Origin of the sequence: Streptomyces sp. NBC_00096, assembly GCF_045041305.1 — a bacterium.
In the GTDB taxonomy this organism is placed as follows: domain Bacteria; phylum Actinomycetota; class Actinomycetes; order Streptomycetales; family Streptomycetaceae; genus Streptomyces.
Genome location: NZ_CP108221.1, coordinates 6,161,612 through 6,217,247, shown reverse-complemented (window position 1 = coordinate 6,217,247; position 55,636 = coordinate 6,161,612). Strand labels below are relative to the sequence as shown.

Here is a 55,636-nt window from a genome sequence, read left to right as displayed (position 1 = left end):
TACCGCCGACTCCCCTCCAGCGGGCCCGGGCGGGCCTGCGCGAGCTGCGGATCCGCTTCCGGAAGGAGACAGGCCGATGACCGGGACAGCCGGGACGACCGGCGCCGTCCGTACCGCGGCCGCACCGCCCGCCGCCATCGAGGTGCACGGCGTGCACAAGTGGTACGGCGGCCGGGCGGTCCTGGACGGAGTGAGCCTGACCGTCGCCCCGGGTACGGTCACCGTGATCCTGGGCCGCTCGGGCTCCGGCAAGTCCACCCTGCTGCGGGTGCTCAACCACCTGGAGAAGCCCGAGTCCGGCCACGTCAGCGTGGGCGGCGAGCTGATCGGCGTCCAGCGGCACGGGGGCCGGCTCAAGGAACTGGGGGAACGGGCGATCCTCGCCCAGCGCGGCCGGATCGGCTTCGTCTTCCAGAACTTCAACCTCTTCCCGCACCTGACGGTGCTGGACAACGTCGCCGCCGCCCCGGTCGCCACCGGCAGGCTGCCCCGGCCGCAGGCGCAGGCTCTGGCGCGCGAGCTGCTGCAGCGCGTCGGGCTCGGTGACCGTACCGGCGCCTACCCGCGCCAGCTGTCCGGCGGGCAGCAGCAGCGGGTGGCGATCGCCCGGGCGCTGGCCCTGCGGCCGGGGGTCATCCTCTTCGACGAACCGACCTCCGCGCTCGACCCCGAACTGGTCGGCGAGGTGCTGTCCGTCATCAAGGACCTGGCCACCGGGGGCACCACCCTCGTGATCGTGACCCACGAGATCGGCTTCGCCCGCGAGGTGGCCGACGAGGTCGTCTTCCTCCACGAGGGGCGCATCGTCGAACAGGGGCCGCCCGGCCAGGTGCTGGACCACCCGGCGCACCCGCGGACCCGGGAGTTCCTCAGCAAGGTGCTCTGACCCACCGGGTCGCCTCGCCCTCCCCGTGCCCCCGCGTTTCCCACGTTCCCCCCTTCCCCCCTTCTCCCCCGTCTCCCCCTTCACCCGAGTTCCCGAACACCCGAACACCCGAAAAGGAACGCCATGCAACGCCAGTCCACCCTGCGCAACAGACTCGTCCGCGGCCTCGGCGCGGCGACCGCCGCCGTCGCCCTCGCCGGCGGGCTCACCGCCTGCGGCGGGGACGCGAAGGCCTCGGGCACCGCCTCGGACAAGGTGACCGTCGGCGCCGTCTCCAACGGGGCCGCCCAGCAGGCCGAGTTGTCCGTCCCGGTCGTCGAGTCCCTGCGCGCACAACTCCCCAAGGCCGTACGCGATCGCGGCGAGCTGGTCATCGGGGTCGGCGCCCTGCCCGCCGGGTTCCCGCCCCTCGCCTACGTCGGCACCGACCAGAAGACCCTCACGGGCGCGGAGCCCGACCTCGGCCGTCTCGTCGCCGCGACCCTGGGGCTCAAGCCCGTGGTGAAGAACTCCACTTGGGAGAACCTCTTCGTCGGCATCGACAGCGGCAAGGTCGACGTGGCCTTCTCCAACGTCACCGTCACCGAGGAGCGCAAGAAGAAGTACGACTTCGCCTCCTACCGGCAGGACAACCTGGCCTTCGAGGTGCTGAAGGAGAGCGCCTGGAACTTCGGCGGCGACTACCACAACCTCGCGGGCAAGACGGTGTCGGTCAGCAAGGGCACCAACCAGGAGAAGATCCTCCTGGAGTGGCAGAAGAAGCTCCAGTCCGAGGGCAAGGACTTCGAGGTCAAGTACTTCCCGGACGCCAACAGCGTCTACCTGGCGCTGAGCGGCAAGAAGATCGACCTCAGCTTCGGCCCGAACCCCTCGATCTCGTACCACATCACCCAGACCGCGAGCGGCAACTCCCCTACCCGCAACGCCGGTTCGTTCTCGGGTGCCGGTGAGACCCTCCAGGGGCTGATCGCCGCGACCGCGAAGAAGGACAGCGGGCTGGCCGAGCCGGTGGCCGAGGCCATCAACCACCTGGTCAAGAACGGCCAGTACGCGCAGCTCCTCACCACGTGGAACCTGTCCAACGAGGCCGTGACCACCTCTGAGGTCAACCCGCCCGGGCTGCCCACGACCAACTCCTGACTCCGCGGGCCGTCCCCGGCCCGGGCCGCCCCACGGAAGGATGGTTCCGCCTCCATGAGTACCGTCACCCCCACCCCGGTGACCCCGCACGTCCTCGACAATCCGGCCTGGGCCTCGCTGTCCGGCGCGCACGCGGCCTTCGCCGAGCGGGCCGGCGGCCCGGCCGCCCCGTACGCCGCCCGCTACGCGGCTGACGTCGCACCGTTCTCCGCGATCGCCGATCCGGACGATCCGCGCTCCTGGGAGGCGCTCGGCTCGCTGACCGGCGCGGGCGGGGTCGTCTCCCTCGCCGGGGTGCTGACCCCGCCCGACGGCTGGGAGACCGCCGGCTCGATCGAGGGGGTCCAGCTGGTCGACACCTCCCTGCGCGCCGAACCCGCTCCCGGGGCGGTGCGCCTTGGACCGGCCGACGTGCCCGAGATCCTGGATCTGATCGCCCTGACGAGGCCGGGGCCGTTCCTGCCGCGCACCATCGAACTGGGCACCTACCTCGGGATCCGTCACCGGGGCCGGCTGGTGGCGATGGCCGGGGAGCGGCTGCGCCCGCCCGGCTGGACGGAGATCAGCGCGGTGTGCACCCATCCCGACCACCGCGGCAGGGGCCTGGCGACGCTCCTGGTGCGGGCCGTCGCCGCGGGCATCCGGGAGCGGGGGGAGGTGCCGTTCCTGCACACCGCCGCGAGCAATACGGGTGCGGTCCGGCTCTACGAGTCGATCGGCTTCACCGTGCGCCGCAGGCCCTCCTTCATGGCCCTGCGGGTGCCGGCCGGCATTGAGATCGAGGGGGTCCGGTCGTGAAGTTCCTGGCCATCACCCTGATCACGGACACCGCGGACCCGGCGACGGGGGCCCCGACCCCCACGCGCGAACGGTTCCGGCAGGTCGTCTCGGCCGCGCTGCTGGCGGAGGAGCTCGGCTTCGACGGCTTCGGCGTGGGCGAGCGCCACGAGCGGCCGTTCCTGTCGTCCTCGCCGCCCGTGGTGCTCGGCCACATCGCCGCCCTGACCCATCGCATCCGGCTGTACACGGCGGTGACCACCCTGAGCCTGCTCGACCCGGTGCGGGCGTACGAGGACTACGCGACGCTCGACCACCTCAGCGACGGCCGGCTGGAGCTGATGATCGGCAAGGGGAACGGCACGGCCCAGCGCGAGCTGTTCGACGTGAGCCCCGAGGACCAGTGGGAGCGCAACTCCGAGGGATACGAGCTCTTCCGGCGGATCTGGCGGGAGGAGAAGGTGACGGCGCGGCCGCGCTTCCGGCCCGCGCTGGCCGGCGCCGAGGTACTGCCCCGGCCGTACCAGCGCGACCTGCGGGTCTGGCACGGCAGCGCCACGAGCCGGGAGTCCGTCGATCTCGCGGCGCGCTACGGCGACCCGCTCTTCTCGGCCAACGTGACCCACCCGATCGGGCCGTACGCCGAGCTGATCCGGCACTACCGCGAGCGCTGGGTGCACTACGGGCACGATCCGGCGCACGCGGTCGTGGGCGCGGGCACGGCGGGCTTCCACACGGCGCCCACCTCGCAGCGGGCGGTGGCCGCGTACCGGCCGGCGTTCGGGCGCTACCTCGCCCTGCACGAGGCGCAGGGACTGGAGCCGGTCTTCCCGACCCTGGAGGACTTCGTCGAGCGGAGTTCGGCCCTGATCGGCAGCCCCCAGCAGGTGATCGAGAAGGTGCACCGCTACCACGAGGAGTTCGGCCACACGGTCCTGCACCTCCAGGCCGAGCCCGGCGGGCTCACCGACGCCGAGCACCGGGCTTCCCTCGAACTGTTCCAGTCGCAGGTCGCGCCGGTGCTGCGCCGGTCGATCCCGGACCCCGTCTTCCCCTCCCCCGCCGACGGGTGAGGTGTCCGGCCCCCCGCCCGGACACCGGCACATCGCACAAAACCGCATCTGTGGCTTGACTGGTCATTTCCACGGGATTTTGCAAGGTGATTTACGGAGCGAGCCTCGCGGATGCAACATTGGTGGTGTAGGAGTGTGCGCACGGTTGCGGGAGTCCGGAGGAGCCGGGGATGACAGTGGGTCCGGAGCAGGTTGACAGCACGCGGCAGTGGCTGCGCGGCCTCGAGGTGTTCGCGGGACCGCTGCCGGAGTTCGATCCGGCAGCGGCGCCCGCCGACCCGTTGCGGCTCTTCCTCTCCTGGCTCGTCGAGGCGGTGGCCGACGGCGTGCGCGATCCGCACGCGATGACCCTGTCGACGGTCGATGCGGCCGGGGATCCCGATGCGCGGGTGCTGATCCTCAAGGGCGTGGGCGCCTCGGGGTGGCAGTTCGCGGGCCACGCCTTCAGCCCCAAGGGCGTTCAGCTCGCCTGCCACCCACGGGCCGCCCTGACCTTCTACTGGCCGGAGCACGGCCGCCAGGTCCGGATCCGCGGCACGGTCACCTCCGGGTCCGGCGCGGACAACGCCGCGGACTTCCTCGGCCGCTCCGCCACGGCGCGCGCGGAGTCGCTCGTGGCCCGCCAGAGCCAGTACCTGATGGACACCGATGAGCGCGACCAGGCCCTGGAGAAGTCCCTGGCCCTCATCGCGAAGGAGCCCTCGCTCGTGGACTCCGCGTGGACGCTGTACACCCTCGCCCCCGCGGAGGTGGAGTTCTGGCAGGCCGCCGAGAGCCGCGTGCACACCCGCCTGCGCTACGAGCGCGTCCGTGACGGCTGGGAACGGCTCCGGCTCTGGTCGTAGCGGCGCCTCCGCGACCACCCCGCGCGGGCGCCGGCCGCGCGGGCGTACGGCATCCCCCCTGTTCCTGCTCACGAGGCGAGGTAAGGACCATGAACACACGCACCCAGGACGGCAGCGCCGGAGACGTCGACTACGGCGCCATCGGCTCCGGGTACTCCTCCTACCGGCGGCCCGATGCCCGCGTGGCCCGGTTCATCGCGGAGGCCCTGGGCGACGCGCAGAACGTCCTCAACGTCGGCGCGGGATCCGGGTCCTACGAGAGCGCCGCCCGCGCCGTGACCGCCGTCGAACCCTCCGAGTCCATGCGCGCCCAGCGCCCGGCCCGGCTCGCCCGGGCGGTCGACGCCGTCGCGGAGGACCTGCCCTTCGCCGACGGCGAGTTCGACGGGGCGATGACCCTGTTCAGCGTCCACCAGTGGAGCGACGTCGCGGCCGGCCTGCGCGAGATGCGGCGCGTCACCCGCGGCCCGGTCGTCGTCCTGACGTGCGATCCGAAGCTCGTGCGCGACTTCTGGCTCCACGAGTACGCACCCGAGGTGCTCGACACCGAAGCGCGCCGCTACCCGCCCATCGAGGACATGGCCGCGGCCCTCGGCGGCAGCGGCACCATCCAGACCGTTCCGATCCCGCTGGACTGCACCGACGGGTTCAACGAGGCCTACTACGGCCGGCCCGAGCTGCTCCTGGATCCGGCCGCCCGGCAGGCCTGCTCCGCCTGGAGCTTCGTCGGCGACGAGACCCGTGAACGCTTCGACCGGACCCTGCGCCACGACCTGGAGTCCGGAGCCTGGGACGAACGCTTCGGGCACCTGCGCACGCAGGAGACCTACGAGGGGTCGCTCGTCATCGTGCGCGCGACTCTCTGAAAATCGGCACATGCGGTGCACCATGGCGGTTTCACCTGGCAAATACAGCACACGCTGGCATATTCACCTCTTGGATGATTCACTGTGTCCAGACCGGCCAACATGGCCGACTTCCGTGTCCGAAACCAGTCGTGCCCCACGGCCGGCAGTTGGTTCACTGGCTGCGGACACCCGCCCCTGGGGCTGCTTGCGGCTCTCGCCGCCACAGGGTCGCGGTGAAGGAAGCCCCTGCTCGCCGATCGCGGTGTTCGACGAGCAGGGGCTCCGTCATGCCGGGCGGGCGGGGCCGGGCGGGCCTGCAGGCCGGGCGACCGGGGCGATGTCCGGATCCCGCCCACACAACGGACCGCATACATGGGCATTTGCCAGCTCAGATGTCTCTTACGCACGGCATTTGCCCCCCCCACGGTCATTCCCAACCTCGCACCTGCGAGGCGGGCCGGTGGCGCGTCAGGAGGGTACGTCCATGCCGTACAGCCGCCATCCGCGCATCCCGGCCGTCATCGCCGCCTCCGTCGTCACGGGTCTGCTGCTGGCCGGGTGCGGGCAGTCCGCACGTACCAGGGCGCCCTCCTGCACGAGGTGCTCAAGAACGCGCAGCCCCGCTTCGACGAGTCGAAGAAGAACGGACAGCTGCGGGGCGTCGTCGCCGCCACGGGTGGCGGCGACTACCGCGCCGTGTTCGCCTGGGCCGAGCTCGACCCGGGCTTCGCCAAGTCCCAGGTGCTCCTGGCGGTTTCCGAGGACGGCGTCCCCTTCGAGGACGCGTCGGGGCCGCGTCTGGTCGTGCCGCAGGACACCAAGGGCGGCCGCTACGTCTCCGAGCTGAACCAGCTGTGGGTCGGTGTCGTCGATCCGGTGGTCGACGGTGAACGACACTGACTCCGATCCGGCCGGACGCCGCCGCCTGGGGCGGCGGGCCCTCCTCGGCGCCGGGGCCGGGATCGGGATCGGGGCCGGGGTCCTGGCCACCACCCGTACGGACGCCTCACGTACGGACCCCGTACGTGAGGACCCCGCACGGCCGGCCCGGTCGAGGAGCATCCCCTTCCACGGTCCACGCCCTGCGCACGCTCCAGCGGCTCGCCCAGGGCGAAGCCGAACTCCGCTGGACGATGGCCGGTTTCACCAGCTCGCCCGAGGGCGCACCGGCCGGAGGCACGCACCGCAACCTCATGGGCCACCTCGACGGAACCGCCAATCCCGACCCGGCCGACCCCGCCGGGCTCGCGCGGATCGTCGTATCGGACCCGGCGGCCCCCGCCTGGCTGTCCGGCGGCTCCTACCTCGTCGTCCGCCGCATCCGCATGCTGCTCGACCACTGGGACACCCTGCCCCGGGCCCACCGCGACCAGACCATCGGCCGCCGCACCTCGGACGGCGCCCCGCTCAGCGGCGGAGCCGAACACACCCCCGCCGACCTCGCCGCGTCCCGGCCCGACGGGGTCCCCGTCATCGCCGCCAACGCCCACATCCGGCTCGCGGCACCCGCCACCACCGGCGGTGCGACCATGCTCCGCCGCGGCTGGTCGTACCACGACGGGCCGCGCCCCGACGGCACCCCGGACGCCGGAATGCTGTTCCTCGCCTGGCAGGCCGATCCCCGCACCGGATTCGTCCCCGTCCAGCACCGCCTCGCCCGCGGCGACGCCCTCGCCCGCTACACCGTCCACGAGGCCTCCGCCCTCTTCGTGGCTCCCGGCGGCGCCGCCCCCGGCCGGTACATCGGGCAGGCCCTGATGGAAGGCTGACCGGGGCGCCGCCGGGCGGGTCCGGCGGCGCCCGGCCCGACCATGGCAACGATCAAGCCAACCATGATGTCCAACAGGTGAGTTACCTGCCGGAAGCCATGGAACGGCGCCCACCGTTCAGGTAGCTTCCTCCACGTCGCCGCCACACCTTGGGCACAGGGCCCCATGGGACTAGCGGCACGAAGGACCCGACACCTGTTGACGACAGCGACCGAAGTCTTCACAGTCCGTCCGTACACATCACACTGCCAGGTGATCACCGCCGAGGGCGACCACGCCGTCATAGGCATCTCACCCGGAAACAGCTACTTCTCCGCCCAGCGGGTCATCGATCTCGCCCACTGGGGCATGCGCAACTTCGAGCAGGTCGACCTCATTTACACCGACCTGCACGTGGCCGACATGTACGAGGCCCTCGGCTACGACCCGGACGAAGCGCGGCGCAAGGCGGTCAAGAACCTGCGTGGCGTCCGCGCCAAGGTCAACAACGCGGCCGCCGAAGCCGATCCCACCGGCACCCGGTTACGCTCCCGCCCGATGTCGGCCCTCACCGACATCCCCGCGTACCGCACCCTGCACAGCCACTTGAACAGCCTGATCGACAACGACCCGGAGTTCCGCACCACGTGCAACTCCCTGGTCGACTCGTTCCTCTCCTCCAAGGTGCTGGACGGCAAGGCCGCCACCACCCGGCAGCGCGAGGTCTGCCTCAGGTACGTCTGTGCGGAAGCGCCACTCTTCCTCGACACGCCCGCCATCCTCGGCGTGCCGTCCTCCCTCAACTGCTACCACCAGCTCCTCCCGATGGCGGAACTGCTCTATTCCCGCGGCTCCGGCCTGCGCGCCTCGCGCAACCAGGGACACGCCGTCATCACCCCCGCCGAAGGAGAACACGATGCCCGCTGAGACCCTCCTCGACTTCCCGTTCTCCGCACGCGGCGACCAGCTCCCCCAGCAGGTCGAGGAGCTCCGCGACGAGCCGGTCAAGCGGGTGCGCACGATAGCCGGGGACGAAGCCTGGCTCGTCTCCTCGTATGCGCTGTGCAAGCAGGTCCTCGAAGACCCCCGATTCAGCCTGAAGGACACCTCGGCGCCCGGCGCGCCCCGCCAGTACGCGCTGACCATCCCGCCCGAAGTCGTCAACAACATGGGCAACATCACCGGGGCCGGGCTGCGCAAGGCCGTCCTCAAGGCGATCAACCCGAAGACCGACGGCCTCACCGACTGGATGCGTTCGCGCGCCTCCGAGCTCGTCGACCGGCTCCTGGTCCACGGCGCGCCGGTCGACCTGCGGGGCCAGTTCACCAACCCGTACGCCGAGGACCTGCACTGCCGCATCCTCGGCATTCCCCAGGCCGACGCCCCGCGCCTGGCCGCCAGCCTCGACATCGCGTTCATGAACTCGGCCTGCCCCATCACCGGCGCCAAGCTCAACTGGGACCGGGACATCGCCTACATGGTCGAGCGGCTCGACGATCCCGCGACCACCGGCCTCGTCGCCGAACTCGCCGCCCTGCGCGAGGACCCCCAGTACGGCCACCTGACCGACGAGATGCTCGCCACGGTCGGCGTGACCCTGTTCGGTGCCGGGGTCATCTCCACCATGGGCTTCCTCACGATGGCGCTCGTCTCGCTCATCCAGCACCCGGAGGTCTGGGAGCAGTTGCGCGGGGCGCCGGAGAGGATCCCGGGCGCCGTGGACGAACTCCTGCGGATCAACCTGTCCATCGGCGACGGCCTGCCCCGGCTCGCCCTCGAGGACGTCACCCTGGGCGACGTGGAGGTGAAGAAGGGCGAACTGCTGCTCGTCCTGGTCGAGGCCGCCAACACCGACCCGGCGGTCTTCCCCGACCCGCACCGCGTCGACATCGACCGGCACAACGCCGCCGCGCACCTCTCCTTCGGCGGCGGACAGCACTACTGCCCCGCCACCGCCCTCGGCAAGAGGCACACCGAGATCGCCATCGAGGTGCTCCTGGAGAAGATGCCCGGACTCCAGCTCGCGGTCCCGGTCGACCAGCTCGTCTGGCGCACCCGCTTCATGAAGCGCCTCCCCGAGCGCCTGCCCGTGCTCTGGTAGCAGCACCGGAGCGCGAGGGCGCCCCGCCACGAGGACGGCCCCGGTCGGCGCACAGCCGGCCGGGGCCGTCCGGCTCAGAACCCGGCCAGGGGGGCGGCGCCCGGACCCGCCCCGTGTGCGGGCCGGGCGCTGCGGATGCGGTCCGCGAGCAGCCCGATCGTGGCGATCGTCAGGTCGGGCTCGCGGAGCTGGATGTAGTGGTCACTGCCGGTGGCCAGGACGTGCGGGGTGCGCGGGGCCAGCGCGACCAGCGAGTCCTGTACGCGCGGCCAGGCGGCTTCGACCGCCGCCATCAGGGCGGGCGGGGTACCGGGAACGGTGGCGAACGGAACCGTCTTGCTCATCACGGCCATCGGGACCGCCGGAAGGCGGGGCGCCCCCTCCACGGCGTCGATCGCTCCGTCGATGTCGATCGTCTCGAACCCGGGCCGGTCCTCCAGCGCCACCCCGGGCCGGTTCACGAGCCGTGCGTACGCCGGCCAGTGCGCCCCCGTGTCCTTCCGGATCGGGGGTGCGAACGCGTCGACGAAGACGAGCCCGGCCGTCTTGTCGGGGTGGGTCTGCGCGTAGAGCCGGGTGATCATGCCGCCGAAGGAGTGCCCGACCAGCAGGTACGGGCCCTTCTCCCCGGCGGTGGTGAGCAGCTCGTCCAGATCGGCCACGAGCCCGGGAAGGGTGCGCGGCATGGGCGCCGGGCTGCTGCGCGTGGTCAGGGACGGCTCGGCGGTGTAGCGGATCGTGCCGGGCCGGTCGTAGGCGCAGACCCGGGTGGTGCGGGCGAGTCCGGGCAGCACGGCCGGCTCGGCCGACGCCGGGGGCTCCGCCCGGGTCTGCGTCCAGGTGTCGGAGGAGTCGTGGATGCCCGATTCGAGGACGACGGTCGGGCTGCCGCGCCCCCGGCAGTCCAGGTAGATCTCGCGCCCGTCGGCGAGGGCCACCTGGCGTCCGCCGTCCGCCCCGGCGGGGGCCACTTGGCGTCCGCCGTCCGCCCCGGCGGGGGCCACTTGGCGTCCGCCGTCCGCCCCGGCGGGGGCAGCCGCGGACACCGGCACCGGCCCGGTCAGCAGGCCGCCGAGCACGAGCGCGGCGGCGCCCATCCCCATGACCGCGCCCCTTGGGCACCGGGCACGCCTCGGACGTCCCATGCGCCCCATTCTCGACCCGTCGGGGCCCCCGGGCCATTCAGTGCGCCGACTCCCCGAATTCGGCGTGCTGCGTCAGCAGGGCGAGCTCCGGCTCCCCGTTCGGTTCGGGCGGCGGAAAGCAGACGCGCCGCGCCTCCGCCCTCGCTTCGGCGAGGAGGCTTTCGAACGCTTCGTCCGTCACGGCCATCACCTTCCCCCGGTCTTCCGGGTCCTCACAGGGGATTCGTAGCGGGCCCGCGCGGGGATTGCCGGCACGGTCGGCCGCCCGGCCGCCTGGACCGCGCTCGCGGCGGGCTTCTACGGCCAATCCCGCTTCACCCGCCACTTCCAGCGCATAGTGGGCACCACTCCGGGGCGCTACGCCCGGCGGGGAGCACGCCGAGGCGAGCTGGAGCACAGGGAGAAGGTGCCGTGATGAGCGAACAGAAGGCCCTGCGGGTCGGCCCCTCGGGCATCGAGGTGGCGTACGAGCGCTTCGGCGACCCGGGGGCGCCGCCGGTGCTGCTCGTGATGGGCCTCGCGGCGCAGATGCACGGCTGGCACGAGGGTTTCTGCGCCGAACTCGTGGCCCGGGGCGTCCAGGTGGTCCGGTTCGACAACCGTGACACCGGGCTCTCCTCGCACTTCCCCCACGGGCCGGTCCCGGACATGGCGGCCGCGCTCGCCGGCGACGCCTCGTCCGCGTCCTACACGCTCTCGGACATGGCCGCCGACACCCTCGGGCTGGCCGACGCGCTCGGGTGGGACGGAGCGCACCTGGTCGGCGCTTCCCTGGGCGGTGCGATCGCGCAGACCGCCGCGATCGAGCACCCGGACCGGGTCCGCTCGCTGACGACGGTGATGTCCACGACGGGCGACACCTCCGTGGGGCAGGCCCGCCCCGAGATGCTCGGCGCGTTCGCCGGCCCGCCGGCGGTGACCCGCCAGGAGGTGATCGACCGGATGGTCCGCGTCTCCCGGGCGGCCGGGTCCCCCGGGTTCCCGTTCGACGAAGCCGAGGTGGCCGCGCGCGCCGGACGCGCCCACGACCGTTCCTACGATCCGCCGGGCGTCCTGCGCCAGGCCGTGGCCGCCCTGGCCTCCGGGGACCGGACGGAGCTGCTCCGGGCCCTGGACCTGCCCACACTGGTGATCCACGGCGCCGACGACCCGATGTGCGACGTCAGCGGGGGACGTGCGACGGCCGCGGCCGTCCCGGGGGCGGAGCTGCTGGTCATCGAGGGCATGGGCCACAGCCTGCCGCGCGCTCTGTGGCCCGTGTTCGCCGACCGGATCACCGGTTTTGTCCATCACGCCGAAAGTGAGCGCGGGAACGCGTAAGGTGACGATCCATCAGGTCATCTGACCCGGACTATTGACTCTGTACCCGGCAGTAGCGATTCTCGACGCAATGCTTGCGCGGGACATGACAAACAGGTGCCAGGGCCCCCGTGCCTCCGGTGGACCGTGTCCTCGACCGCGCCCTCCGCCGACCGAGGACGTGAGTAGTGGCCATGACCCGACAACCACACCGGCAACCGAGCCCCGACCGGCGCCGCCGGCGCAAACCGATCGCGGTGCTGTCCCTCCTCTTCGGCCTGCTGGCCACGGTGCTGGGCCCCGTCCCGGGAGCGGCCGCCGACAACGGCTGGTGGAACCCGGTCGCCCGCCCGGCACCCGACTCCGGGATCAACGTGACCGGAGAGCCCTTCAAGGGCACCGACGCCCAGGGCAACGTACGCGGCTTCGTGGACGCCCACGACCACATCATGTCCAACGAGGGCTTCGGCGGCCGGCTGATCTGCGGCAAGCCGTTCTCCGACCTCGGGGTCGCCGACGCGCTCAAGGACTGTCCGGAGCACTACCCCGACGGCAGCCTCGCCATCTTCGACTTCGTCACCAAGGGCGGTGACGGCAAGCACGACCCCGACGGCTGGCCCACCTTCAAGGACTGGCCCGCCCACGACTCGCTGACCCACCAGCAGAACTACTACGCCTGGATCGAACGGGCCTGGCGCGGTGGCCAGCGTGTCCTCGTCAACGACCTCGTCACCAACGGGGTGATCTGCTCGGTCTACTTCTTCAAGGACCGCAGCTGCGACGAGATGACCGCCATCCGCCTGGAGGCGCAGAAGAGTTACGACATGCAGGCCTTCGTCGACAAGATGTACGGCGGCCCGGGCAAGGGCTGGTTCCGCATCGTCACCGACTCCGCGCAGGCCCGTGAGGTCGTCAAGCAGGGCAAGCTCGCCGTGGTCCTCGGTGTCGAGACCTCCGAGCCCTTCGGCTGCAAGCAGATCCTGGACATCGCGCAGTGCAGCAAGGCGGACATCGACAAGGGCCTGGACGAGCTGTACGGGCTCGGCGTGCGCAGCATGTTCCTGTGCCACAAGTTCGACAACGCCCTGTGCGGGGTGCGCTTCGACGAGGGCGCCCTCGGAACGGCCATCAACGTCGGGCAGTTCCTGTCGACCGGCACCTTCTGGCAGACGGAGCAGTGCAAGGGCCCGCAGCACGACAACCCCATCGGGCTGGCGGCCGCGCCCAGCGCTCAGAAGGAGCTGCCCGCCGGGGTGGCGGTGCCTTCGTACGCCTCGGGCGCCCAGTGCAACACCCGCGGTCTCACCGACCTCGGCGACTACGCGGTGCGCGGCATGATGAAGCGCAAGATGATGCTCGAAGTCGACCACATGAGCGTCAAGGCCGCGGGCCAGGCCTTCGACATCCTGGAGTCCGAGTCGTACCCGGGCGTGATCTCCTCGCACAGCTGGATGGACCTCAACTGGACCGAGCGGCTCTACAAGCTCGGCGGTTTCGCCGCCCAGTACATGAGCGGCTCCGAGGCGTTCAGCGCGGAGGCCAAGCGTACGGACGCGCTGCGCGAGAAGTACCACGTCGGCTACGGCTACGGCACCGACATGAACGGCGTCGGCGGCTGGCCCGGCCCGCGCGGCGCCGACGCGCCCACCCCGGTCACGTACCCGTTCCGCAGCACCGACGGCGGCTCGGTCATCGACAAGCAGGTCACCGGCCAGCGCACCTGGAACTTCAACACCGACGGCGGCGCCCACTACGGCATGGTGCCCGACTGGATCGAGGACATCCGGCTCGTCGGCGGACAGGGCGTGGTCGACGACCTCTTCCAGGGCGCCGAGTCCTACCTGCGCACCTGGGGCGCGTCCGAGCAGCACAAGGCCGGGGTGAACCTCGCGGCCGGCGCGGCCGCCTCCGCGAGCTCGGCCGAGTGGAACCCGTTCGTCAGCTACGCGCCCGGCAAGGCCGTGGACGGCGACCGGGGCAGCCGCTGGGCGAGCGACTGGAACGACGACCAGTGGGTGCAGGTCGACCTCGGGTCCGAGCACCTGGTCAAGCGGGTCACCCTCGACTGGGAGCGGGCGTACGGGAGGTCGTACCGCATCGAGGTCTCCTCGGACGGGGCGAACTGGCGGACGGCCTGGTCCACGGCCGGCGGCGACGGCGGCCTGGACACGGCGCAGTTCGCGGGGGTCCCGGCCCGGTACGTCCGCGTCCACGGAGCGGGACGCGGTACGCAGTGGGGTTACTCCCTGTACGAAGTCGGCGTATACAGCAGCTGACGACGTCGAACGGGGTGTCCGTGGGCGTTCGCGCCCGCGGGCACCCCGCTCGGGGCGCACCGGAGCGAAGGGGGACCCGTACATGGCACGGATGCCGTTGACCGACAGGCGCAAGCAGCTGACGGAGGCGGCGATCCGCGCGATGACCCGTGACGGGGTGTCCAGGACCACGACCCGGTCGATCGCCGCCGAGGCGGGCGTGTCACTCAGCGTCTTCCACTACTGCTTCGACTCCAAGCAGGCGCTGCTGGAGTCGGTCATCGAGACCATCACCGCCCACTACATCACGATAGTGAAGGCCGCGATCCAGCCCAGGGCCACGCTGCGGGAGACCATCCGGGCCGGTTTCCAGGCGTACTGGGACCACGTGGCGGCCAGCCCCGGCGCGCACATGCTCACCTACGAGCTCACCCAGTACGCCTTGCGCCAGCCCGAGTTCGGGCATCTGGCGCGCAAGCAGTACGCGTCGTACTGCGATACGTACGCCGAGCTGATCGAGGAGCTGCGCCGGATCACCCCCTTCGAGCTCAGCGTGCCGGTGAGCGTGCTCGCCCGCTACCTGGCCGCCATGACGGACGGGGTGACGCTGAACTTCCTGGTCCTCGGCGACGAAGCGGCCGCGGCCGGGATCCTCGACATGGTCACCGATCACGTGGCCGGGCTCGTCCGCACCGACTGACCATCGCTCAGGCCGCGACCCGGAAGCCGATGTTGGACGTGGAACTGTCGGGGGTGTTGGAACTGCGGGCCGCGACCCGGTAGCGGTTGCAGTACGAGTCGTGGCAGAGGAAGGAACCGCCGCGCATCGTGCGGGAGTCGTGGCCCGGGGCGAAGGGGTCGGCGCACCATTCCCATACGTTGCCGACCGTGTTGTACAGGCCGTGTCCGTTGGCGCGGTAGGACTTCACGGGGACGGTGCCGAGGTGGGGGCCGGTGTGGCCGGTGGGGAAGTCGCCCTGCCAGATGTTCAGCATGGTGCGGCCGCCGGGGGCGAGTTCGTCGCCCCAGGGATAGCGGCGCTGCTCCAGCCCGCCGCGGGCCGCGTACTCCCACTCGGCCTCGGAGGGCAGCCTGGTTCCGGACCAGGAGCAGTACGCCTGGGCGTCGTTCCACGAGATGTGGACGACGGGGTGGTTCTGCCGGGAGGCGATGGACGATTCCGGCCCCTCGGGCCGCTTCCAGCTCGCTCCGGACACCGCCCGCCACCACGGGACGCCCTCCACGGCCGGGGCGGTGGCCGCGAGCTCCTGGTCCAGCAGGCCGGCGAAGACGAAGGAGAATCCGAACTCCTCGGCCTCCGTGACGTGTCCGGTGGCCTTCACGAAGGTGGCGTACCGGGCGTTGGTCACCGCCGTCGGCGCGATCCGGAAGGGAGCCACCGCCACCTCCCGGACCGGGCCCTCCCCGTCCGCCGGGAAGCCGTCCGCGTCCTGCGTGCCCATGAGGAAACGCCCCCCGGGCAGATCGAGCAGACCGCGTACCGCGCGGGGCGCGGGGACCGCGGGTGCGGCGAGCAGGGTGACGGCGCCGGCCGGGGAGTCGTGGCCCGGGGTGCAGCAGGAGGACATGGTGGCTCCGTTGGAGGATCGGTGCGGGGGCGGGGCGGTGCGCGGGCGGGGCAGTGCGGTGCGGTCCGGCCGGGCGCGTACGGCGCGCCCGGCCGGAGGCCTGGCGGCTAGCCGACCCGGTCGGCGGCGAGCTGCGCGGCCAGGGCGGGGATGCCCAGGTTCCGCTCCTGCGCCGGGGTCGCCTGGTACAGCTTGTTGACCAGCTGGTACGGGTCGACGGCGAGGTCGTAGTACTCGCGGAACTTGACCTCCCCGGTGCCGGACACGGTGCCGTTGGCGTCGGTGTGCAGCTGGTAGTACTCCACGTACTGCTTGTCCTTGGACACGTAGGAGGACCAGGTGCGGTGGTCGGTGCCGGTGCCCTTCTTCCACCATTCGACGAGCAGGTGGTCGCGGCTGTACGAGCCCAGCAGCGACCTGCCGTCCTGCGGGGTGTCCGGGGTGATCCCGGCGGCGTCGAGGATGGTGGGCGCGATGTCGATGTTGGCGACGATGCGGTTGTCCACCGTGCCGGCCCCGAGGCCTCCGGCGGGCCAGGAGAGGTAGAACGGCACCTCGTGGGCGGGGCCGTAGGGGACCGACTTGGCGGTCCAGCCGTGATCGGCCCAGCCGAAGCCGTTGTCGCCGATGTAGATGACGAGGGTGTTGTCCAGCTGGCCGAGGGCCGCCAGCTTGTCCTTGAACGCCTGGACCGCGTCGTCGACCGACAGGAGCGTGCGCAGCTGCTCGGCGCGGATGCGCTCGCCGTCGGCGAGGGTGCCGGTGGCGTCCTGGATGTAGGGCGGCTTGTCGCTGCGGTCGGCCTCCGTGACGGAGGGGCGGCCGTTCCACTCGGGGACGGCGGTGCCCGCGTACTTGGGCTCGGGCGTACGGGGCCCGTGCGAGGCGTAGGGGGTGACGTAGGCGAACCAGGGCCGGGTGTCGGTGGCCGCCCGGTCCAGGAAGCTCAGCGTCCGGTTCTTGATGATGCCCGTGGTGTAGCCGTCGATCGTCCGGACCGCCCCGTTGACGTTCCACTTGGCGTCGACGTATCCGGGCTGGAGCAGCGCGAATTCCTCGAAATGCGGCGGCGCGTCGGCAATGTTCCAGGAATTGAGGTATTTGCCGAAGAGACCGGTGCGGTATCCGGCCTGTTTCAGATAGCGCTGGACGGTGGTGTTCTGGTCCAGGGCCGCCGCGGAGGCATTGTTGCGGACCCCGTGGTTGTGGGCGTAGCGGCCGGAGAACACCGAGGAGCGCGAGGGCGCGCACAGCGGGGTCGTGACGTGGCCGTGGGTGAATTCCACGCCCTGGCCGGCGATCCAGTCGATGGTCTTCTGGATGGCCCAGTCGGTCTGTTTGGGCTGGTCGTCAGTGACGATCAGCAGGATGTTCGGGCGGCCGGCGGCCCCCGCGGAGGCCGCCGCCGACGCCGGGCCGATCGCCGGCACGGCGGCTGCCGCCGCTGCCGCCGCCGTGCCGGCGAGGAAACCTCTCCGGCTGACCTGCGTACGGGCTCTCTTGCTCATCGGTATTTCCTCCTGCTGTCCGAAGGGGAAATGGTGTGGCGGCCACTGCCATGCGGAGAGCGTAAAGGGAGCCGAATACCCGTTCAATGTACGGAGTGTGAAATGACGTCAGGGGCGGCGGGAGGGCGAAGGAGGATCAGTCCAGGGAGGGATGGGCCTCCGGATGCTCATCCCACCAGGACCGGTGGAAGGGGTTGTTGTCCACATTGGCCAGGTACGCGTAGGCGGCCGAGCGGTAGAAGAGCTCCGCCTGGCGGGCCGAGACCGTCGAGCGGTTCCAGGCGAGCCTGATGCGTCCGGTGATGGGGGCGCCGATCAGGGGACGCATCACGGTGCCCGCCACGGCCGGCGCGGTGGGCTGGCTGAGGGAGACCGCGCGGCCCGCGGAGATCAGGTCGTACTGCATGATGCGGTCGGTGATCCGGTAGCGCAGCGAGGGGGCGAACCCTGCCTTGGCGCAGGCCTCGATCAGCGCCTCGGGGCCCCCGTCGTCGTCCTCCACCAGCGTCATCCACTGTTCATCGGCGAGGTCTGCGAGGTCGAGGGCCTCCAGCCGGGCCAGCGGATGGCGGGCGGACATCCGGATGCAGAACGGCTCCTTGGGGACCAGCGTGCGGGCCGTAACTCCCCCGGGCAGCGGGACCTCGTGGTCGTTCACCTCTCCGTACACGATGACGTCGTAGCGGCTCGCGCCGAGCATCCGCACGAGGGCGGTCACCGAGTCCTCCAGGTCCACGGTGATGTCGCGGCCCGACAGGGCCAGGTCCCGGCGTGCGATCAGGCCGTCGATCAGCACCAGGAGGATGCAGCCCAGGCGCAGCGGCGCGCCGGCCGTCCGGGCCCGGGTCTCGGCGCCGAGGGCGTCCATCTCGCTGAGCACCCGGCGCGCCTTGGCGAGGACGAACTGGCCCAGCGGGGTGGGTTCGACCCCCAGGCGGCCCCGGACGAAGAGTTCGCCGCCGGTCACCCGCTCGATCCTGCGCAGCTGCGCGGAGAGCGCCGGCTGGGAGACCCCGAGTCTCCGCGCCGCGCCCCCCAGGCTGCCGGTTTCCGCTATCTGGCAGACGGCTTGCAGATGTCTCAACTCCAGCTGCATCCGGGCAGCTTACGCAGCGTCACGCGACGGCACCATAACGCCGGTCTTATGTGCGCAGGGATGTCCCGATCTCGTCATGGACACGCCCATACTCGGCCGCGAACCGCCAGATTCTCATCCCCTTCTCACCCCCCACACGATCGGAGTGGACTCTTGCAGCCCACCAGATTGATGGCAGCCATCGCGGCCATGGTGCTGACCACGGGCCTCGCCGGCACGCTGGCCACCACCGCCACCGCCGCCCAGACATCGGTTCCCGCGCCCGTCCCGGGCACCTCCGCCGAACGGGCGGTCGCCGCGGCTGACGCGGCCGTGCGCAGCGGCCTCGACACCCTGGTCAACTCCCCTCAGCAGCAGTACGACCGGCGCCTGGTCACCCCCTGGGTGAAGGACCTGTACTCGGTCGCCTACGAGCGCAGCTACCGCGGCCTGCCGGTGGTCGGCGGCGACGCGGTCGTCCTCGCGGACGGGGAGGGCCGGGTGCGCGCCCTCCAGTCGGCCTCCTCGACCGTGATCGACGTTTCGATCACCCCGTCGGTGACCGCGAAGGCCGCCGAGGCCACCTCGCGCCGCGAGCAGGTCAAGACCGACCAGGTGCAGGGCAGCCGGCTCGTCGTCAAGCTCAAGGACGACAAGCCGGCACTGGCCTGGGAGACCGTCCTGGTCGGCCGGACCGCCACGGCGCCCAGCAAGCTGCACGTGTTCGTGGACGCGCGCACCGGCAAGGTCCTCGACCGCTTCGACGAGGTGGTGGCGGGCAGCGGCAGCAGCAAGTGGAACGGCCCGAACCCGCTGACCATCGACACCACGGCCTCCGGTGGCACGTACTCCCTGCGCGACCCGAACCGCACCGGCCTGAGCTGCGCCGACTACAGCTCGGGCAGCGTCTTCTCGAAGTCGTCGGACTCCTGGGGCACGGGCAACCCCACCTCCAAGGAGACCGGCTGTACGGACCTCATGTTCGCGGCCCAGAAGCAGTGGGACATGCTGAGCCAGTGGCTCGGCCGCAACGGCGTCAGCGGCAACGGCCGCAGCTTCCCGGGCAAGGTCGGCCTCGGTGACCTGAACGCGTACTGGGACGGCAGCTCGGTGACCATCGGGCACAACCAGGCCAACGAGTGGATCGCCGGCGTGGACGTGGTGGCCCACGAGTACGGGCACGCCATCGACACCAACACCCCGGGCGGCACCAGCGGCCAGGAGTCCGGGCTCGGCGAGGCCACCGGTGACATCTTCGGCGCCCTGACCGAGGCCTTCGTCAACGAGCCGTCCCCGTACGACACTCCGGACTACACCGTCGGCGAGATGATCAACCTCGTGGGCAGCGGTCCGATCCGGAACATGTACAACCCGCCGGCCGTCAACAACGACCCGGCCTGCTACAGCTCCTCCATACCGGGCACCGAGGTGCACGCGGCGGCCGGCCCGCTCAACCACTGGTTCTACCTGCTCGCCGAGGGCACCAACCCGGGCGGCGGCAAGCCCAGCAGCAGCACCTGCAACCAGTCCACGCTGACCGGCGCGGGCGTGCAGAACGCCGGCAAGATCTTCTACGGCGGCATGCTGCTGAAGACCTCCAGCATGTCCTACAAGAAGTACCGGACGGCGACCCTGAGCTCCGCCAAGTCGCTGGACGCCACCTGCGACCTGTTCAACAAGACCAAGGGTGCCTGGGACGCCATCAGCGTGCCCGCCCAGTCCGGTGACCCGACCTGCACCCCCAGCGGTCAGAACAGCGACTTCTCGCTCGCGCTGAACCCGTCCTCGGGCACCGTCCAGCAGGGCGCCTCGGTCACCACCTCCGTGGCCACCGCCATCTCCCAGGGCACGGCCCAGCAGGTGACCCTCACCGCGTCCGGCCTGCCGGCCGGCGTCACCGCCTCCTTCAGCCCGGCCACCGTGCAGTCCGGCCAGTCCTCGACGCTGACCCTGACCGCCTCCTCCAACGCGGCTCCCGGTTCCTCGACCGTCGTCGTCAAGGGCCAGGGCACCAGCCTCTCGCACACCGTCGACTACGCGCTCACCGTCGGCGGCACCACGCCGCCCCCCGGCGCGCCGAACATCGACGTGACCGCCGTCCAGGCGCACCTGACCCAGCTGAACACGATCGCCTCCCAGAACGGCGGCAACCGCCGCGCGGGCAGCGGTGGTTACACCCAGTCGGTGGCGTACATCAAGGGCAAGCTGCAGGCGGCCGGCTACACGGTCACCGAGCAGAACTGCACCTCCTGCACCTACCCGTCGAACAACCTGATCGCCGACTGGCCCGGCGGCCCCGCCGACCAGACGATCATGTTCGGCTCGCACCTCGACAGCGTCTCCGCCGGCCCGGGCATCAACGACAACGGCTCGGGCTCCGCGACCCTGCTGGAGAACGCGCTGGTCCTCGCCCAGAAGAACCCGACGATGACCAAGCACGTGCGCTTCGCCTGGTGGACCGACGAGGAGCAGGGCCTCAACGGCTCGGAGTTCTACGTCAACCAGCTCACCAGCACCCAGAAGTCGGCCATCAAGGCCTACTACAACTTCGACATGGTCGGCTCGCCCAACGGCGGCTACTTCATCAACAACGTCAACTCCACCGCCGCGGCCCCGCTCAAGGCGTACTGGACCTCGCTGAACCTCGCCCCCGAGGAGAACACCGAGGGCCAGGGCCGCAGTGACGACTACTCCTTCCAGCAGGGCGGCATCGCCACCTCCGGCTACGCGGCCGGCGCCAGCGCCCGCAAGACCTCGGCGCAGGCCACGAAGTGGGGCGGCACCGCGAACGCGGCGTACGACTCCTGCTACCACAGCTCCTGCGACACCACGAGCAACATCAGCGCGACGGTCCTGGACCGCAGCGCGGACGGCGTGGCCTACACGATCTGGAACCAGGCCGTCGGCGGCACCACGCCCGGCCCGGACTTCTCGATCAGCGCCTCCCCGGCCACCGGCAGCGCGAACCAGGGCGGCACCACCACCTCCACGATCAACACCGCGACCGTGAGCGGAGCGGCCCAGACCGTCGCCCTGTCGGTGACCGGCGCCCCCGCCGGCACGACCGCGACGCTCAGCCCCACCTCGGTCCAGTCCGGCAGTTCCTCGACGCTCTCCGTACAGGTCGGCGCGAGCACCGCGCCCGGCACGTACACCCTGACCGTCACCGGCGCGGGCTCCGTCAGCCACACCACCACCTACACCCTGACCGTCACGGGCACCGGCCCCTCCTGCACCCCGCGCCAGCTCGTCGCCAACGGCGGCTTCGAGAGCGGCTCCACCCCGTGGACGGCCACCTTGGGCGTGATCACCAACCAGGCCGGTCAGACCCCGCACGGCGGCTCGTACAAGGCCTGGCTCGACGGCTACGGCCAGACCCACACGGACAGCGCCTCGCAGTCCGTGACCGTCCCCACGGGCTGCGCCTCGTACCAGCTCGGCTTCTACCTGCACATCGACACCGACGAGACCGAGAACACGGTCTACGACACCTTCACGGTCTCGGTGGGCGGCCAGACGCTGGAGACCCTGTCCAACGTGAACGCGGCCTCCGGCTACCAGCTCAAGACGTACGACGTCTCCCGGTTCGCCGGCCAGACGGTCACCCTGAAGTTCCAGGGCGCGGAGGACCCGTCCCTCCAGACCTCCTTCGTCGTGGACGACGTCACCCTCCAGGTGAGCTGACGCCCACGGCATCCCGAGCACGAGGCGAGCACACCCGAGCACCACGTGAGCACGACCTGAGCAGGACCTGAGCAGGACGTGAGCAGGACGTGAGCACCGTCCGGGCGGTATCCGCCCCGGCCCCCATGCGGCCGGAGCGGGTGCCGCCCGGCCGTGTGCGGTGTATGCAGGAGGCATGGACCCCTCAGCGCCGCACCCACGCACCAGCAGGTTCCGGGATTCGCGCGCGGTGCTGCTGTCGGTCCCCTTCGCGCTGATCGCCGTCGTCACGACGGTCGACGTCCTGGCGCCGCCGGAAGTCCACCTGGGCCCCTTCCTGGTCGCCGCCCCCGCCCTGACCGCTTCCTTCGCCGGGCCGCGGATGACCGGGTTCGTCGGCGCCGTGGCGGTGCTCGCCCAGGTGGCGGTGGCCGTGGTCCGGACCTCGCTCACCGACCTCAACCACACCTTCCAGATCATCGCGCTCGTGCTGATCTCGGCGTTCGTCACGTTCTTCGCACACCTGCGCGAGGTGCACGAGGGGCAGCTCACCCGCCTGCGTTCGGTGGCGGTCGCCGCCCAGCAGGTGGTCCTACGGCCCCTGCGCGAGCGGATGGGCCCGCTGCGGATCGCCGCCGTGTACCTGGCGGCCGAGGCCGAGGCCCAGATCGGCGGAGACCTGTACGCGGCCGCCCGCACCGCCACCAGCACCCGGCTGCTGATCGGCGACGTCCGCGGCAAGGGGCTGGAGGCGGTCGGAGAGGCCGCGATCGTCCTCGGCGCCTTCCGGGCCGCCGCCCATCTGGAGCCCGACCTGCCGGGACTGGCCGGCTATCTGGAGGCCGCCGTGGCCGCCGATCCCGACCGGGGCGCGGGCGGGCCGGGCCGGACGAGGGGTTCACCACCGCGGCCGTGCTCGACATCCCCGACGGGGAGCCTTACCTGCGCCTGGTCAGCTGCGGGCACCCGCCGCCGCTGCTGCTGCGCGGGGGCAGCGCCGTACCCCTCCAGGTGGACCATCCGGCGCCGCCGCTGGGTCTCGCGGAGTTCGTGGACACCGGTTTCGCCGCACAGTCCTTCTCCTTCGAGCCGGGCGACGTGGTCTTGCTGTACACGGACGGCGTCATCGAGGCCCGGGACGCCTCCGGCGCCTTCTACCCGCTGCCGGAGCGGGCGGCCGACTGGCCCGGCGACGGGCCGGAGGCACTCCTGCGCCACCTGTGCGCGGACCTGCTCGCCCACGCCGCGGGCGGCCTGCTGGGAGACGACGCGGCGATGGTGGCCATCGAGCGGGTCGGCCACGGGACCTGAGCGCGGACCGGCCCCCAGCGGTGGATCAGCCGCCGTCGCGGACCGCGACGATGCCGTTGAAGACGCCGACGTAGGCCGTCCCGTCGGGGCCGAGCGTGATCGGGGCCCAGTTGTTGTCGTAGAGCGGGCCGGTGCCGGTCAGCCGGCGCCAGCGGCGCTCACCGGTGCGGAAGTCGACGGCCGTGAGGTACCAGGCGTCGATCCCCCAGAAGTTCGGCTCCTTCTCGTAGAAGTAGAGCAGCCCGTTCGCGGTGGAGAGCTTGGGCACCACGGAGGGCGAGCGGATCGCGCTCTGCCAGACCGTGTCGCAGCCGCTGCCGTCGGCCCGGACGTCGATGCGGCTCACGCCACCGACGACGGATTTGCCGAGGACCAGCGAAGTGACGTTCTCGTAGCCGTAGTTGTTCTCGACGACGATGCTGTTGCCCCAGGTGATCAGGGAGTTGTCGGTGGTCGAGGCGCCCGAGCCGAAGACCGGCACCTTGCACACCAGCCGCCGGCCTTCGGGCACGTCCAGGCCCCGCTTGTAGACCAGGACGTTCATCCGGTCGTCGGCGTTGTCGGTGATCGCGACGTAGCCGTTGCCGAAGAGGTCCGGAGTGGTGCCCGAACCCTGGTTGACCGACCCGGGCTTGGTCCCCGTGCCCCGGTCGTACGTCTGGCGCCACTGCGCGACGGGGGTTCCGTCGGCGGTGGCGGCGAAGCTGTAGAGCGCGTGGTCGGTGACGATGGACACGCCGTCCTCGGCGACCGAGAAGGAGTTCTGGATCTCCTCCCCCGGCAGCCGGATCGAGCGGATCACCGAGGTCCGCGGGTCGACCGTGCCGACGCGGCCCTGGCGGGTGACCCACCAGATGCGGCCGTTCCAGTCGGGCATGACCGAGGTGACGGGGTCACAGGTGCCCGTGGGCCACAGGTTGGTCCAGTCCACGCAGTCGTGCGGGACCTGGCCGGTGAGGTCCCAGTCGTCGTCGACCTTGAACGCCCAGCCGCCGTCCGGGTTCTGCACGTGCGAGAGGCGCAGGATGTGCTGGCGGGAGTCGGCCAGTACCGCCCGGTCCTGGTTGTCCAGGTAGAAGTAGGCACCGCCCGAGGTGTCCTTGAAGATCTTCGAGAAGTCCAGCGAGGTGATCGCCTGGACCGTCGAGGAGCGCTGCGGGAGCTGGTACTCCGCGAGCGTGGCGAGCGTACGGGGCTCCAGCAGCTTGACCTTGAAGCCGCCGAAGGTGCCGCACACCGTGACCAGCCGGCCGGCCGAGTCGAAGGTGGCGGTGGCGCATTCGCCGCCGAGGGCGGCGATCTTCTCGCTGGTCACCTGCGGGTTCTTGCCGAGCGGCCCGGACCAGGGCGAGGTGGCGCTGCCCGCCGCGTCGGAGTGCATGCCGCTGCGGCCGTTGGGCGCGAGGAAGGGGTGCTGCGGCGGGGCTTCGCCGGGCAGCGGCACCGCGGTGGCGGGGCCGCCCTCGTAGTGGCTGACCAGGCGGCGGCCGGGGGCCTGGGGTATCTCCTCGGCGGCGGCCGGCGCGACCCCGTACAGCACCGCGCATGCGGCGAGGGCCGGTACCGCGGCGCAGTTCAGCGCTCTTCGGAACATTCGGACTTCCTCCCTTTTCCTCAGTCTTGTTGACATTGCGTATGACATCGCGCCGGGGCCAGACGCTAGATCGCACTGCCTGAGGAGTCCATGGAAGAACCGGATGATTCACGAAGGCGCAACAGTTGATCATCCCCAACGGCGGGCCCGGACCTATGGCTTGAACCCGCTGACCACGTTCGCCGTGGCCGAGACCCCGTTGTGGATGGTCGCCGCCAGACCGCTGCCGGCGAGGTAGAAGCCGAGCAGGACGCAGACCAGCGCGTGCGACACCTTGAGGCCGCCACCGCGCATGAAGATCCACGCGAGGACGAGGAGCAGGACGACGACGGAGAGGGAGATCACCATCGGAACACCTCCTTGTGCGGCGCCATCGTGGCGCAGGAGGAGGGCTTCCCGGGCGAAACCCGTGTCCGCCAAACGGGTGTTGACCGTCCGTGACCGCCGCTCAGTCCTTGACGATCTCCGCCCAGTGGGCCGTTCGCCCGCACCAGCGTCCGAGCAGTACGGGGTCACGGCCCACCGCCAGCAGCCCGGCGCCGGACTCCGCCCGGTACGCCTCCACCACGCCGATCCAGTGCGGCGGTGGTGGAGGCGTCGAGCATGGCGGTCATCTCGTCGCAGACCAGCCAGCGAGGCCTCAGCACCAATGCCCGTGCCAGACAGGCCCGTTGCAGCCGACCGTCACTAACCTCGTGGGGCCGTCGGCCGAGCAGGTCGGCGCCGAGTCCCACCCGGTCCGCCAACTTCGTTACCACGGAGTCGATTTCGCTACGCCGGCCAGTGGCCCGGGGCGGTTCGGCGACGAGTTCGCGCAGCCTGAGCCGGGGGTCGGTCGCCAGCCGCGGCTGCCGGCTTCGCGGTAAACCCGCCGCTGTTGACGTCCTGGCCGCCCGCGATGCGCTCGGGGGCGATGGGCAGGCTTCACTCCCCGACGGAGCCGGTAGGTGTACGTGAGCCCGTCCGCGGAGACCTCCGGCAGCACCTCGGCCAGCGCCGGTCGCAGCTTCATGTCCGCGTCGTGCGTCAGCAGCCCGTCGAAGATGTTCGAGTTGCCGTCCTTGCCGTAGCCCAGCAGCGGGCTGAGGCTCTCGGGCTCGTCGGCTATGCCGACCACGGCGGAGTCGGTGCCTCCGGATCCCGCCGCGGCGCCTCCCCGGGGGTCGAGCAGGCCGCCGCGCCCGTGACGATTGCGGCGGCCAGGGCCACCCTGGCCATTCCCCGTACGGTCCGGGCCGTCATCCCGTGCACTTCCTTCTTACTGCAAAGGGTTCGCAATAATGCCAGATGGGAGCAGAGGGGGACGAACCGGGCCGCATCGGCGGAGAGGGTCCGCGCGCGGGCCGCAGGGGTCTTGCCCGGCCGCCGCACGGCGTGCCATATATGTCTAGACCTTTCCGGGGAGCAGGAAGGGACGGAAGAAGAGGGGCGCCCGCCGTGCACGACCCCGCACCAGGCCCCGCGCCGATCAACGCACCGCCCGCCGCGCCGGGCCCCGTGCCGCACCCCGTGCACAGCCCCCGGAAGCGGACGGCACGGCGGGCGGCGCTCGCCGTGTCCCTGGCCCTCGCGGCCGCCGCGCTGACGGCCTGCGAATCCGCCGACACCACGCCCCCGCCCGCTCCGGCCGGGCTGACGGCCCAGGCGGGCAGCGCCACCTCGGTCCACGTCATGTGGCAGTCACCGGCCCCCGCCGACGGGGTGGCCACCTTCCTGGTCTTCCAGGCCGACCGCCTGGTCCGCGAACTCCCCGCCGACAAGACGATGACGGACATCACCGGCCTCACCCCGCAGACGGCCTACGCCTTCACGGTCCGGGCCCGGGACGCCGCCGGGAACACCTCCGCGGCCGGCCCGGCCGCCTCGGCCACCACCCCCGCCGCGAAGGCCGAGGACCACCTGGCACCGACCGCCCCGCCGAGTGCGGCAGGCCGGGCCCTCGGACCCACCTCCGCCCAGCTGACCTGGGCCGCGGCCACCGACGACTCGGGGGTCACCGCGTACGACGTCTACCAGGGCGAGGCCCGCATCCACACGGTCGGCCCCGGCATGACCGGCACCGTCCTGGAGGGCCTCCAGCCCGACACGGTGTACACCTTCACCGTCCGGGCCAGGGACGGCGCCGACAACTCCTCCCCCGCCGGCCCCGCCGTGGACGTCACGACCCCGGCCGGGCCGGGACAGCGGCCGAACACCGCTCCGGCCGAGTTCACCGCGACCGCCTCGCCGGGCGCGGTCACCCTCGCCTGGACCGCCCCGCCGACCGGCCGGGAGACCAGCGAGTACGAGCTCTACGTCAACGGCCGGCCCACCACCGTCATCCAGTTCGGCGCGGGCGCCGTCCCGGCGGGCCGCGCCGAACACCGGCTTTCGGTCACCGAACCGCCCGGCACCGTATGGACGGTGAAGCTCCGGGCCCGGCTGCCCGACGGCAACTGGGGTGCGTTCTCCGCCGAACGGCGGGTCGTCCTCGCCTCCTGAACCCCTCATGAACCGCTCCCGAACTCCTCCTGAACCCCCCGCGTGGCCCGGGCACCGACAATCAACCGAGTCGATATGACCCGAACGGCCCTGCGACGAAAGAAGATCGCGCACAATACTTCCGTGTTCGGTGAGTACTCGGTCAACAACAATCAGGCAGATTCCGCGGGCGGCGCCCCTGGGCCAGACTCTGGCGCCGTGGCGGGAAACCTGCCGCCGGAGACGGCGAGCTTCGTGGGCCGCGAGCGTGAACTCGGCCTCCTGTACGGCCTTCTGCGCGAGCGGCGCCTCGTGACGCTCACGGGGGTCGGTGGTGTCGGCAAGTCCAGGCTGGCCCTGCGCGCCGCCGCCGATCCCCGCCAGAGCCGGCCCGACGGGGTGTGGTGGGTGGAGCTCTCCCCGCTGCGCGACGCCGAGTTGCTCACCGCCACCGTCGCGCACGCCATCGGTCTCGCCCACCAGTCCCCGCGCCCGCTCGACGAGGAACTGTGCGCGTGGATGGCCGACAAGGAGCTGCTGATCGTCCTCGACACGTGCGAGCACCTGGTGGCCGCCTGCCGCCACCTGGTGGGTGAACTCCTGCAGTCCGCACCGGGGCTGACGGTGCTGATCACCTCCCGCGAGCCGCTCGGCAGCCCCGGCGAGAGCCTGGTCGAGGTCAGTCCGCTCCCCAGCGACGGACCCGACAGCGACGCCCTCGCCCTGTTCCGGGCCCGCGCGATGTCCGCCACCGGGCACGCCGCGGCCGCCTTCGCCGACCCGGACCGGGCGGCCGTGGCCGCCGAGATCTGCCGCCGCCTGGACGGGATCCCCCTCGCCATCGAACTGGCCGGTGCCCGGCTGCGGCTGTGGACGCTGGAGCAGATGGCACAGCGCCTCGAAGTCCGCTTCGACCTGCTGTCCGACACCACCTTCGCCCGGCTCCCCCGCCACCAGACGATGCGGACCGCGATCGGCTGGAGCCACGAGCTGAGCGAGCCGGTCGAACGGCTCCTGTGGGCCCGGCTCTCGGTGTTCACCGGGGACTTCGACGCCGCCGCGGCGCGCGCGGTCTGCTCGGGCGGACCCCTGCCCGCGGCGCGCGTGGAGCGGGTGCTGGCGGGCCTGGTCGCGAAATCGGTGGTCCAGCGCACCCTGGAGCGGGGTGCGGGCGCCCGCTACCGGCTGCTGGACACGATCCGCGAGTACGGCCAGGACTGGCTGGCGGAGCTCGGTGAGGAGCAGATCGTCGCCGACCGGCACGCCCACTGGTACGCCGCGCTCTCCAAGGCCGCCGACCGTGGCTGGATGGGCCCCGGCCAGGTGGACTGGTACCGCAGGATGACCGCCGAGCACGCGCAGCTGCGCACCGCCCTGGAGCACCTCCTCGGCTCGGACCCCACGGCGGCCCTGGAGACGGCCGGCGCGCTGTGGTTCTTCTGGTTCTCGTGCGGGCACGTCCACGAGGGCCGGGCCTTCCTGGAACGTGCCCTGCTCACCGGTCCGCGCTCGGGAGCGGCGTACGTCCAGGGCCTGTGGGCGCTGGGGCTCACCGTCATGCTCCAGGGCGAGCTGGACGCCTCCGAGCAGCTCGGCCGGGAGAGCACCCGCGCGGCGGCCACGCTGGCCGATCCGGAACCGGAGCTGCGCGCCGCCTACCTGCACGCGGTGTCGGTGCTGATGCCGGGCGATCCCGCACGGGCGCTCGCGCTCGCGGGGCCCCGGGCGCGCGGGGGGCACGGCGGCAGGCCCAGCGGTGCGGGCTGGCTGCTGTGCCGGCTGGCCACCGGCTACGCCCTGTGCGACCTCGGGCGCTTCGAGGAGGCCGAGCAGGAGGCGCTGGGCCTGCGGGAGGCGTGCGCGGAGCTGGGCGAGCGCTGGCTGCGGGCATACGCGGACTACATCCTGGCCGTCGCGGCCTTCGGGCTCGGCCACCACGGGGAGGCGGCCCGGCACGCGCGGGCGATGCTGTCGGGAAAGCGGCTGCTGGGCGACCGCTTCGGGATCGCGCTCGGTCTGGACCTGCTGGCGGCGGCGGTGGCGGCCATGGGCGACGGCGAGCTCGCGGCGCGGCTGCTGGGCACGGGGCACGCCTGGTGGCGCACGGTGGGCCGGCCGCAGATGGGCTCCCCCTCGCTGACGGCCCTGCGCGACCAGGGCGAACGCCAGGCCAGGGCGGCGATCGGCGACGAGGCCTACGAAAGCGCCTTCCTGGGCGGCGCGGCGGCGTCCACCGGCTGACGCTCAGCCGGTGGCGCCGTTGCGTAACTCCGGGGCTCCCGTCAGTACGGGAGGGGTCTGCCCGACGGGGTACGCAGATCCAGGTCTCGGGGTGCGGGCTTGGGGACGGGCTTGCGGATCAGCTGCTGGCGCATGCTGCCTCCTCGCTCAGACCAGGGCCGGGCGGCGGGGTTCCACCGTGCGGCCGTCGGGGAGCAGTTCACCGGTGTCGTCGAAAACCACGGCACCGTTGCAGAGCAGGTTCCAGCCCTGCTCGGGGTGGGAGGCCACGGTACGGGCGGCATCGTGATCGACGCTGTCGGCAGACGGGCATGGGGGCTGGTGGGAGCACATGGCGCACCTCCTCGCAGAGTGGGGCGGGAAGGCCGGTGGTCACCCGGTCGAATCCGCGATCCACGGTGGCGGTGAGTATTACTGATCGCCACCCCTGGGCGGTACCCATATTCACCGCCCAGTTCAGGGTGTGTATGCCCGATTACGATGTGCTCATGCCCGCTGTCCGGATCATTCGCCGAACACTTCTCGCGCCGGAGGAGGCATGGCGGAGGCTGACGGACTGGGAACGCCACGGCGCAGCCGTCCCGCTCACCCGGGCGATCATCGAAACGCCGCCTCCCACGCACACCGGGACCCGTTTCACCATGCGTACGGGAGTGGGGAGCATCACCTTCGACGACCCGATGGAAGTCACCCTCTGGCAGCCGCCTCGGGACGGCTCGGCGGGACTGGTCCGCCTCGTCAAACACGGCCGCGCGGTGCGGGGCCGCGCGGAGATCGAACTCCGCCGCTCGCCCTCCGGCGGCTGGGAGGCCGAATGGCGCGAGGAACTGTACGTACGGGGCCTGGGGCGCCCCTTCGACCCCCTGGTGGCAGCGGCGGCCCGCCTCTTCTTCACGCGCGCCCTGAAAGCCCTCCTGCGCCCCTGACCGGCCCGCGGGGCCGCCGGGCACGCCCCGGGCGCACGGAGAGGGGCCGGGGCCGCCGTGAGGCGGCCCCGGCCCCTTCCCCGTCCGAGCCCGCGCTAGCGGATCGGCATGCCCGAGAGCGTGCGGGCGATCACCAGGCGCTGGATCTCGCTCGTCCCCTCGAAGATCGTGTAGATCGCGCTGTCGCGGTGCATGCGCTCCACCGGGTACTCACGGGTGAAGCCGTTGCCGCCGAGGATCTGGACCGCCTGGGCGGTGACCTTCTTGGCGACCTCGCTCGCGAACAGCTTCGACATCGAGCCCTCGGCCGAGGTGAAGGGCTTGCCCGCGACCGCCATCCAGGAGGCCCGCCACACCAGCAGCCGGGCCGCGTCGATGGAGGTCCGCATGTCGGCGAGCTGGAAGGCGACGCCCTGGTTGTCGATGATCGGCCGACCGAACTGCGTACGGGTCTTCGCGTAGTCCAGCGCCACCTCGAACGCGGCGCGCGCCGTGCCGACCGCCATGGCGCCGACGGCCGGCCGGGAGGCCTCGAAGGTGGCCATGGCCGCGTTCTTCACCCGCTCGCCGCCGCCCGCCTTCGCCCGCTCGTGGGCCCGCGCGAGCCGCTCGTCGAGCTTCTCCTTGCCGCCCAGGAGGCAGGAGCCCGGTACGCGTACGTCCTCCAGCACCACCTCGGCGGTGTGCGAGGCGCGGATGCCGTGCTTCTTGAACTTCTGCCCCTGGGAGAGGCCCGGGGTGTTCGGCGGCACGATGAAGGAGGCGTGGCCCTTGGTGCCGAGCTCGGGGTCGACGACGGCCACGACGATGTGGACGTTGGCGATGCCGCCGTTGGTCGCCCAGGTCTTGGTGCCGTTGAGCACCCACTCGTCCTTGGCCTGGTCGTAGACGGCGCGGGTGCGCATGGAGCCGACGTCGGAGCCGGCGTCGGGCTCGGAGGAGCAGAAGGCGGCGACCTTCACGTCGTCCGGGGTGCCGTACATCTGCGGGATCCAGGTGCCGATCTGCTCCTCGGTGCCGTTGGCGACGACGCCGATGGCGGCGAGCCCGGTACCGACGATGGACAGCGCGATGCCCGCGTCCCCCCAGAACAGCTCCTCCATGGCCATCGGGATGCCGAGGCCGGTGGGGTCGAAGAACTGCTGGGCGTAGAAGTCGAGGGAGTAGATGCCGACCTTGGCGGCCTCCTGGATGACGGGCCACGGAGTCTCTTCGCGCTCGTCCCATTCCGCGGCGGCGGGGCGGATCACGTCGGCGGCGAAGCCGTGGATCCAGTCCCGTACCTGCTTCTGGTCGTCGTTGAGCTCCATGGTGAACTCCGCCATGTCCCCTCCAGCTTTCGTATCACGCTGCCGCACAAGTAGTTACCAACGGTAACCCCCAAGATGACTCCAGTCTGTTACCGGCCGGTAAGCACTGTCAAGCAGCAGCGACGGCGCACCGCCGGTGAGATCGTCAGGGTGTGCGGGGTGTTACGTTGCGTGGGCGTCAGGACATCGCAAGGGCGGGGAGTGAGACACGTCATGGAGACCACACAGCAGGCCGGCGAGCCGGGAACGGGCGAGCGCCGACGGCGGGAGCTGCTGGAGGCCGCCGACCGGGTCGTCCTCAGGGACGGCCCCAAGGCGTCCATGAACGCCATCGCGGCGGAGGCCGGCATCACCAAGCCGATCCTCTACCGGCACTTCGGGGACAAGGCGGGCCTCTACCAGGCGCTGGCCGTCCGGCACACGGACGCGCTGCTCGACTCGCTGCGCGCGGCGCTCGACGCCCCCGCCGAGCGGCGCAGCCGGGTGGAGTCCACCCTCGACACCTATCTCGCCGCCATCGAGGCCCGGCCCCAGGTCTACCGCTTCCTCATGCACCCGGCCGAGGACTCCCACAGCGCGGAGCGCGGCTTCGACGTCGGCCTGCACTCGGCCCCGCTGCTGCGCCGCCTCGGCGAGGAGCTGGCCCAGGTGATCGGCGAGCGCGTGGACCTCGGCCCCGGCGGAGAACGCCTGGCCCGGGTATGGGGTCACGGAATCGTCGGCATGATGCACGCGGCGGGCGACTGGTGGCTCGGCGAGCGCCCGTGCGAACGCGCGGAGCTCGTCACCGGCCTCACCGACCTCCTGTGGGGCCGCCTGGCCACGGCCGGCAACCGTGCGGACGGCCCGGGCTTCTGATTCAGGCCCCGCCTGAATCAAGCCCCGCCTGATTCCTGATTCAGGCCCCGCCGGCCAAAATCAGCCCCGCCGGCGTTTGAGGCGCGGGGTCCGGGGCGGAGCCCCGGGAACCCCGGCCCCGCCGGGCCCCTACCCCCGGCTCACTCCCCCAGCGCGTGGATCCCGGCCGCACCCCAGTCCGTCTTGCGGATCTGCCTCCGCAGCTTGCGCGACCGCAGCCCGGTCACCCGCTCCGCGTACACCCCACCGGCCAGGTGATCGCACTCGTGCTGGAGGCAACGGGCGAAGAACCCGGTCCCGGCCACCCGCACCGCCGCCCCGTCCGAGGTGACCCCCTCCACGACGGCCTCGTCGAAGCGGACCGTGGAGGCCTCCAGCCCCGGCAGGGACAGGCAGCCCTCGGGCCCGGCGAACTCGTCCCCGTCGGCGGAGACCAGCCGCGGGTTGACGATGTGCCCGACGTGCCGGACGTCCTCGTCGTCGGGGCAGTCGTAGACGAACACCCGCTGCCCGACGCCGATCTGGTTCGCGGCGAGGCCGACGCCCTGGGCGGCGTACATCGTGGCGAACATGTCCTCGATGAGCCGGTCGAGGGCCGGGCCGAACTCGGTGACCTCCGCGCAGGCGGAGTGGAGCACCGGATCGCCCAGCAGGCTCATGGTGCGGACGATGCCGGAGGTACCGGGGATGGGGCGCTGTCGCATGGCCGTAAGGGTACGACGGGCGACTATATGAGGAGATCTTCGGCAGACCGGGGGCGCCGCGGTCGGGGTCCGGGCCGGTACTGGATAGGCTGGGGGCGACCGACGCAAGGAGGACAAGGGACGATGGCAGGCAACACAGAGCCGCTTTCGCCGCGGGCCAAGCTGGCCGTGACGGCGGGCAAGGCCGCGGCGGCGGTGTCGCGGGCCGCGGGACGCGGAAGCGGATCGGTGATCGGAGGCAAGGTCGCGCTCAAGCTCGACCCCGATCTCCTCGGCGCGCTGGCGCAGCATCTCGACGTCGTCCTCGTCTCGGCGACGAACGGCAAGACCACGACGACCCGGCTGATCGCGGAGGCCCTGCGGGCCAGCGGTCCGGTCGTCTCCAACGCGCTCGGCGCGAACATGCCCGCGGGCATCACCTCGGCCCTGGCGGGCGGCTCGGAAGCCCGCTACGGCGTCATCGAGGTGGACGAGAAGTACCTGGCCGGAGTGGCCCGGGACGTCACCCCCAAGGTGATCGCCCTGCTGAACCTCTCCCGGGACCAGCTGGACCGCGCCGCCGAGACCCGCATGCTCGCGGAGAAGTGGCGCGAGGGCCTCTCGGGCTCCAAGGCGGTCGTCGTGGCCAACGCCGACGACCCGCTGATCGTGTGGGCCGCCTCCTCCTCCGCGAACGTGGTGTGGGTCGCGGCCGGCCAGGAGTGGAAGGACGACGCCTGGTCGTGCCCCTCCTGCGGTGGCGTCATGCAGCGTCCGGGCGACGACTGGTACTGCGGCGAGTGCGGTTTCCGGCGGCCCACCCCGAGCTGGGTGCTCTCCGGCGACCACGTGCTCGACCCGCACGGCAGCGCCTGGCCCATCAGCCTCCAGCTCCCGGGCCGCGCCAACAAGGCGAACGCCGCCACCTCGGCGGCCGTCGCCGCCGTCTTCGGCGTTCCGCCGCAGGTCGCGCTGGAGCGGATGTACCAGGTGCAGGCCGTCGCCGGACGCTACGACGTGGTGAGCTTCCAGGGCCGCGAGCTGCGACTGCTGCTCGCGAAGAACCCGGCGGGCTGGCTCGAAACGTTTTCGCTGATCGACCCGCCGCCGACCCCGGTGATCCTGTCGGTGAACGCGCGCGGCGCCGACGGCACGGACACCTCCTGGCTGTGGGACGTGGACTACCCGCGCCTGGCCGGCCACCCGATCTTCGTGATCGGCGACCGCAAGCTGGACCTCGCGGTCCGCCTGGAAGTCGCGGGCCTGGACTTCCGGGTGTGCGAGACCCTCGACGAAGCCGTGCAGCTGGCGCCGCCCGGGCAGATCGAGCTGATCGCCAACTACACCGCCTTCCAGGACGTGCGCCGCCGCGTCGGCAACTAGTACCCATAAGGACAAGAGCATGAGCGACAACAGCCTGCGTCTGGTGTGGGTCTACCCCGACCTGCTCAGCACGTACGGAGACCAGGGCAACGCCCTCGTCGTGGAGCGCCGGGCCCGCCGGCGCGGCCTGGACGTGCAGCGCGTGGACGTGCGCAGCGACCAGCCGATCCCCACCTCGGGCGACATCTACCTGATCGGCGGCGGCGAGGACCGGCCGCAGCGGCTGGCCGCGGAGCGCCTGCTGCGCGACGGCGGTCTGGAGCGGGCCGTCTCGAACGGCGCGATCGTCTTCTCCGTCTGCGCCGGCTACCAGATCCTGGGCCAGGAGTTCGTCAACGACGTCGGCCAGCGCCAGGAGGGCCTCGGCCTGCTGGACGTGGTGACCGTGCGCGGCGAGGCCGAGCGGTGCGTCGGCGACGTGCTCGCGGACATCGACCCGAAGCTCGGCCTGCCGCAGCTCACCGGTTTCGAGAACCACCAGGGCGTCACGCACCTCGGCCCGACGGCGAAGCCGTTCGCCCGGGTCACGATGGGCCGCGGAAACGGCACCGGGGACGGCACCGAGGGCGCGTACAACGACACGGTGTTCGGCACGTACATGCACGGCCCCGTGATGGCGCGCAACCCGCAGATCGCGGACCTGCTGCTGAAGCTGGCCCTCGACGTGAACGCGCTGCCGCCCATCGACGACCGCTGGTACGAGGCGCTGCGCGCCGAGCGGATCGCGGCGGCGACGCAGCCGGCGTAAGCCCCGCGGCGTCCTTCGTCCGGCCCGGATCCCCCTCGGGGATCCGGGCCGACGTGTGTTCGTACTACTGATCTGACCAGCATGTGGAGGATGGTTCAGTCCAGCCTCGATCCGCTTGTAGGGTGCTGGGTAGTTCCAACCGGACGACGTGGTCCGGTCGTCGGCCCACGTTGCAAAGGTCCTTCCTGCCATGCGCATTGGTGTGCTCACTTCCGGAGGCGACTGCCCCGGGCTCAATGCCGTCATCCGCTCCGTCGTACACCGCGCCGTCGTCGACCACGGGGACGAGGTCATAGGCTTCCACGACGGCTGGCGCGGCCTGCTGGAGTGCGACTACCGCAAGCTGGACCTGGACGCCGTCAGCGGCATCCTGGCCCGCGGCGGAACGATCCTGGGGTCCTCCCGGGTCCAGCCCGCCCATCTGCGAGACGGCGTGGAGCGGGCCCGCGGCCACGTCGCCGATCTCGGCCTGGACGCGATCATCCCGATCGGCGGCGAGGGCACGCTGAAGGCCGCGAACCTGCTCTCGCAGGGCGGCCTGCCGATCGTCGGCGTCCCGAAGACCATCGACAACGACATCGCCTCGACCGATGTCACCTTCGGCTTCGACACCGCCGTCGGCGTCGCCACCGAGGCACTGGACCGGCTGAAGACCACCGCGGAGTCCCACCAGCGCGTGATGGTCGTGGAGGTCATGGGCCGCCACACCGGCTGGATCGCCCTGCACTCGGGCATGGCGGCCGGCGCGCACGCGATCGTCGTACCGGAGCGTCCCTTCGACATCGAGGAGCTGACGGCGATCGTCGGCGAGCGCTTCTCGCAGGGCAAGCGGTTCGCGATCGTCGTGGTCGCCGAGGGCGCCAAGCCCGCCGCGGGCAGCTCGATGGCCCTGGAGGCGGGCGGCACCGACGTGTACGGGCACGAGCGGTTCGCCGGCATCGGCAACCGGCTCGCCGTCGAGCTGGAGGACCGCCTCGGCAAGGAGGCCCGGCCGGTCATCCTGGGCCACGTCCAGCGCGGCGGCACGCCCACGGCGTACGACCGGGTCCTGGCGACCCGCTTCGGCTGGCACGCGGTGGAGGCGGCGCACCGGGGCGAGTTCGGGATGCTCACGGCGCTGCGCGGCACGGACATCGTGATGGTGCCGCTCGACGAGGCGGTGCAGACGCTGAAGACGGTTCCGGCCGAGCGGTACGCCGAGGCGCAGAACGTTCTGTGATCTTTCCCCCTTTCTCCGTGTCACTCCCGTAATGGGCGCCCCCGGACGATTCCCGTCCGGGGGCGGCACTACTGTGGTGGGGCACCACGGGTCAAGGGAGTGAAGAGATTGAGTTACCTCGCGCACGACGGCATGGACATGGACATGGACCTGCCGCCCTTCACCCTCGGGCGCGGGCTGGAGTTCTCCTTCGACGCCTTCTTCCTGATCGGCTCGCTCGTGGGCCTCGGCCTGTACGCGTGGGGCGTGGTCCGGCTGCGCCGGCGCGGGGACTCCTGGCCGGTCGGCCGGATGGTCGCCTTCGCCCTCGGCGTGCTGAGCGTTGCCCTGGTGATGTGCACCAAGCTGAACGACTACGGCATGGTCATGTTCAGCGTGCACATGGTCCAGCACATGGTGATCAGCATGCTCAGCCCGATCCTGCTGCTGCTGGGCGCGCCCGTGACCCTGGCGCTGCGCGCGCTGGCGCCTGCCGCCCGCGGCAGCAAGGGGCCGCGGGAGCTGCTGCTGATGCTGCTGCACAGCCGCTACATGAAGGTGGTCACCCATCCGGTGTTCACCATTCCGCTGTTCATCGCGAGCCTCTACGGCCTGTACTTCACGCCGATCTTCGACTTCCTGATGGAATCCAAGACCGGGCACATCGCGATGATGGTGCACTTCCTCGCCGTCGGCCTCGTCTTCTTCTGGCCGATCATGGGCGTGGACCCGGGCCCGCACCGCCCCGGCTACGTGATGCGCATGCTGGAGCTGTTCGCCGGCATGCCCTTCCACGCCTTCTTCGGCATCGCGCTGATGATGGCCAGCGAGCCGATGGTCAAGACGTACGCGAACCCCCCGGCCTCCCTCGGCATCGACCCGCTGCTCGACCAGCAGTGGGGCGGCGGCATCGCCTGGGCCTTCAGCGAGATCCCCTCGGTGCTCGTGCTGATCGCGCTGGTCTACCAGTGGTACCACTCGGAGCAGCGGGCGGCGAAGCGCTCCGACCGGTCCGAGGACCGCAGCGGAGACCAGGAGCTCGCGGCCTACAACTCATATCTGGCCTCACTCCAAGCGCGTGGCCAGTAGCGCCGGAGCACCTTCGCGCGCCACCATGGGGCATGACGGGATCCGTGAAGGCGATGGCCGTGATGACCTTCGCCTCTCTGGTGGTAATCGCCACGTACTCCGTGGCGCTCGGCAGCAACGGCTGGCTGTGGTTCGGCTGGGTGGTGCTGGGACTGCTCACCGCGGGAATGGCGGCTTCGCGCAGCGTGTGAGCGGGGCGCCCGCCGCGGCAGCTGTGCCACGGACCCCGGGCGCGCACCGCGACGCCCTCTTCCCGCGCCCGCAGGCCCCCGATGCGGGCGGTCCGCCGCCCCCGGCGTACGGACAAGATCAAGCCGCCCGCCGGATCTCCTGCGCAGACCCCCTCCGGCCTGCCGCTGACCGTCCGTAAGATGGTCGTGACAACGGGAAGTCGACGGGAGCGGCCTGGTGTTCTACCACTTGCTCAAGCACGTGATCCTCGGGCCGCTGCTGCGGCTGCTGTTCCGGCCTCGCATCGAGGGGCTCGAGAACATCCCCGCGGACGGGGCGGCGATCATCGCGGGCAACCATCTGTCCTTCTCCGACCACTTCCTGATGCCCGCGATCCTCAAGAGGCGCATCACCTTCCTCGCGAAGGCCGAGTACTTCACGGGCCCGGGCGTGAAGGGACGGCTCACCGCCGCCTTCTTCCGCAGCGCCGGCCAGATCCCCGTCGACCGCTCCGGCAAGGACGCCGGTCAGGCCGCGCTCCGCGAGGGGCTCGGGGTGCTCTCCAAGGGCGAGCTGCTCGGCATCTACCCGGAGGGCACCCGCTCGCACGACGGGCGGCTCTACAAGGGCAAGGTGGGGGTCGCGGCGATGGCGCTGGGCGCCGGGGTGCCCGTCGTACCGTGCGCGATGGTCGGAACCTTCGAGATCCAGCCGCCCGGGCAGAAGATCCCCAGCATCCGGCGGGTCACGATCCGCTTCGGCCGGCCGCTGGACTTCTCCCGGTACGCCGGGATGGAACGCGAGCGGGCCGTGCTGCGGGCCGTCACCGACGAGATCATGTACGAGATCCTCGCGCTGTCCGGCCAGGAGTACGTGGACCGGTACGCCGCCGAGGTCAAGGCCGAGGAGGAGGAAGCACGGAAGAAGGCCCGGCGCAGGACGCGCTGAGCCCTCTCCCGTGCGGTGTGGAGCTGTTGCCCCGGCCGGCTAGCGGATGGCCGGGAGCTCGTCCTTCGCCTGGAGCTCGGCGGCGGCCGGAGCCTGGGCGAGCGACTTGGCGGCGACGGCGGCCGGGGCCACCGGAGTGGCGTGCGGACCGCACTTCACGTCCTGGGCGTCGACCTTGCCCGTGAGCAGGTAGGTGTCCACCCGGCTGTTGATGCAGGGGTTCACCAGGTTGGTGACACCGTGCGAGCCGGCGTTCTGCTCGGTGATCAGACGCGAACCGGCGAGCCGGTTGTGCAGCGAGACCCCGCCCTCGTACGGCGTGGCCGCGTCGCGCTCGGACTGCACGATCAAGACCGGCGGCAGGCCGCTGCGGGCACCGGCACCGACCTCGATCGCGTTGTACTGCTTGGACTTCCAGGTCGCGCAGGGGAGGTTCATCCACGCGTTGGCCCAGGTCATGAAGGGGTACTTCTTGTGGAGCTCGGTGTTGTCCCGGTCCCACTTGGACCAGCTGGTGGGCCACTTGGCGTCGGCGCACTCCACGGCGGTGTAGACGGCGGTGCCGTTCTCCGCGGCGATGTTGCCCTGGATGTCGGTCATGTCCGGGGCGATGGCGTCGATCAGCGCCTGCTCGTCACCGGCCGCGTACGCGGCCCAGGTCTGGGCCACGGGCACCCAGGAGGAGTCGTAGTACGGGGCGCTCTGGAAGAACCCGATGAGCTCGGCCGGGCCGACGAGCCCGCCGAGCGGGTTGGCCTTGGCCTTGGCGCGCAGCTCGAGCCACTTGGCCTCGACCTTGGCGCGGGTGTCGCCGAGGTGGAAGACGCCGTCGTTCTTGGCGACCCAGTCCTCCCAGTCGTTCCAGCGCATCTGGAAGGCGACGTCCTGGCCGAGGTTGGCCTCGTACCAGATGTTGTCGCGGTCCGGGTCCACCACGCTGTCGACGATCATGCGGCGCACGTGGTTCGGGAACAGGGTCGCGTAGACCCCGCCGATGTAGGTGCCGAAGGAGACGCCGAGGAAGTTCAGCTTCTGCTCGCCGAGTGCGGCACGGATGACGTCCAGGTCACGCGCGATGTTCGGCGTGGTCATGAACGGCAGCATCTCGCCGCTGCGCTCCTTGCAGCCGTCCGCGTACTCCGCGGCGAGCTTGCGCTGGGCGTTCTTGTCGGCCTTGCCGTCCGGCACCGGGTCGGCCTTGGGGACCGAGACGTACTCCTGCGGGTCGATGCAGGAGATCGGCGCTGAGTGGCCGACGCCGCGCGGGTCGAAGCCCACGAAGTCGTAGGCCTTCGCGGTGTTGACCCACAGCGCGCTGTTGGTGGTGATGCGGCGGGGGAAGCGCATGCCCGAGGCACCGGGACCACCCGGGTTGTAGATGAGCGCGCCCTGGCGCTCCTGCTTGGTGCCGGTGCTGACGGCGCGGTCGACCGCGAGGTCGATCGTCTTGCCGAACGGCTTGCTGTAGTCGAGCGGGACCTTCACATAGCCGCACTGGATGGGCTTCTCGAAGCCCCAGTCGGCCGGACAGTCCTTCCAGTCGATCCCGGTACGGGCCGCACGGGCGGCGGCGATCTGGGTGCCGATCGCCTCCGCGATCCCGCTGTCGCGCCCGGCCGAGGAGGCCTGGGAAGCCGACGCGGTCGGGGCGAGCAGCAGGCTCGCCGCCAGTGTGCCGGTGATCAGAGTGGCGGCGCTCCCCAGCGCCGCGTTGCGTATCACGTGGTTGTTCCCCCTGCGTCATCTGCCGCCATGGGCGGCGGGGTTCGGGCCGGTGGATGTCGTCGGCGTGTGCAGGGGGATACTTTCGCCTGACCAGGAGCGGGCGACAGAGCGCGGGCCCTATCTTTGCCAACCCGATATCCGGAAACGGGTGTACCGCTGAGCGGTGCCGGGTTCGTCCGGGGTTCTGCTCCCCCGTCCGCGGGTGTGCTTACGGGTCACCAACCGTAGCTTCCGCAGGCGGAGTCGAGCAGTTCGCGCAGCCGCAGCGCGTCCGGTGCCAGGGCCGTGACCAGGACGGCGGGGCCCGCCAGCGGGGTGACCGCCGCGAACTCGCCGAGCATCCGGGCCTGCGGCGGGTTCGCCCCGAAGTCCGGGTCCACCACCAGGAGCTGGCCCAGCGCCCGGTGGCCGGCGAGTCCCGCCGGACCGTCCCAGCCGCCGGGCGCTCCGGGACCGCAGGCCAGTTCCTGGTCCAGCAGCGGCCGTCCGTCCCGGGTCACCGTGAGCCGGCTGCGCAGCAGGCCCGGGAGTTCCCCGGTGCGGCCCAGCACCTGCTCCTCGCGCAGCAGGAGCCGGGCGGTGGGGGCGAGTTCGGCGCGGGTGCGGACCCGCAGGTCGCTGCCGCGCACCGAGACCAGTGGCTCCGGCAGCCAGCGCACCGCCGACCGGTCCGCCAGCGCGAGCCGTACGTCGTACCGCGCGGGCTCCCCGTGCCGGCCGGGCAGCGCCAGGGTGGCCGCCGCGGAGCGGAGCACCAGCCGGGCGCCGGGACCGGCTTCGGCCTCGACGGTGAGGTGGTCGCCTCCCAGGGGGGCGCTCATCGCGCCGACCAGCATGACGCCGGCCTCGCCGCCCTCGCCCCGGGTCCGGCGCAGGGCGAGCGGCCCCTCCCCGGCCAGCAGGGGCAGGGCGGTGGAGCCCCGGCCGTCGGCGGCGGCGCCGATCCGGGCGGTGGCGCGCAGGCCGGCCGGAGCGGGGGCCGGGGGGCCGGGCGGGGCCGCGCCCGTCACCGTAGGACTCACCGGTCCGACCAGGCGGCGATCCGCTCGCGCACCCAGGCGGCCACCGGAGCCACGCCTTCGCCGCCGCGCAGGGACTGGAAGGCCACGGGTAGTTCGCCGCGCTGCTCGGCGGCGTCGCGGGCCATCCGGCCCAGGTCCGAGCCGACGTGGGGGGCCAGGTCGGTCTTGTTGACGACGAGGAGGTCGGCGGTGGTGACGCCGGGGCCGCCCTTGCGCGGGATGTCGTCACCGCCCGCCACGTCGATGACGAAGATCTGGGCGTCGACCAGGCCCCGGGAGAAGGTGGCGGTGAGGTTGTCGCCGCCGGACTCCACGAGGATGAGGTCGAGCCGGCCGTGCCCGAGGAAGGCCTCCTCCAGCTCCTCGACGGCCTCCAGGTTGGCGGAGATGTCGTCGCGGATCGCGGTGTGCGGGCAGGCCCCGGTCTCCACGGCGCTGATCCGCTCGGGCGGCAGGACGGCCTCGCGGAGCAGGAACTCGGCGTCCTCGCGGGTGTAGATGTCGTTGGTGACGACTGCCATGGACAGCTCCGCGCGCAGCTCCCGGCAGAGGGCGGCGACGGTGGCGGTCTTGCCGGAGCCGACCGGGCCGCCGAGGCCGATGCGCAGGGCGCGGCGGCTGCCGTCCGGGCGCAGCGGTTCGGCGCTGTGGGTGTGGCGGTGCGGGAAGACCGCGCCGTGGTCGAGGTGCATGGGGTTCTCCTTGGGGTGCTGCGGGGGGTGCGGGGATGCAGGGGGGCGGCTCGGGTGCGCCGGATCAGGAGGCGAAGAGGCGCACCGGCCAGTCGGCATGGGCCTGGGCCGCGATGTCCAGCAGCGGCGAGGAGGCCGCGGGCAGGACGTGCGGGCCCTCGGCGCGGGCGCGCAGCGCCGCCCGCTCCGCCTGCCGGGACACGGAGTCCAGCTCGGGGGCGAGCCCGGCCAGGACCCGGCTCGCCTCGAAGGGGTCCAGGCCGAGCAGCCGTACGGTGGCGGTCGCCGGCCCGCTCACGCTCTCGTACGCCGCCACGTGCGCGGCCTCCAGCGCGCCGAGCCCCGCCGACCGGGCCGTGACGCCCAGCACCACGGGCTGGTGCGCCCCGCGCGGGAACGCGGCGGCCAGCGCGTCGAGTTCCGCGCCGGGCCAGGTGGCGCGGGCGGCCCGCATGAGCTGGCGCCCGAGCCTGCGCGCGGCGGTGCGCAGCGCGGGCGACGGGGTCCGGGCGTCGGCGGCCCCGTCGAGGGCCGCCGGGTCGAGCCCGAGGGCGGCCGCAGCGGCGAGGCCGGCCGCGACGAGCCCGGCGGTGTGCAGCCGGCCCCGGCAGAAGTCGTCCAGGGTGGCGGCGTCGTGGATCCGGCCCGCCTTGCAGGCGGCCTCGGCCCCGCCGGAGTGGGCGTGCCCGCCGGCGGGGAAGCGGCCGTCGGCGAGGACGAGGAGGGCGGCGAGGCTCATCGCGGCGTGCCCGTCGGACGAGGTCCTCCCATCGGAAGGGGCCCTCCCATCAGAAGAGGAAGTAACGCTGGGCCATGGGCAGCACCGCGGCCGGCGCCGGTTCCACGACTTCGCCGTCGATGGTGACGGTGAAGGTGTCGGCGTCGACCTCGACCCTCGGCATGGCGTCGTTGTTGCGCATGTCCGCCTTGGTCACCTTGCGGGTGCTCTCGATGGCGACGAACTCCTTGCCGAGTCCGAGCCGTTCGGGCAGTCCGTCGTCGAGGGCGGCCTGGGACGTGAAGTTGACGGAGTTGAGGCCGGGGGCGCGACCGTAGGCCCCGAACATCGGGCGCGGCAGGACCGGCTGCGGGGTGGGGATGGAGGCGTTGGCGTCGCCCATCTGCGCGTAGGCGATCTGGCCGCCCTTGATGACGAGTTCGGGTTTGACGCCGAAGAAGGCGGGGTTCCACAGCACCAGGTCGGCGAGCTTGCCGGTCTCCACCGAGCCGATCTCGCGGGCCAGGCCCTGGGCGACGGCGGGGTTGATCGTGTACTTGGCGACGTAGCGGCGGGCCCGGTGGTTGTCTGCGGGTCCGTCGCCGGGCAGGGAGCCGCGCCGCTTCTTCATCACGTGGGCGGTCTGCCAGGTCCGCAGGATCACCTCGCCGACCCGGCCCATGGCCTGGGCGTCGGAGGACATGATCGAGATGGCACCCAGGTCGTGCAGGACGTCCTCGGCGGCGATGGTGGAGGGCCGGATCCGGGATTCGGCGAAGGCCAGATCCTCGGGGACGGCCGGGTTGAGGTGGTGGCAGACCATCAGCATGTCGAGGTGTTCCTCGACGGTGTTGACGGTGTGCGGCCGGGTCGGGTTGGTGGAGCTGGGCAGGATGTTCGGCTCGGAGACCACGGTGACGATGTCGGGCGCGTGCCCGCCGCCCGCGCCTTCGGTGTGGTACGAGTGGATGGTCCGTCCGCCGATGGCGGCGAGGGTGTCGGCCACGAATCCGGCCTCGTTGAGGGTGTCGGTGTGGATGGCGGCCTGGGCGCCGGTCTCCTCGCAGACGGTGAGGCAGGCGTCGATGACGGCGGGGGTGGATCCCCAGTCCTCGTGGAGCTTGAAGCCGAGCGCACCGCCGCGCAGCTGGGAGTACATGCCCTCGCCGGACATGGTGTTGCCCTTGCCGAGCAGGCCGATGTTGACGGGGTGGGCCTCCAGCGCGGCGAACATCCGGGCCAGGTGCCAGGGTCCGGGGGTGACGGTGGTGGCCTTGGTGCCCTCCGCGGGTCCGGTGCCGCCGCCGACGAGGGTGGTGATGCCGGAGGCGAGGGCCTCCTCGATCACGGTGGGGGAGATGAAGTGCACGTGGGCGTCGATGGCGCCGGCGGTGAGGATCTTCCCGTTGCCCGCGATGATCTCGGTCTCCGGGCCGATGACCAGGGCCCGGTCGACCCCGTCCATCGTGTCGGGGTTGCCCGCCTTGCCGATGCCGCAGATCCTGCCGTCGCGGATGCCGACGTCGGCCTTGACGATGCCCCAGTGGTCGAGGATCACCACCCCGGTGACAACGGTGTCGGCGGCGCCCTCGGCGCGGGTGGTGCGGGCCTGGCCCATGGATTCGCGGATGACCTTGCCGCCGCCGAACACGGCCTCGTCGCCGGCCAGTCCGGGGCCGCCGCCGAGGTCCCGCTCGATCTCGACGAAGAGGTCGGTGTCGGCGAGGCGGATGCGGTCGCCCGTGGTGGGGCCGAAGAGGTCCGAGTAGACCTGGCGCGATATCTCAGCCATCGAGCGGCCCTCCGGTCTCCGCGCGCAGGCCCGGCACGGTGCGCAGCCCGGCCAGCGGTACGAGTGCCACGGCGACCGGGATGCCCGGCTCGAAGCGGACCGCGGTGCCGGCGGCGATGTCGAGGCGCAGTCCGCGGGCGGCTCGGCGGTCGAAGTCGAGGCCGGGGTTGGCCTCGGCGAAGTGGTAGTGGGAGCCGACCTGGACGGGCCGGTCGGCGGAGTTGAGCACGGTGAGACGGGTGACGGGCCGGCCTTCGTTGAGGCGCACCGGACCGTCCCCGTAGGCGATTTCGCCGGGGATCATGCGGGTACTCGCTCTCAGACGATCGGGTCGTGGACGGTGACGAGCTTGGTGCCGTCCGGGAAGGTCGCCTCGACCTGGACGTCGTGGATCATCTCGGGTATCCCCTCCATGACCTCCGAGCGGTACAGGACGGATCGTCCGGAGGCCATCAGCTCGGCCACGGTCCGCCCGTCCCGGGCGCCTTCCAGGATGTGTGCGGTGATCAGGGCGATGGCCTCGGGATGGTTGAGGAGGACGCCCCGCGCCTTGCGTTTCTCGGCCACGTCCGCGGCCACGTGGATGAGCAGTCTTTCCTGCTCGTGGGGGGTCAGTTGCACAGCAATCACCAAGCTTCCGGGACATGATCGACATCGTGCCGAGCCGACCCTACGGTCCTTCAACACTTTGTTGACCTGCACATATCCAAGCCAAGCGTGTCTTGCCCAACGCGGGGAAAGGCTTTCCGTCCCGACCACCGCCGCTTTGCCGGCCCATGGGTGATCATTGGCGATGGGGACGTGGCCGCCACGCTAGGTGCCGCGTTTTTCCGCTGAGTTAACCCACGTTTCGGGGAGGTGCCCAGTTCAACTCCGGTCGCCGCCCAGCCCCGTTCCGTATACGGAGCGGACCACGAGGAGCAGCATGTTTCTGAACCCCGTCCACCACATCACCTTCGACGCGCAGGACCCGTACGCACTGGCGCAGTTCTGGTCCGAGGTCACCGGCTGGCCCATCCACCCGGACGACCTGGCGGACGACCCCGAGATCTCGCTCGTGCCGGGTCAGCCGGGAGTGACCGGCCTGCTCTTCTGCCGGGTGCCGGAGGGCAAGTCCGTCAAGAACCGGGTCCACTTGGACATCCAGCCGACGACCGGCACCCGCGACGAGAACGTCGAGCGTCTCCTCGGGCTCGGCGCGAAGCTCTTCTCCGACATGCGGCGGGAGGACGGCAGCGGCTGGGTCACGCTCACGGACCCCGAGGGCAACGAACTGTGCATCGAGCGCAGCGCGGCGGAGCGCGCGGGCTCCTGATCCGGTCAGCAGCCGGTGGGCATCGCCGCCGGAGTGCCGACCGCCCAGGGCAGGGCGATCCACACGGTCTTGCCCCCGTCCTCGGTCGGACTGACCGAGAGCCGGCCGCCCGCCTCCGCCGCGAGCCAGCGGATGATGACCATCCCCCGGCCGTTGTCCTGCTGGACGGCGGCCGGGAGCCGCCTGGGCCAGCGCGGGTGGCTGTCGGTGACCCCGATGCGGAGCCATTCCTCGCGCTCCAGGCGGACGTCCACGGTGAAGGTGGGCGACTTGCCGAAGGTGTGCTGCACGGAGTTGGTGGCCAGCTCCGAGACGATCAGCCGGATGCTGTCGGCGGTGTCGGTCCCGTCGGGGAGTCCCCACCCGCTCAGCACCTCGGCGACGTAACGCCGGGCGGCCGCGACCGAGGCGGGATCGCTCGGCAGAGTGACGGATGCTTCCTGGTGATCTGCCATGGCGACGGTCCCTTTCCCACCGGGGCGGAGCCGCCCCGGATCTGTGCTGGACGCCAGAGTGCCACCCATCGTCCCGCCGTTTCCGCAGATCCCCCAAGATATGCATATATCTGTCGCTCGATGCAGTGAACTCTGCTACGGAAGAGCGTATTTGGACGGCAGACTGGTGCGAGCTGTGCCGGTGGAAGGAGGTGGGTGTGCAGCACGGTCCCGCGGTGCGCCGACGCAAGCTCGGCGAGGAACTGCGTGCCCTTCGTGACCGGTCCGGACTCACCAGTGGTGAGGCGGCCCGGCTGGCGGGATGGCACCAGTCGAAGATCAGCCGTATCGAGACCGGGCGCAGCGGCGTCAAGGTCGAGGACATCCGGCTGCTGCTAGACGTCTACGGAGACGTCGTGAGCGCGCAGCAGCGCGCGCTGCTGGAGGCCCTCTCGGCCTCGGCGGCGGGCCCCGGGCCGGACGCGGACACCGGGCGCGGCCGGCAGTGGTGGCACGACTACCGGGGTCTGCTGCCGCAGGAGTACCGGGACTTCATCAGCCTGGAGGCGGGCGCCCGCTCGGCCCGCACGGTCGAACTCTCCGTGGTGCCGGGGCTCCTGCAGACTCCGGAGTACGCGCGCGCGGTGACCCGGGCCGCGCTGGGCGGGCTGCCGGAGCCGAAGGTCGACGCGCTGGTCGACGTACGCCTGGCGCGCCAGAGCGTGCTGCGGGCGGATCCGCCGCTGCAGCTGAGCGCCGTGCTGGACGAGGCGGTGCTGCGGCGCTCGATCGGCGGCCCGGGGGTGATGGAGGAGCAGCTGCGGTACCTGGTGGAGGTGGCACGCCTGCCCCAAGTGCGGCTGCAGGTGCTGCCGTTCAGCGTGGGGGGACATCTCGGCCTCACCGGACCGTTCGTAATTTTCTCATTTCCGACCATCGCCGATCTGGATGTGGTGGTACTCGACCATTTGACGAGTAGCCTCTATCTGGAGCGGAAGGAAGACCTTGAGGCGTACAGCGCCGCGTTCCGCACCATCCAGGCGCACGCCCTCCCGCCCCGCGACTCGTCGGATCTCATCAGCGCCCTCGCTGACGACGCGTAAGGAGGCACCCCCCGTGTCCGCAACCCCCTTATCCACAGGCGGACTTCTGAACAGCGCGCGGTGGCGGCGAAGCAGCCGCAGCACCGGAATGAACAACTGCGTGGAAACGGCCGTCCTCGGTGGCGGACTGCTCGCCGTCCGCGACTCCAAGCGGACGGACGGCCCGGCCGTGCTCTTCACCGGGCCGGCCTGGAACGGTTTCCTCGACTCCATGGGAACGGAACCACGGGCCGAAAGGGTCCCGTAGCTCCGCTCAGCGGTCCGTGGCTCCGGACGGAGCGGTCCCCAGGATCGTCTCCACCGCCCGGCCGATCTCCACCCCCGTGAGATCCGCCCGCGCGGTCAGTCGCAGTCGGGAGATGCCGTCCGGCACCGACGGAGGCCGGAAGCACCCCACGGACAGACCAGCCTCGCGGCAGTCGGCGGCCCAGCGCAGTGCCGCCGAAGCCGACGGGGCCCGTACCGACACCACGGCCGCGTCCGGCCGGGCCGCGGTCAGGCCGGACGCGGTGAGCCGCCCGTACAGCTCGGCGGCCACCTCGCGGGCCCGGTCCGCGCGCTCCGGCTCCCGCTGGAGCAGGCGCAGGGCGGCCAGCGCGGCGCCCGTCGCGGCCGGGGCGAGCCCGGTGTCGAAGATGAAGGTCCGCGCGGTGTTGACCAGGTGCCGGATCACCTTGGCCGGGCCCAGTACGGCGCCGCCCTGGCTGCCCAGGGACTTCGAGAGGGTCAGCGTCGCGACCACCCCGGGCGCCCCCGCGAGCCCGGCGGCGTGCAGCGCGCCGCGGCCGCCCGCCCCCAGCACGCCGAGCCCGTGGGCGTCGTCCACGAGCAGGGCCGCGCCCTCGGCCCGGCAGGCCGCGGCGTACTGCGCGAGCGGTGCGGCGTCCCCGTCGACCGAGAACACCGAGTCGGTGACCAGCAGGGCCCGCCCCCCGTGGGCGGCGAGCGTCTTGCGCGCGCTGTCGGGGTCGGAGTGCGGGACGACGGCGGTCTCGGCGCGCGAGAGCCGGCAGCCGTCCACGATCGAGGCGTGGTTGCCCGCATCGGAGACGACCAGGGTGCCGCGGTCGCTGAGCGCGGTGACGGCGGCGAGGTTGGCCGCGTACCCGGAGGAGAGCACCAGCGCCGCCTCGAACCCGCAGAAGGCGGCCAGCTCCCGCTCCAGCTCCGCGTGCAGCTCGGTGGTGCCGGTGACGAGGCGAGAACCGGTCGCTCCCGCGCCCCAGCGCTCGGCCGCTTCGCGCGCCCCCCGTACCGTCTCCGGGTGCCGGGACAGCCCGAGGTAGTCGTTGCTCGCGAGATCGAGCAGCGGGGAATCCGCCGGCCGCGGACGCAGCGTCCGGACGAGTCCGGCCTGTTCCCGGGCCCGCTCCGCGTCGTCGATCCAGGAGAAGACGTCCACGGGGGCGGGGGTGTGCTGGTCGGGCATCGACGGTCCTCGCGTTTTGTCGGCAGTCCACAGACCTGCCCGACCCTAACCGCCCGTGACCCGGGCGACAGGTGTGGCGATACACACACTCTCTTCCGGCCATGTTGTTCGATCTCTCCTTGGCCGGGAGTGGTCGGGTGGGACAGGATCGGGACCATGGACCTGCTGAACACCCTCGTGGACAAGGGGCTGCGGCGCGAGCTGCCGACCCGTGAAGAGGCACTCGCCGTGCTGGCGACCTCTGACGACGAACTGCTGGACGTGGTGGCCGCGGCCGGCAAGGTGCGCCGCCAGTGGTTCGGGCGCCGGGTCAAGCTGAACTACCTGGTCAACCTGAAATCGGGGCTCTGCCCCGAGGACTGCTCGTACTGTTCCCAGCGGCTGGGATCGAAGGCCGAGATCCTCAAGTACACGTGGCTGAAGCCCGAGGAGGCCTCCCAGGCCGCGGCCGCGGGCGTGGCCGGCGGGGCGAAGCGGGTGTGCCTGGTGGCGAGCGGGCGCGGCCCCACGGACCGCGACGTGGACCGCGTGGGCAAGACGATCGAGGCCATCAAGGAGCAGAACGAGGGCATCGAGGTGTGCGCCTGCCTCGGTCTGCTGTCGGACGGCCAGGCTGAGCGCCTGAAGGACGCGGGCGCGGATGCCTACAACCACAACCTCAACACCTCCGAGGCCACGTACGGCCAGATCACCAAGACCCACACCTACGCGGACCGGGTCGACACGGTGCAGAAGGCGCACGCCGCGGGCCTGTCTGCCTGCTCGGGTCTGATCGCGGGCATGGGCGAGAGCGACGAGGACCTCGTCGACGTCGTCTACTCGCTGCGCGAGCTGGACCCGGACTCGGTGCCGGTCAACTTCCTGATCCCCTTCGAGGGCACCCCGCTGGCCAAGGAGTGGAACCTCACCCCGCAGCGCGCCCTGCGCATCCTGGCGATGGTCCGCTTCGTCTGCCCCGACGTCGAGGTCCGCCTCGCGGGCGGGCGCGAGGTGCACCTGCGCACCATGCAGCCCCTCGCCCTGCACCTGGTCAACTCGATCTTCCTGGGCGACTACCTGACCAGTGAGGGCCAGGCCGGCCAGGCCGACCTCGACATGATCGCGGACGCCGGTTTCGAGGTCGAGGGCGCCGGTACGTCCACGCTGCCCACCCACCGCTCCGAGGCCGCGGAGAGCGCCGGGGGCTGCGGCTCGAAGGGCGCGGGCGCCTCGCTCTGCGGCTCCTCCGCCTCCGCCTCCTCCGACCCTTCCGCCCCGGCGGACGGGGCCGGTTGCGGTTCGGCGTGCGGCGGCTGCTCGGGGCACGCCGGGCACGAGGCCCCCGTACCGGCCCAGGCCGAGGCGGGCGAGGTCCGGTCCGGTCTGGTGGCGGTACGCCGCCGCGGCGCGGGAACGGACCTCGCTCCCAATGCCTGATCAGCACCACTCGCCCGACGGGCTGCCGGCGGCCGGACTCCCGGCCGCCGGTCTGGCCGCCGCCGAGCTGCCGGCCGCTGGGCTCCCGGCCGCCGGACTCACGGCCGCCGAGCTGCTGGCGCTGGACCGGCAGCACGTCTGGCACCCGTACGGCCCGATGCCCGGGCGGCAGGAGCCGCTGGTCGTCGAATCCGCCTCCGGGGTCCGGCTGCGGCTCGCCGAACCCTCCCGGGGACACGACGAGCTGGTCGACGGCATGTCCTCCTGGTGGTCGGCGATCCACGGGTACAACCACCCGGTGCTGAACCAGGCCGTGACCGGCCAGCTCGGCCGGATGTCACACGTGATGTTCGGCGGGCTCACCCACGAGCCCGCCGTCCGGCTGGCGGCCAAGCTCGTCGAGCTCACCCCGGCCGGCCTGGAGCACGTCTTCCTCGCCGACTCCGGTTCGGTCTCGGTCGAGGTCGCGGTGAAGATGTGCCTCCAGTACTGGCGTTCGGTGGGACGCCCCGGGAAGACCCGGCTGCTCACCTGGCGGGGCGGCTACCACGGCGACACCTGGCAGCCGATGGCCGTCTGCGACCCCGAGGGCGGCATGCACGAGCTGTGGTCGGGGATCCTCCCGCGCCAGCTCTTCGCGGACGCCCCGCCGAGCGGCTTCTCCGCCCCCGTGGACGAGTCCTACGTCGCCCACCTGCGCTCCCTGTTCTCCGGGCACCGGGACGAACTGGCGGCCGTGATCGTGGAGCCGGTGGTCCAGGGCGCGGGCGGCATGCGCTTCCACAACCCCGGCTACCTCCGGGTGCTGCGGGAGCTGTGCGACGAGTTCGACGTCCTGCTGATCCTGGACGAGATCGCCACGGGCTTCGGCCGCACCGGCGCGCTGTTCGCGGCGGACCACGCCGGGATCACCCCGGACGTGATGTGCCTGGGCAAGGCGCTGACCGGCGGCTACCTCACCCTCGCCGCCGCGCTCTGCACGGAGCGGGTCGCGGACGGGATCTCGCAGGGCGAGGTCCCGGTCCTGGCCCACGGGCCGACCTTCATGGGCAACCCGCTGGCGGCGGCGGTGGCACTGGCCTCGATCGAGCTGCTGCTCGGGCAGGACTGGCAGCGCGAGGTCAAGCGCATCGAGGCGGCCCTGCTGGAGGGGCTGGCCCCGGCGGCGGAGCTGCCCGGCGTCCGGGAGGTACGGGTCCTGGGCGCGATCGGCGTCATCCAGCTCGATCACCCCGTCGACATGGCACGCGCCACGGCGGCGGCGGTCCGGGAGGGCGTGTGGCTGCGCCCGTTCCGGGACCTGATCTACACGATGCCGCCGTTCGTCACGGGCGACCCCGATGTGGCCCGCATCTGCCGTGCGGTGGTCGCGGCCGCGAAGGAGGCCTGACATGGCGGTACTCGTGGTCTCGGGGACGGGAACCGAGATCGGCAAGACGGTCGTCACCTCGGCCGTCGCCGCGGCCGCGCTGGCCGCGGGACTCTCGGTGGCCGTCCTGAAGCCGGCCCAGACGGGCGTCGGCCCGCAGGAGCCCGGGGACGCGGCGGAGGTAGCCCGGCTGGCCGGGCCCGCCGTCACCGCCGTGGAACTGGCGCGCTACCCGGAGCCGTTGGCCCCGGACACGGCGGCCCGGCGGGCCGGCCTCCCGACGGTCTCCCCGGAGCGGATCGCGGAGACTGTCCGCGCTCTGGCACTCTCCCACGACCTGGTCCTCGTGGAGGGCGCGGGCGGCCTCCTGGTCCGCTTCGACGAGGCCGGGCACACCCTGGCCGACGCGGCCCGCCTCCTCGGGGCCCCGGTCCTGATCGTGGCCCCGGCGGGTCTGGGCACCCTCAACTCCACGGCCCTCACCGCGGAAGCCCTCCGGGCCCGGGAGCTCACCGCCCTGGGCGTGGTGATCGGCAGCTGGCCGGCCGAGCCCGATCTGGCGGCCCGCTGCAACCTGGCCGACCTCCCGTCGGTCTCCGCCCTCCCCCTGCTGGGCGCGATCCCCGCGGCGGCGGGCGCCCTCGACCCCGCCGACTTCCGCGCCTCCGCGGCCGGCTGGCTCGCCGCGCCCCTGCACGGCACCTGGTCCCCGCCGGCCGTCTGACGCGGTCATGCGCATGGGGCCGCCCGGTGGCGGGCGGCCCCCTGCGCATGGCAGCCCTGCGCATGGCAGCCCTGCGGATGGCCGCCCCTCCGGATGACCGGCCCTCCGCATGGCCGGCTCTCCGCATGACCGGCCCTTCACATGGCCGCCTGTCAGCCCGCGGCGGGCCGTCCCGCGCGGGTCAGTGGCCTCCGCGTGGTTCGAGGCAGCCGCCCTCCACGTAGACCCCGTGCGCCTTGACGCTCACGGGCGGGCCCAGCCGGCCCGTCACGCACGGACCGCTCTCGGGAACCGACAGGACGAACGAGACGTTGACCGACCCGGATCCGTAGACACCGCCGCTGTCGAACCCGTACCCCAGCCCCATCAGGAGCGCACGGAGCTCGTCCACCGTGTGCGGCGCGCCCTTCCCGCCGGAGCCGCCCGTCAAGGCCGCCCGGATCCGCGCGGCGTGCGCGTCGCCGCGGCACCTGGCCGCGGGGCCGAGCTCGGCCTGCTGCTTGTAGGCGTGGTTCTCCGCGTACTTGCCCGCCTCGGGATCCGTGGGCAGCGCACCCGGCGCACCCGTGGCCGCCGGCGTCTCCGTGGTTTTCGGCGCGCCCTGGTCCGCGCAGCGCGCCGCGATCTCGGGGAACAGCTTGTCGTGCCGCGCGACCGCGGCCGCCGCCTGGGCCGCGTAGTCCACGGAGGGGGTCACCGAGGGCGCCGGCGGCCCCTGCGCGCCGCCGGCCCCCGCCACCTTCGTACCGCAGCCGGTCAGCGCGAGCAGTCCCGCGGCGAGGAGGAGGGGCAGAGCGGCGGCCGGGGTGCTGCGGTGCGTCACGGGGTCTGCGCCAGCGGCTTGACCCAGCGCGTCCAGTGGTCCTCGGGGTGGTAGCCGCCGGCTTCCCAGGCCCGCTGGCCCCGTTCGTTGCGGTTGAGCACCATCGCGTCCGCGCGCCGCCCGCCGAGCTCCTCGAACCGCTCCTCGGCTGCGGCCAGCAGGGCCGAGTCGATCCCCTGGCGGCGCCGGTCCGGGTGCACGGCGAGCCGGTACAGGTGGCACCGCCAGCCGTCGAACCCGGCGATGACCGCACCCACGAGCTCGCCGTCCCTGCGGGCGAGCAGCAGCGCCCGCGGGTCGCGGGCGTGCAGGCGCTCGACACCCGCGAGGTCGTCGCTGATGCTCGTACCCTCGGCAGCGGCCTTCCAGAAGTCGAGGACGGCCGGAAGATCGGCCGCGGACGCGGGTTCGATGTAAAGATCGTTCATGCGCGGATCCCATCACGGCCCCATGGGCGGGGTCCACCGAAAAGACGATCCGATCACTTTGCCCTTCCTTTACCATGTAAGCATCTGTCCCACTCTGCGTGTCCCTCTTCGAACGAAAGGTGTGAGCGTCCGCCCATGGGCGAGCCTCCCAGTCCCCATCCCTCCCCAGTCCCCTCCCGCCCGCGACGCCGCGCGGCACCCTCCCTCCTGGCCGATCATGGGACGGAGGTGAACGACCGATGACCGAAGTGCTCCTGCTCGTCGTGGCGCTGCTGCTCTGCCTTGCCTGCGGCGTCTTCGTCGCGGCCGAGTTCTCGCTGACCACCATCGAGCGCAGCGAGCTGGAGCGGGCCGCCGAGCGCGGCGAGCGCGGCGCGGACAGCGCCCTGGCCGCCGTCCGCAGCCTGACCTTCCAGCTCTCCGGTGCCCAGCTCGGCATCACGGTGACCGGCCTGGTCATCGGCATGATCTCCAAGCCCTCGATCTCCGCCCTGCTCAAGGGGCCCTTCGAGGCCATGGGCCTGTCCGCCGGCGCCGCGTCCTCGACCGCGCTGATCCTCGGCACCGTGCTGTCGACCGTCGTCCTGATGGTCGTGGGTGAGCTGGTGCCCAAGAACTGGGCGATCTCCTCGCCGCTGGCCGTCGCCAAGCGCGTCGCCACCACCCAGCGGATCTTCAGCCGCGCCTTCCGGCCGCTCATCAGCCATCTGAACACCACGGCCAACCACATGGTCCGCAGGTTCGGCATGGAGCCCGCCGAGGAGCTCGCCTCGGCGCGCACCCCGCAGGAGCTCGTGGCCCTGGCCCGGCACTCCGCGAAGGCGGGCGCCCTGGAGAAGGACACCGCCGAACTGTTCGTGCGGACCCTGAACCTCGCCGACCTGACCGCGGAGAACGTCATGACCCCGCGCGTCCAGGTCACCGCCCTCGACGTGCAGACCACCGCCGAGGACGTGGCGAACGCCACGCTCGCCACCGGTCTCTCCCGCTTCCCCGTCTACCGGGGCAGCCTCGACACCGTCGTCGGCACCGTCCACATCAAGGACGTACTGGCGCTGCCCGCCGAGGAGCGGCACCGCACCCCGGTGTCGCAGCTGCTGCGCGAGCCCCTCCTCGTACCGGAATCCCTGACCGTGGACCGGCTGCTGGACCGGCTGTCCGGCAAGCAGACCATGGCCGTGGTCATCGACGAGTACGGCGGCACGGCCGGTGTGGCCACGCTGGAGGACATCGTCGAGGAGGTAGTCGGCGAGGTCCGCGACGAGCACGACCCGCACGAGACCCCCGACCTGGCCCCCGCCGGGGAGGACGCCTCCGGGCGGTCGCTCTTCTCCGCGGACGGCTCCGCGCGCACCGACCAGCTCCAGCGGATCGGCCTGCGCGTGCCGGACGGTCCGTACGAGACGCTGGCCGGTCTGATAGCGACCCAGCTGGGGCGGATCCCGCTGGTCGGCGACAGCCTGGAGCTCGACGGCTGGCGGCTGGACGTGGTGGACGCGAGTGGGCGGCGGGCCGCGCGGGTGCTGTTGCACGTGCCGGTCGAACCGACCCGTGACGACGGTACGGAGGAGGCCCGATGACTGCCGTCCAGTTGCTGATCGGCCTGGCGACCCTCGTCGTCAACGCCTTCTTCGTCGGCGCGGAGTTCGCGCTGATCTCGGTCCGGCGCAGCCAGATCGAGCCGTACGCCGAGCAGGGCGACCGCAGGGCGCGCGCCGTGCTGTGGGGCCTGGAGCACGTGTCGGCGCTCATGGCTGCGGCCCAGCTGGGCATC

At 71.9% G+C, this 55,636-nt stretch carries 57 protein-coding genes and 2 pseudogenes (2 of these 59 cut by a window edge); 34 read left to right on the top strand and 25 right to left on the bottom strand.

Annotated features, from left to right (window positions below; all coding sequences use genetic code 11):
- The 11 genes from OG904_RS27625 to OG904_RS27575 all read left to right on the top strand — a co-directional run.
- Positions 1-80, top strand: the final stretch of a protein-coding gene (locus tag OG904_RS27625) for an amino acid ABC transporter permease (RefSeq protein ID WP_405495469.1). It extends 883 nt beyond the left edge of the window; 80 of the gene's 963 nt are visible here — the last part of the coding sequence; its start codon lies beyond the left edge, outside the window; its stop codon occupies positions 78-80.
- Positions 77-886 carry an amino acid ABC transporter ATP-binding protein gene (locus tag OG904_RS27620; RefSeq protein ID WP_405495467.1) on the top strand — a complete coding sequence of 270 codons (810 nt, stop codon included), beginning with the start codon at positions 77-79 and terminating at the stop codon, positions 884-886. Before OG904_RS27625 ends, OG904_RS27620 begins: the two co-directional genes overlap by 4 nt.
- 123 nt (positions 887-1,009) lie before the next feature.
- A complete protein-coding gene (locus tag OG904_RS27615; RefSeq protein WP_405495465.1) occupies positions 1,010-2,026 on the top strand; it encodes an ABC transporter substrate-binding protein in 1,017 nt (338 codons plus the stop codon).
- A 54-nt stretch (positions 2,027-2,080) separates the two neighbouring features.
- Positions 2,081-2,824 (top strand): GNAT family N-acetyltransferase, encoded by a 744-nt coding sequence (locus OG904_RS27610; protein ID WP_405495463.1) that lies wholly within the window; start codon positions 2,081-2,083, stop codon positions 2,822-2,824.
- Positions 2,821-3,876, top strand: coding sequence for an LLM class flavin-dependent oxidoreductase (locus tag OG904_RS27605; RefSeq protein WP_405495461.1), 1,056 nt, complete (start codon positions 2,821-2,823; stop codon positions 3,874-3,876). The genes OG904_RS27610 and OG904_RS27605 overlap by 4 nt, the downstream gene beginning before the upstream one ends.
- Positions 3,877-4,046: 170 nt before the next feature.
- Positions 4,047-4,721 carry a pyridoxal 5'-phosphate synthase gene (locus OG904_RS27600; protein ID WP_405495459.1) on the top strand — a complete coding sequence of 225 codons (675 nt, stop codon included), beginning with the start codon at positions 4,047-4,049 and terminating at the stop codon, positions 4,719-4,721.
- A gap of 89 nt (positions 4,722-4,810) precedes the next feature.
- Positions 4,811-5,587: a class I SAM-dependent methyltransferase gene (locus OG904_RS27595; RefSeq protein ID WP_405495457.1), complete on the top strand. Its 777-nt coding sequence runs from the start codon at positions 4,811-4,813 to the stop codon at positions 5,585-5,587.
- 540 nt (positions 5,588-6,127) lie between these two features.
- Entirely contained in the window at positions 6,128-6,469 is a 342-nt protein-coding gene (locus tag OG904_RS27590; RefSeq protein ID WP_405495455.1) for a hypothetical protein, read from the top strand.
- Positions 6,470-6,594: 125 nt separating this feature from the next.
- Complete coding sequence (locus OG904_RS27585; protein WP_405495453.1) at positions 6,595-7,338, top strand: Dyp-type peroxidase; 744 nt, start codon at positions 6,595-6,597, stop codon at positions 7,336-7,338.
- Between the two features lie 198 nt (positions 7,339-7,536).
- A complete protein-coding gene (locus tag OG904_RS27580) occupies positions 7,537-8,244 on the top strand; it encodes a tRNA-dependent cyclodipeptide synthase (RefSeq protein ID WP_405495451.1) in 708 nt (235 codons plus the stop codon).
- Positions 8,234-9,418: a cytochrome P450 gene (locus tag OG904_RS27575; RefSeq protein ID WP_405495449.1), complete on the top strand. Its 1,185-nt coding sequence runs from the start codon at positions 8,234-8,236 to the stop codon at positions 9,416-9,418. Before OG904_RS27580 ends, OG904_RS27575 begins: the two co-directional genes overlap by 11 nt.
- A gap of 74 nt (positions 9,419-9,492) precedes the next feature.
- Here OG904_RS27575 and OG904_RS27570 read toward each other — a convergent pair whose 3' ends face one another.
- Positions 9,493-10,521 carry an alpha/beta fold hydrolase gene (locus OG904_RS27570; protein ID WP_405495447.1) on the bottom strand — a complete coding sequence of 343 codons (1,029 nt, stop codon included), beginning with the start codon at positions 10,519-10,521 and terminating at the stop codon, positions 9,493-9,495.
- A gap of 79 nt (positions 10,522-10,600) precedes the next feature.
- A complete protein-coding gene (locus tag OG904_RS27565; RefSeq protein WP_405495445.1) occupies positions 10,601-10,744 on the bottom strand; it encodes a hypothetical protein in 144 nt (47 codons plus the stop codon).
- A gap of 233 nt (positions 10,745-10,977) precedes the next feature.
- Here OG904_RS27565 and OG904_RS27560 point away from each other — a divergent pair, with 233 nt between their 5' ends.
- The 3 genes from OG904_RS27560 (at position 10,978) to OG904_RS27550 (ending at position 14,817) form a co-directional block, all read left to right on the top strand.
- Positions 10,978-11,883, top strand: a complete 906-nt coding sequence (locus tag OG904_RS27560; RefSeq protein ID WP_405495443.1) for an alpha/beta fold hydrolase — start codon at positions 10,978-10,980, stop codon at positions 11,881-11,883.
- A gap of 173 nt (positions 11,884-12,056) precedes the next feature.
- The gene (locus OG904_RS27555; RefSeq protein WP_405495441.1) at positions 12,057-14,138 is read left to right on the top strand and encodes a discoidin domain-containing protein; all 2,082 of its coding nucleotides are present in this window, start codon (positions 12,057-12,059) and stop codon (positions 14,136-14,138) included.
- An 82-nt stretch (positions 14,139-14,220) separates the two neighbouring features.
- On the top strand, positions 14,221-14,817 hold the full coding sequence (locus OG904_RS27550) for a TetR/AcrR family transcriptional regulator (RefSeq protein WP_405495439.1): 597 nt from the start codon (positions 14,221-14,223) through the stop codon (positions 14,815-14,817).
- A gap of 7 nt (positions 14,818-14,824) precedes the next feature.
- Here OG904_RS27550 and OG904_RS27545 read toward each other — a convergent pair whose 3' ends face one another.
- The 3 genes from OG904_RS27545 to OG904_RS27535 form a co-directional block, all read right to left on the bottom strand.
- A complete protein-coding gene (locus OG904_RS27545; protein ID WP_405495437.1) occupies positions 14,825-15,706 on the bottom strand; it encodes a formylglycine-generating enzyme family protein in 882 nt (293 codons plus the stop codon).
- A 107-nt stretch (positions 15,707-15,813) separates the two neighbouring features.
- Positions 15,814-17,214 (bottom strand): sulfatase, encoded by a 1,401-nt coding sequence (locus OG904_RS27540; protein ID WP_405495435.1) that lies wholly within the window; start codon positions 17,212-17,214, stop codon positions 15,814-15,816.
- A gap of 136 nt (positions 17,215-17,350) precedes the next feature.
- Complete coding sequence (locus OG904_RS27535) at positions 17,351-18,310, bottom strand: LysR family transcriptional regulator (RefSeq protein ID WP_405495433.1); 960 nt, start codon at positions 18,308-18,310, stop codon at positions 17,351-17,353.
- Positions 18,311-18,481: 171 nt separating this feature from the next.
- On the opposite strand from OG904_RS27535, the gene OG904_RS27530 reads away from it, so the two are divergent.
- A complete protein-coding gene (locus OG904_RS27530) occupies positions 18,482-21,973 on the top strand; it encodes a M28 family peptidase (protein WP_405495431.1) in 3,492 nt (1,163 codons plus the stop codon).
- 184 nt (positions 21,974-22,157) lie between these two features.
- Here OG904_RS27530 and OG904_RS27525 read toward each other — a convergent pair whose 3' ends face one another.
- Positions 22,158-22,490 carry a hypothetical protein gene (locus OG904_RS27525; RefSeq protein ID WP_405495429.1) on the bottom strand — a complete coding sequence of 111 codons (333 nt, stop codon included), beginning with the start codon at positions 22,488-22,490 and terminating at the stop codon, positions 22,158-22,160.
- A 54-nt stretch (positions 22,491-22,544) separates the two neighbouring features.
- On the bottom strand, positions 22,545-22,754 hold the full coding sequence (locus OG904_RS27520; RefSeq protein ID WP_405495427.1) for a hypothetical protein: 210 nt from the start codon (positions 22,752-22,754) through the stop codon (positions 22,545-22,547).
- 110 nt (positions 22,755-22,864) lie between these two features.
- Here OG904_RS27520 and OG904_RS27515 point away from each other — a divergent pair, with 110 nt between their 5' ends.
- The gene (locus OG904_RS27515; protein ID WP_405495425.1) at positions 22,865-23,263 is read left to right on the top strand and encodes a PP2C family protein-serine/threonine phosphatase; all 399 of its coding nucleotides are present in this window, start codon (positions 22,865-22,867) and stop codon (positions 23,261-23,263) included.
- Between the two features lie 25 nt (positions 23,264-23,288).
- Here the strand turns inward: OG904_RS27515 and OG904_RS27510 are convergent, their stop codons facing one another.
- The 4 genes and pseudogenes from OG904_RS27510 to OG904_RS27495 form a co-directional block, all read right to left on the bottom strand.
- Entirely contained in the window at positions 23,289-24,857 is a 1,569-nt protein-coding gene (locus OG904_RS27510) for a hypothetical protein (protein WP_405495423.1), read from the bottom strand.
- A gap of 153 nt (positions 24,858-25,010) precedes the next feature.
- Positions 25,011-25,205, bottom strand: coding sequence for a hypothetical protein (locus OG904_RS27505; RefSeq protein WP_328297393.1), 195 nt, complete (start codon positions 25,203-25,205; stop codon positions 25,011-25,013).
- Between the two features lie 100 nt (positions 25,206-25,305).
- A pseudogene (locus OG904_RS27500) lies at positions 25,306-25,711 on the bottom strand (ATP-binding cassette domain-containing protein); the annotation flags it as partial.
- A 68-nt stretch (positions 25,712-25,779) separates the two neighbouring features.
- Positions 25,780-26,099, bottom strand: a pseudogene (locus tag OG904_RS27495) (ABC transporter substrate-binding protein); the annotation flags it as partial.
- 195 nt (positions 26,100-26,294) lie between these two features.
- On the opposite strand from OG904_RS27495, the gene OG904_RS27490 reads away from it, so the two are divergent.
- Positions 26,295-27,338 carry a fibronectin type III domain-containing protein gene (locus tag OG904_RS27490; protein ID WP_405495421.1) on the top strand — a complete coding sequence of 348 codons (1,044 nt, stop codon included), beginning with the start codon at positions 26,295-26,297 and terminating at the stop codon, positions 27,336-27,338.
- Between the two features lie 198 nt (positions 27,339-27,536).
- Positions 27,537-29,558 carry an ATP-binding protein gene (locus OG904_RS27485; RefSeq protein ID WP_405495419.1) on the top strand — a complete coding sequence of 674 codons (2,022 nt, stop codon included), beginning with the start codon at positions 27,537-27,539 and terminating at the stop codon, positions 29,556-29,558.
- 147 nt (positions 29,559-29,705) lie between these two features.
- On the opposite strand, the gene OG904_RS27480 is transcribed toward OG904_RS27485, so the two are convergent.
- Complete coding sequence (locus OG904_RS27480) at positions 29,706-29,891, bottom strand: DUF5999 family protein (protein ID WP_405495417.1); 186 nt, start codon at positions 29,889-29,891, stop codon at positions 29,706-29,708.
- A gap of 155 nt (positions 29,892-30,046) precedes the next feature.
- Between OG904_RS27480 and OG904_RS27475 the strand changes: the two genes are divergently transcribed.
- On the top strand, positions 30,047-30,484 hold the full coding sequence (locus tag OG904_RS27475; RefSeq protein ID WP_405495415.1) for an SRPBCC family protein: 438 nt from the start codon (positions 30,047-30,049) through the stop codon (positions 30,482-30,484).
- A gap of 95 nt (positions 30,485-30,579) precedes the next feature.
- On the opposite strand, the gene OG904_RS27470 is transcribed toward OG904_RS27475, so the two are convergent.
- A complete protein-coding gene (locus OG904_RS27470; RefSeq protein ID WP_405495413.1) occupies positions 30,580-31,809 on the bottom strand; it encodes an acyl-CoA dehydrogenase family protein in 1,230 nt (409 codons plus the stop codon).
- A 198-nt stretch (positions 31,810-32,007) separates the two neighbouring features.
- On the opposite strand from OG904_RS27470, the gene OG904_RS27465 reads away from it, so the two are divergent.
- A complete protein-coding gene (locus tag OG904_RS27465; RefSeq protein WP_405495411.1) occupies positions 32,008-32,652 on the top strand; it encodes a TetR family transcriptional regulator in 645 nt (214 codons plus the stop codon).
- Positions 32,653-32,792: 140 nt separating this feature from the next.
- Here the strand turns inward: OG904_RS27465 and def are convergent, their stop codons facing one another.
- Positions 32,793-33,356 carry a peptide deformylase gene (gene def, locus OG904_RS27460; protein ID WP_405495409.1) on the bottom strand — a complete coding sequence of 188 codons (564 nt, stop codon included), beginning with the start codon at positions 33,354-33,356 and terminating at the stop codon, positions 32,793-32,795.
- A 123-nt stretch (positions 33,357-33,479) separates the two neighbouring features.
- Between def and OG904_RS27455 the strand changes: the two genes are divergently transcribed.
- The 6 genes from OG904_RS27455 to OG904_RS27430 all read left to right on the top strand — a co-directional run bounded on the left by OG904_RS27455 (position 33,480) and on the right by OG904_RS27430 (position 38,872).
- Positions 33,480-34,718 (top strand): MurT ligase domain-containing protein, encoded by a 1,239-nt coding sequence (locus OG904_RS27455; protein ID WP_405495407.1) that lies wholly within the window; start codon positions 33,480-33,482, stop codon positions 34,716-34,718.
- A gap of 19 nt (positions 34,719-34,737) precedes the next feature.
- Entirely contained in the window at positions 34,738-35,466 is a 729-nt protein-coding gene (locus tag OG904_RS27450; RefSeq protein ID WP_405495405.1) for a type 1 glutamine amidotransferase, read from the top strand.
- A 190-nt stretch (positions 35,467-35,656) separates the two neighbouring features.
- Positions 35,657-36,685 carry a 6-phosphofructokinase gene (locus OG904_RS27445; RefSeq protein ID WP_405495403.1) on the top strand — a complete coding sequence of 343 codons (1,029 nt, stop codon included), beginning with the start codon at positions 35,657-35,659 and terminating at the stop codon, positions 36,683-36,685.
- 138 nt (positions 36,686-36,823) lie between these two features.
- A complete protein-coding gene (locus tag OG904_RS27440; RefSeq protein ID WP_405498305.1) occupies positions 36,824-37,753 on the top strand; it encodes a cytochrome c oxidase assembly protein in 930 nt (309 codons plus the stop codon).
- Positions 37,754-37,785: 32 nt separating this feature from the next.
- Positions 37,786-37,944, top strand: coding sequence for a hypothetical protein (locus tag OG904_RS27435; protein WP_330295170.1), 159 nt, complete (start codon positions 37,786-37,788; stop codon positions 37,942-37,944).
- A gap of 217 nt (positions 37,945-38,161) precedes the next feature.
- Entirely contained in the window at positions 38,162-38,872 is a 711-nt protein-coding gene (locus OG904_RS27430) for a lysophospholipid acyltransferase family protein (RefSeq protein WP_405495401.1), read from the top strand.
- A gap of 39 nt (positions 38,873-38,911) precedes the next feature.
- On the opposite strand, the gene OG904_RS27425 is transcribed toward OG904_RS27430, so the two are convergent.
- The 7 genes from OG904_RS27425 to OG904_RS27395 form a co-directional block, all read right to left on the bottom strand.
- Complete coding sequence (locus OG904_RS27425; protein ID WP_405495399.1) at positions 38,912-40,594, bottom strand: alpha/beta hydrolase; 1,683 nt, start codon at positions 40,592-40,594, stop codon at positions 38,912-38,914.
- Positions 40,595-40,812: 218 nt separating this feature from the next.
- Positions 40,813-41,619: an urease accessory protein UreD gene (locus OG904_RS27420; RefSeq protein ID WP_405495397.1), complete on the bottom strand. Its 807-nt coding sequence runs from the start codon at positions 41,617-41,619 to the stop codon at positions 40,813-40,815.
- Positions 41,616-42,311, bottom strand: coding sequence for an urease accessory protein UreG (gene ureG, locus OG904_RS27415; protein WP_405495395.1), 696 nt, complete (start codon positions 42,309-42,311; stop codon positions 41,616-41,618). The genes OG904_RS27420 and ureG overlap by 4 nt, the downstream gene beginning before the upstream one ends.
- 64 nt (positions 42,312-42,375) lie before the next feature.
- The gene (locus tag OG904_RS27410) at positions 42,376-43,050 is read right to left on the bottom strand and encodes an urease accessory protein UreF (RefSeq protein WP_405495393.1); all 675 of its coding nucleotides are present in this window, start codon (positions 43,048-43,050) and stop codon (positions 42,376-42,378) included.
- A gap of 49 nt (positions 43,051-43,099) precedes the next feature.
- On the bottom strand, positions 43,100-44,821 hold the full coding sequence (locus tag OG904_RS27405; protein WP_405495391.1) for an urease subunit alpha: 1,722 nt from the start codon (positions 44,819-44,821) through the stop codon (positions 43,100-43,102).
- Positions 44,814-45,125, bottom strand: a complete 312-nt coding sequence (locus OG904_RS27400) for an urease subunit beta (RefSeq protein ID WP_405495389.1) — start codon at positions 45,123-45,125, stop codon at positions 44,814-44,816. The genes OG904_RS27405 and OG904_RS27400 overlap by 8 nt, the downstream gene beginning before the upstream one ends.
- Before the next feature lie 14 nt (positions 45,126-45,139).
- The gene (locus OG904_RS27395; protein WP_405495387.1) at positions 45,140-45,442 is read right to left on the bottom strand and encodes an urease subunit gamma; all 303 of its coding nucleotides are present in this window, start codon (positions 45,440-45,442) and stop codon (positions 45,140-45,142) included.
- Positions 45,443-45,746: 304 nt separating this feature from the next.
- Here OG904_RS27395 and OG904_RS27390 point away from each other — a divergent pair, with 304 nt between their 5' ends.
- Positions 45,747-46,136 carry a VOC family protein gene (locus tag OG904_RS27390; RefSeq protein ID WP_405495385.1) on the top strand — a complete coding sequence of 130 codons (390 nt, stop codon included), beginning with the start codon at positions 45,747-45,749 and terminating at the stop codon, positions 46,134-46,136.
- 5 nt (positions 46,137-46,141) lie between these two features.
- Here the strand turns inward: OG904_RS27390 and OG904_RS27385 are convergent, their stop codons facing one another.
- Complete coding sequence (locus tag OG904_RS27385; RefSeq protein WP_405495383.1) at positions 46,142-46,591, bottom strand: ATP-binding protein; 450 nt, start codon at positions 46,589-46,591, stop codon at positions 46,142-46,144.
- A 197-nt stretch (positions 46,592-46,788) separates the two neighbouring features.
- Between OG904_RS27385 and OG904_RS27380 the strand changes: the two genes are divergently transcribed.
- Together OG904_RS27380 and OG904_RS27375 are read left to right on the top strand one after the other, a co-directional pair.
- Positions 46,789-47,673, top strand: coding sequence for a helix-turn-helix domain-containing protein (locus OG904_RS27380; RefSeq protein ID WP_405495381.1), 885 nt, complete (start codon positions 46,789-46,791; stop codon positions 47,671-47,673).
- A 13-nt stretch (positions 47,674-47,686) separates the two neighbouring features.
- The gene (locus OG904_RS27375; protein WP_405495379.1) at positions 47,687-47,920 is read left to right on the top strand and encodes a DUF397 domain-containing protein; all 234 of its coding nucleotides are present in this window, start codon (positions 47,687-47,689) and stop codon (positions 47,918-47,920) included.
- Between the two features lie 6 nt (positions 47,921-47,926).
- Here the strand turns inward: OG904_RS27375 and OG904_RS27370 are convergent, their stop codons facing one another.
- Positions 47,927-49,102: an 8-amino-7-oxononanoate synthase gene (locus OG904_RS27370; RefSeq protein WP_405495377.1), complete on the bottom strand. Its 1,176-nt coding sequence runs from the start codon at positions 49,100-49,102 to the stop codon at positions 47,927-47,929.
- 156 nt (positions 49,103-49,258) lie between these two features.
- Here OG904_RS27370 and bioB point away from each other — a divergent pair, with 156 nt between their 5' ends.
- The 3 genes from bioB (at position 49,259) to bioD (ending at position 52,611) form a co-directional block, all read left to right on the top strand.
- Positions 49,259-50,518: a biotin synthase BioB gene (gene bioB / locus OG904_RS27365; protein WP_405495375.1), complete on the top strand. Its 1,260-nt coding sequence runs from the start codon at positions 49,259-49,261 to the stop codon at positions 50,516-50,518.
- 157 nt (positions 50,519-50,675) lie between these two features.
- Complete coding sequence (locus tag OG904_RS27360; protein ID WP_405498303.1) at positions 50,676-51,908, top strand: adenosylmethionine--8-amino-7-oxononanoate transaminase; 1,233 nt, start codon at positions 50,676-50,678, stop codon at positions 51,906-51,908.
- A gap of 1 nt (position 51,909) precedes the next feature.
- Complete coding sequence (bioD, locus tag OG904_RS27355; protein WP_405495373.1) at positions 51,910-52,611, top strand: dethiobiotin synthase; 702 nt, start codon at positions 51,910-51,912, stop codon at positions 52,609-52,611.
- Positions 52,612-52,792: 181 nt separating this feature from the next.
- On the opposite strand, the gene OG904_RS27350 is transcribed toward bioD, so the two are convergent.
- Positions 52,793-53,434 carry a hypothetical protein gene (locus OG904_RS27350; RefSeq protein WP_405495371.1) on the bottom strand — a complete coding sequence of 214 codons (642 nt, stop codon included), beginning with the start codon at positions 53,432-53,434 and terminating at the stop codon, positions 52,793-52,795.
- Positions 53,431-53,862, bottom strand: a complete 432-nt coding sequence (locus OG904_RS27345) for a GNAT family N-acetyltransferase (RefSeq protein ID WP_405495369.1) — start codon at positions 53,860-53,862, stop codon at positions 53,431-53,433. Before OG904_RS27345 ends, OG904_RS27350 begins: the two co-directional genes overlap by 4 nt.
- 239 nt (positions 53,863-54,101) lie before the next feature.
- Between OG904_RS27345 and OG904_RS27340 the strand changes: the two genes are divergently transcribed.
- Both OG904_RS27340 and OG904_RS27335 read left to right on the top strand, forming a co-directional pair.
- A complete protein-coding gene (locus OG904_RS27340) occupies positions 54,102-55,442 on the top strand; it encodes a hemolysin family protein (protein ID WP_405495367.1) in 1,341 nt (446 codons plus the stop codon).
- Positions 55,439-55,636, top strand: partial view of a hemolysin family protein gene (locus OG904_RS27335; protein ID WP_405495365.1) — the 5' portion only. Its footprint extends 822 nt past the window's final position; 198 of the gene's 1,020 nt are visible here — the first part of the coding sequence; its start codon is at positions 55,439-55,441; its stop codon lies beyond the right edge, outside the window. Before OG904_RS27340 ends, OG904_RS27335 begins: the two co-directional genes overlap by 4 nt.

Bases quoted from the DNA above. Each gene is read 5' to 3' on its own strand.
- OG904_RS27400 (WP_405495389.1), bottom strand. From the start codon at position 45,125: ATGATCCCCGGCGAAATCGCCTACGGGGACGGTCCGGTGCGCCTCAAC.
- OG904_RS27545 (WP_405495437.1), bottom strand. From the start codon at position 15,706: ATGTCCTCCTGCTGCACCCCGGGCCACGACTCCCCGGCCGGCGCCGTC.
- OG904_RS27595 (WP_405495457.1), top strand. From the start codon at position 4,811: ATGAACACACGCACCCAGGACGGCAGCGCCGGAGACGTCGACTACGGC.
- OG904_RS27570 (WP_405495447.1), bottom strand. From the start codon at position 10,521: ATGGGGATGGGCGCCGCCGCGCTCGTGCTCGGCGGCCTGCTGACCGGG.
- OG904_RS27520 (WP_405495427.1), bottom strand. From the start codon at position 22,754: ATGGGCGGCGGCCCGGAAGGCGCCGAGGACGATCGCGGCCTCTCCGAC.
- OG904_RS27390 (WP_405495385.1), top strand. From the start codon at position 45,747: ATGTTTCTGAACCCCGTCCACCACATCACCTTCGACGCGCAGGACCCG.
- OG904_RS27535 (WP_405495433.1), bottom strand. From the start codon at position 18,310: ATGCAGCTGGAGTTGAGACATCTGCAAGCCGTCTGCCAGATAGCGGAA.
- OG904_RS27510 (WP_405495423.1), bottom strand. From the start codon at position 24,857: ATGTTCCGAAGAGCGCTGAACTGCGCCGCGGTACCGGCCCTCGCCGCA.
- def (WP_405495409.1), bottom strand. From the start codon at position 33,356: ATGCGACAGCGCCCCATCCCCGGTACCTCCGGCATCGTCCGCACCATG.
- OG904_RS27410 (WP_405495393.1), bottom strand. From the start codon at position 43,050: ATGAGCCTCGCCGCCCTCCTCGTCCTCGCCGACGGCCGCTTCCCCGCC.
- OG904_RS27620 (WP_405495467.1), top strand. From the start codon at position 77: ATGACCGGGACAGCCGGGACGACCGGCGCCGTCCGTACCGCGGCCGCA.
- OG904_RS27475 (WP_405495415.1), top strand. From the start codon at position 30,047: ATGCCCGCTGTCCGGATCATTCGCCGAACACTTCTCGCGCCGGAGGAG.
- OG904_RS27540 (WP_405495435.1), bottom strand. From the start codon at position 17,214: ATGAGCAAGAGAGCCCGTACGCAGGTCAGCCGGAGAGGTTTCCTCGCC.
- OG904_RS27610 (WP_405495463.1), top strand. From the start codon at position 2,081: ATGAGTACCGTCACCCCCACCCCGGTGACCCCGCACGTCCTCGACAAT.
- OG904_RS27470 (WP_405495413.1), bottom strand. From the start codon at position 31,809: ATGGCGGAGTTCACCATGGAGCTCAACGACGACCAGAAGCAGGTACGG.
- OG904_RS27505 (WP_328297393.1), bottom strand. From the start codon at position 25,205: ATGGTGATCTCCCTCTCCGTCGTCGTCCTGCTCCTCGTCCTCGCGTGG.
- OG904_RS27385 (WP_405495383.1), bottom strand. From the start codon at position 46,591: ATGGCAGATCACCAGGAAGCATCCGTCACTCTGCCGAGCGATCCCGCC.
- OG904_RS27560 (WP_405495443.1), top strand. From the start codon at position 10,978: ATGAGCGAACAGAAGGCCCTGCGGGTCGGCCCCTCGGGCATCGAGGTG.
- OG904_RS27440 (WP_405498305.1), top strand. From the start codon at position 36,824: ATGGACATGGACCTGCCGCCCTTCACCCTCGGGCGCGGGCTGGAGTTC.
- OG904_RS27345 (WP_405495369.1), bottom strand. From the start codon at position 53,862: ATGAACGATCTTTACATCGAACCCGCGTCCGCGGCCGATCTTCCGGCC.
- OG904_RS27455 (WP_405495407.1), top strand. From the start codon at position 33,480: ATGGCAGGCAACACAGAGCCGCTTTCGCCGCGGGCCAAGCTGGCCGTG.
- OG904_RS27360 (WP_405498303.1), top strand. From the start codon at position 50,676: ATGCCCGGGCGGCAGGAGCCGCTGGTCGTCGAATCCGCCTCCGGGGTC.
- OG904_RS27450 (WP_405495405.1), top strand. From the start codon at position 34,738: ATGAGCGACAACAGCCTGCGTCTGGTGTGGGTCTACCCCGACCTGCTC.
- OG904_RS27600 (WP_405495459.1), top strand. From the start codon at position 4,047: ATGACAGTGGGTCCGGAGCAGGTTGACAGCACGCGGCAGTGGCTGCGC.
- OG904_RS27550 (WP_405495439.1), top strand. From the start codon at position 14,221: ATGGCACGGATGCCGTTGACCGACAGGCGCAAGCAGCTGACGGAGGCG.
- bioD (WP_405495373.1), top strand. From the start codon at position 51,910: ATGGCGGTACTCGTGGTCTCGGGGACGGGAACCGAGATCGGCAAGACG.
- ureG (WP_405495395.1), bottom strand. From the start codon at position 42,311: ATGCACCTCGACCACGGCGCGGTCTTCCCGCACCGCCACACCCACAGC.
- OG904_RS27480 (WP_405495417.1), bottom strand. From the start codon at position 29,891: ATGTGCTCCCACCAGCCCCCATGCCCGTCTGCCGACAGCGTCGATCAC.
- OG904_RS27435 (WP_330295170.1), top strand. From the start codon at position 37,786: ATGACGGGATCCGTGAAGGCGATGGCCGTGATGACCTTCGCCTCTCTG.
- bioB (WP_405495375.1), top strand. From the start codon at position 49,259: ATGGACCTGCTGAACACCCTCGTGGACAAGGGGCTGCGGCGCGAGCTG.
- OG904_RS27575 (WP_405495449.1), top strand. From the start codon at position 8,234: ATGCCCGCTGAGACCCTCCTCGACTTCCCGTTCTCCGCACGCGGCGAC.
- OG904_RS27370 (WP_405495377.1), bottom strand. From the start codon at position 49,102: ATGCCCGACCAGCACACCCCCGCCCCCGTGGACGTCTTCTCCTGGATC.
- OG904_RS27340 (WP_405495367.1), top strand. From the start codon at position 54,102: ATGACCGAAGTGCTCCTGCTCGTCGTGGCGCTGCTGCTCTGCCTTGCC.
- OG904_RS27530 (WP_405495431.1), top strand. From the start codon at position 18,482: ATGGCAGCCATCGCGGCCATGGTGCTGACCACGGGCCTCGCCGGCACG.
- OG904_RS27555 (WP_405495441.1), top strand. From the start codon at position 12,057: ATGACCCGACAACCACACCGGCAACCGAGCCCCGACCGGCGCCGCCGG.
- OG904_RS27615 (WP_405495465.1), top strand. From the start codon at position 1,010: ATGCAACGCCAGTCCACCCTGCGCAACAGACTCGTCCGCGGCCTCGGC.
- OG904_RS27445 (WP_405495403.1), top strand. From the start codon at position 35,657: ATGCGCATTGGTGTGCTCACTTCCGGAGGCGACTGCCCCGGGCTCAAT.
- OG904_RS27405 (WP_405495391.1), bottom strand. From the start codon at position 44,821: ATGGCTGAGATATCGCGCCAGGTCTACTCGGACCTCTTCGGCCCCACC.
- OG904_RS27465 (WP_405495411.1), top strand. From the start codon at position 32,008: ATGGAGACCACACAGCAGGCCGGCGAGCCGGGAACGGGCGAGCGCCGA.